Genomic DNA, 45,656 nt, shown 5'->3' on the forward strand with positions numbered 1-45,656 from the left:
CTCTCCGCCAAAAATGCCTGCTGTGACGCGGCTTCCCGGCCCTCCGGGGAGCCGCTTGATTTATGGAGTGCAACTCTATTGCAACCCTTTTGCAACCCTTTTGCAACCCTTCGAGTTGCGAAATTTAGTTCGGTGCTCGCTTCCGGAGAAGTTCGTCGAAGCGATCCGCGGCATCACGCTGAAGTCCGGGTAACACGTGGCTGTATGTGTCGAGGGTTATCTGCACCGTTGCATGTCCGAGACGTTCTGATACCACTTTTGGATTCACCCCTTGTTTCAGAAGCAAACTGGCATGGGTATGCCTGAGGTCGTGAAATCGGATCCTGGGCACGTCTACGCTCCGTAGGGCCCGATACCATGCAGTGTTTACGGTGTTTGGAGAAAGAGGCTCCCCAATTTCATTCGTGAAGACCCAATCACTGACCTTGTAGTCTGGTCCTAATAAGAGGCGGTCCTGAGCTTGTAGCGCACGTTGGGCGCCTAGGGCTTCTGTCGCCAGTGACGGTAGGGCGACGTATCGTCGGCTTCGATCTGTCTTTAATTCCTTGACCACAGGCTGCTTTTTCACGTAATCCAGGGTTCGCTGGATACTGATGTATCCACGTTCCATATCCACGTCCGTCCATTGAAGGCCTAGGATTTCCGTCTTGCGCATTCCCGTGGTGATGGCCAGTACGAACACAGCCCAACAACGCGGCTCCGTTGTACGCGTCTGCTCAATGAAATAGGCTGCCTGTTCCGCGGTCCAGACTGAAGCCTGGTATCGGTCGGCTCTGGGCGGTTCAACGGCATCAGCCACGTTACGTGAAACCAATCCCCACTTGACGGCTCGGTCCAGGGCCTCATGGATGATGCGATGTGCATGAAGGGTCGAACGGGCCGACAGTGCAGCTTCCCCTGAACGGAGATCCGTGTAGAATTTCTGAAGGTGCGATGGCGTCAGCTTTTGAAGGCCAATGTGGCCCAGTTTCGGGATGATATGATGGCAAACCAACCATTCGTATTTTCGGTATGTGTTGTACGCTACTTGTGGTCGCTTATCATCAAGCCAGCGTCTCAGGTATGTACCAACCGTTTCCTTCGGAGCGACCACATATCCACCACTTTCTATCTCTACAATTTTTGAGGCCATGGCCTTCTCCGCTTCACGTTTGGTCGCGTAGCCACTGAACCATTTGCGTATTCGCTTGCCATTCTCGTCCTTGCCAACATCCAGTACAAAGCACCACTTGGAACCGCGCTTTCTAAGGTGCCCTTTCATAATCTCTCCTCCCGCATGAATTAACCTAGCAGCGATAATGGGTTCACCTGCAAGACATCCGACATCATTGTCAAACACACTGCGGGGCCCAGGAAAATTAACGCTATGTTACGGATCATTGAGGTTTTCTGCATTCTCGCATGCTTTTCGCGCATGAACTGCAGTCTACGGCGTATTAACCATGGGGTTACATTGAAGTGTTCCGCGAGGTCGTTGGTGTCAGTTATACCTGCTGCCAGCGCCTTCTCGAATTCGCTGATGGGAACCAGGTAATCGCACGCCCATTGCAATGCCCTGCGTTCATCCTTGTTGAGGATGAGTTTGTGGGAATAGGAGGTGTATGGAACAAGTAGGGTTCCCTGCGGAACGGTGAAGTGGTGCCCCAGTTCCTCCGCGAGCACGGAGCGATACAGGGGCGATCCTTCCTTGAGTTGTCTGTCCAATACGATGTGAGGTTGCTGCTCCGACGGATCGAAAAAATAGAACCCATAAATGGTACGAGGGCACGGCGACAAGTCCTTGAACGACAGAAATATCTTCTCCTGCTCGACGATGTACATCAGCGAGTCCAATTACATCACCCTCACACCATTAGTCGTCGGCATCATTCCTTCGTTCCACTTTCTTTCTCCGGCGCCACCTCGAAAATCACTCGCTCAACGGGCCGAGTCGGGGTTCCTCTTCTGTAGTTGCTTCCTCTTAAATTCCTGGTAGTCTTGCAACACCTCGGTAATCACTCCGTGCAGGAACTTTGCCATTTCCGGGTCGTACTCACCATATTCACCTTCCAGGTGTGCTGCAAGACGTTCGACTCGGCTGTCGGTATCCAAATCTTGTTCTGTATTCCTTTTCATCATAGATACTTCCTCAACAATTGTGCAACTTTTTGTTTCTGAACGTACATGCTTCGGCGTAGGGTCATCCGTCAGGCCAAACAGGTAGTCGAGAGATGTATCCAACAGACGTGCCAGCGTAATCAACTTATCGGCACGTGGAATTTTCCCTCGCGACTCGTAACCCGCAACGGCATCTCTCGTGACCTGTAACTGCCGCGCCAGTTCCTCCTGAGTCCAGCCGTGCTGCTCACGGAGGCGTTTCAGGCGTTCTCCAAAAGGCATGTCTGTACCGTCCCCCCAAACTTCTTATGCACTTATTATACACATAATGTTTCTGAAAGAAACATGACAAAAAGTACACAATGGATATTGACCATGTACAATTGGAAACATACAATGATGGTGTTACTAAAAGTACATAAAAGGGGGGTGGTCATGATGCGGTCCGGTATTGGTGCCGAAATGCGCAAACGTCGGCGCGACATGGGGCTGTCGCAGCAGGAAATGGCCGACCTGGTGAAGATATCGCGCTCCTATTACACCAATATCGAGCTTGGCACGCGTCGGCCCGGAGTGGAGACTGCAAAGCGTATAGCGGGGGTGCTTGGATTCGACTGGACCCGCTTCTACGATGACGAAAAGGCACAGGTCAGCACTGCGTGATCAGTGTCCGCCCGTACACTTGCGATTCGGCGGCGTTGGGTCGTCGCTGCGACCAACCAAGTAGTCCAGCGATACGTCGAAAAAATCGGCGAGTTTGATGGCAGTGTCTAGAGTCGGTTTCTTATCGCCGGTCTCGTAAAAGGTGATGACCCTGGGTGTTACGCCAATGGCCGAAGCCACATCGTCACGTTTGAGGTTTCGAGACTTACGCAATGTTCGAAGGCGTTCTCCGAGCACAAAATTTTCTCCTCAGCCCTTGACAAGGTACCTGCAGTACCTTAGTATGAGGGTTGTAAGGTACCTATGGTACCTAGAAGCAAGGTGGTGGTGATGATGAGAACCAAGCTGAAACAAGCCCGCAAGGCGAATGGATGGACGCAGGCGGAAACCGCGAAGCGTCTCGGCATTACCGAACGAGCCTACCGGCACTTCGAAGCGGGGACCCGCAATCCCAGCTACGACACGTTGGTGAAGTTGGAACAGCTCTTCGGAATGCCACATTCGGAACTCCTTGTTCCTGATTGTACTACAGACACCGAAACGGCGTAAGTGTTCGCGGTACCTTGACAACTGAACCATTACGCAGTCCAAGGAGGTTGATAGCATGTCGGAGCAACTTCCTCCAATCCTTACCATAAGTGACGTGGCACGGTACCTGCGGATCGGCCGTACCAAGGCCTATGAGCTTGCCTACCGGCCGGATTTCCCGGTGATCCGCATTGGGCGTCTCGTCAGGGTACCTCGAGAGCGGTTTCTAGCGTGGTGCGATTCCCAGGGCTTGACCACGGAACCAGCCTACAATTCGGAAGTCTCACAAACAATCCCGGATTATGTGGCAAATCGCCGCCATTGAAAGGAGGTGATTGGGTGCGGCCGGAGGAGAAGCAGGCGATTCGGGAGCGCTACTACAACGCGACGTGCGGGTACCTGGAGTCGTCCATCATCGAATCCATGGATGACGTTCCACGTCTGCTCGCTGAAGTCGAATCTCTGGAGGAATTGGTGACGCGACAATCACAGGCCTTGCTGAACGCAGAACGCGAGATCGCGCGGTTGAAACGGGAACTGGCGGACGCGCGGAGTGTCCTTCACCAGTACGTGTACGACTTCAACATCTGCTGAAAGCGGGGTACGCACTGTGCCAAAACGCACATTCGTCGCAGAGGTCGGCGGCGTCGAGTTTACGCGCACCACTGTAAGAACCGACCGGCATTACACCCACGCAGTTATCGTCTGTTCGGAGGCCAGACCCGGGGTGTGGGGCTTCTGCGGAAGCGTGCAGTTGGCGCGAAAGCAACTCGCAGCGGCGCAGAAGGTGTGGTCGAAGGAAATCGCATCCGGGACGGCTCGGGCGTTCATCGTGCCAGTCTATGAGAGGAGGTAAACGGATGGACCTGGGCACGCTCCTGAGAATTTGCCGTCAGCGGAAGGGATTAAATCAGGCCCACGTAGCACGCATGTTGCACATCGACCGTACGGAGGTGTCCCGGATCGAACACAACCAGCGGCCCGTCACGATTCAGATGCTTCAGAAGTGGGCGGAGGTCACCGAGAGCGGCGACATCATCGGGTGGTATATCGCAGACATGCTCGGTGCGGATGCCCGACGTTGGGAGCGCGTGTTGCGGTATGAGGCAGTGGTGGAGCAGTTGAAGCAGACCCTTTACGCGTAAGGAGGGAGAAGATGCAGGTATCCATTAAAGAACGGTCCCGTGCCTTGGCTGATGGGGTTCTGCGTATGCAGGCGTTCGACGAGCAGTTTCGAGCTTTCCTGTCTTCCCTACAAAGGATGGCAGACAGGTGCCCACGCTCGACCTCTACGGATGGTGAATACGAGCTTGGATTTAAGGCAGGCATGGGGAACGGACTCCGCATGGTGATGGACGATCTGTTGATGTTCTATGGAGACTTCAAGCGCATCCAAGAAAAAATCTCGGACGCTGTCCGAAGCGAACCGAGATGTTAAGGATAGGGTCTTGCCCCCATCCTAACAGACGGATGGGGGCACACACAAGAGGCGTGTACATCGGTCGCATCGGGAGGTGAAGGAGGGAATGGACATCGTGAACACGACTTGCGGACGGTGCCACAGGCCACTGAGAAATCCGCGGTGGCGGGAAATCGGATACGGCAAGGTGTGCTACAGCAAGGTTCAGGCCGAATCGGCCCGCGGTAACGAGGACAGCAATCAGACCATCGGAGCGGTCCTTACCGGGTTGGTGAATGGCTACGTCGGGATGCGGACGAAACAAGGTCTCATCATCAACGAGGTCATCGGAGGCCGGCAAGTTCCGCTGAAACATCAGGTCCTGCACAGTCCAACCGGGATGGAGTGGGGCTATGGCGGTTCGGGTCCAGCGGACCTCGCATACAGCATCCTCTGCACGGTCACGGATCCGGAAACGGCCGAACGGTATCACAAGGAATTCAAGTGGGACTTCGTTGCGGGATTCGACCGAGACCGGTGGGAACTTGACCGGCACCAAGTAGAAAGCTGGTTGGCGGAAAGGCTGGCAGAGAGACTGGAATGAAAAGATGGCACGCTGCCACGTGCCACCTTCAATGGGGTCGCCAATGGATTGGCTCAATCAACTCAGTTCCATTCTAACGGCGGCCCCGAACGAACACAAGGGGGGCATAGAACCATGCCAAGCGACGCAGCGATTCGGGCGATGATCGACGACTACATCACCAGGGTACCCGAGCCGAATGTCGTCAGTAGCTGCAGCTATTGCGAGGGTGAGCTGTACGAGGGGCAGGAGGTCACGGTGTACGAAGACGAGGTCTTCTGCGATGAGGATTGTCTGGTGTCGTACCTGCGGCAACACTCCTACGTTTACAGCGCGGTCCTGGGGGTGGACTACTGATGGCGATTGCGAGAGCCGAGGCGAGCCTGCGCAGGGATCGGTATACATCTGCGCTGGTGCTAATCGATACTTCGCGGCTCTCCCGTGATGAGTGGCTTGCATGGAGGCGGTTGGGTATCGGCGGTTCGGATGCCGCAGCCGTGGCCGGGATCAGTCCGTGGAAATCGCCGACGAGCTTGTATCTCGAAAAACTCGGGGCTGCAGAGCCGGAGGAAGCTGGCGAGGCCGCCTATTGGGGAACGCTCCAGGAACCGCTTGTCGCCAAGGAGTTCAAGGAACGCACGGGATACCTGGTTCGCCGCAGGAACGCCATGCTCCGGCACCCAGAGCATGACTTCATGATTGCCGACATCGACCGCCTGGTGCACATTCCGGGGCGTGGTTGGGGTGTACTGGAGGTCAAATGCACAGGCGCGAGGCATTCCGGCGATTGGGAGGACGACAAAGTCCCAGACCATTACATGCTTCAACTTCAGCATTATCTCGCCGTGACTGGCCTGGAATTCGGCTTCTTCGCGGTCCTGATCGGTGGGCAGAAGTACCACCAGGTTGAGGTCGAACGCGACGACCAGCTCATCGACTACCTGGTGCAGATCGAGAAGGACTTCTGGCACTGCGTGGAGACACGGACACCGCCTGAGTTAGACGGCTCCATTTCGTCCGTGAACGTCCTGGACTACTTGTATCCACCGGAAAAGACGAACCCGGACGAGGTCCAGCTGCCAGAGGACATGGAGTTCTGGATTCAGCAGTACATCGAGGCCTGCGGGGATATCAAAGAGGCTGAGGAACGCAAGCAGCGAGCAGCGAACGAGCTGAAGGCCTATCTCGGAGACAGGGAAGTGGGTCGCCACGGTCTCCACAAGGTTTCCTGGAAAGCAGTTCGGACGGAACGGTTCGATACGAAGGCGTTCCAGGCTGCTCACCCGGAGCTGTTCAAGCAGTTCCTGAAGACCAGCGTGACTCGGCGGTTCACCATTTCGTGACGTGAGGGGGTATTCACGTGGCGAAAGCGAACACGGCGGCCGTACGAGACAAACTCGCGCAACGGGCGCAGAACCAGCAGCAAAACCCGGAGCAAAACGGAAACGGAGGCGCGACCAGTTTCAGCGCCGTCATCAAGCAGTACCTGCGGACCCCGGCCATCAAATCTCGGTTCGACGAGGTTCTGAAGAATCGGGCTCCGCAGTTCATGAGTAGCATCATCAACCTCTGTAACGCGGATCCGAACCTGCAGGCCTGCACGCCGATGTCGATCATCTCGGCGTGCATGGTGGCGGCAACGCTGAACCTGCCGGTTGACCGCAATCTCGGATACGCATGGATCGTGCCGTACCGGGACAACAAGTCCGGGCAAGTGGTGGCCACGTTTCAGTTGGGCTATCGCGGCTACATCCAATTGGCCCTTCGGAGCGGGCAGTACCGGCGCATCAACGCAGTGACCATTTACAAAGGCGAGCTGGTCTCCTGGAACCCGCTGACGGAGGAACTGGTATACGACCCGCGCCGCAAGGAATCGGACGAGGTCGAAGGCTACGCCGGGTACTTTGAACTGCTGAATGGCTTCACAAAGACGGTCTTCTGGACCAGGGACCAGATCGAAGCGCACCGCCAGCGGTTCTCAAAGACCAGCAAGATTTGGGACAGCGACTACGAGGCCATGGCCTTGAAGACAGTGATACGAAGCCTGCTCGGCCGGTGGGGCATCCTCTCCGTGGAAATGCAGGAGGCATACTCGCGGGACGTTGCTGCAGAAACGGGCGAGGGCGCGCCGCCGCAGAACGACATCATCGACGCGGAATTCGAAGTCAAGGATAGCGACTCCTCTGACGCTCTCCATGACAACGATTCCGGTCCAGATGATGGTGAACCGGCGAACGATTCCGAGTCCGAAGCTGGTGAAGGTACCTCGTTAGGACTGAACCTGGGGCCTGAAGAGGACCCGTTCGCGGATTGAATTGTACTGCTCGACTGATCTGCTCGACCGGAGGTGAACACCACGTGGCGTGGATCGAATCGCACAGCAGCCTTGGACACCATCCAAAGACAAAACGGTTAGCGCGCGCGTTGGGTGTGAACCTGCCCACCGCCGTGGGAATGCTCCATTTTCTGTGGTGGTGGGCGGTCGAGTACGCGAAAGATGGGGATTTGTCCGACTTTGATGCCGCGGAAATCGCCGAGGAATTGTACTGGGATGGCGATCCAGATGAACTCCTGAACGCGCTCATTTCCGCAGGCTTTCTGGACCGTACCGACGACGGATCACTCGTCATCCACGATTGGTACGACTACGCCGGGAAGCTCATCGAGGACATTGAAAAGAAGCGGCAGCAGAATGCGGAGCGTCAAAGAAGATTTCGCTCGAAACAACAGTCGACCAAACATAACGCTGACAGTAACGCATCACGTAATGACGATGTAACGCGTGACTCACGCGTTACTGTAACGCACCGTAACGCCCCTACCTTACCTAACCTAACCTTACCTAACCAAACCAGAGATAAAGACAACGACGACATACGTGGATCTGAAGAGTTACGTGATCAAGAGCGCGAGACGGAATCCAGCGCGGAAGGATCGTCGTCGTTGTCGTCGTCCAACATTTTGGCAAGAGTGGCAAAGGCCTACGAATCGGAGATTGGTGTGCTGTCGTCCATGGTCCAGGAGGAACTTTCAGCCATGGTCGATGAGTATCCCGCGGACTGGATTGAGGATGCCATCAGGCAAGCGGCTGTACAGAACGTGCGCAAGCTGTCGTATGTCCGCAGCATCCTGTCCAACTGGCAGACAGAGGGCAGAGGCGCATTGCCTCGCGGACAGCCGAGAGCGGCGCCGAGCACCCGCGTACGCGGGAGACCGGATCGCTCCAATGAGGTTCTGTACAGCTCGGAGGAATTGGGGTTTTAGGGGGTGATTCACCGTGGAACCGATTGGTTCCGTCCTGCAGCGGTACGCGGGTTTGTTCGAGATCCGCGAGTTGGGACAAGAGCTCTGCAATGGCTGTGGAGTGACGGTCAGGCTGGTGGAGGTCATCCCGAAAGGGTCGCTACCTGGCGGGCGGTTCAAGCTGGGGTGCCGGTGTGAGGAACTGAGGATCGTGCGGGAGATCATGGCCGAGAACAAGCGGCGCCACACGGAGCGGATCAGGGCGCTGTTCGACCGACTGAGCCTGATTTCACCGAGCCTCAAAAACGCACGGTTCGAGACGTTCAGGGTCGAGACAGACAGCCAACGTCAGGCCCTGGCGGCGGCGAAGGCCTACGTGGAACGGTTCGGAACCGGTCCAGCGGAGAACATGCTTTTCGTCGGGCCCTACGGGACGGGGAAGTCCCACCTGGCCGTCTCGGTGGTGCGGGCGTTGATAGACCGGGAGTACACCGGGATCTTCGCATCGGTGCCGGACCTCCTGACGAAAATCAAGGCCACGTATAACCGGCGGTCGGATGTTTCTGAGGACGACGTGCTGGAGGCCTTACGAACGGTCGATGTCCTAGTCCTGGACGACATCGGCGCCGAGTACAGCGGCAACGCGGATGAGTCCTGGGCCGAGTCCAAGATTTTCGAGGTCATGAACGCTCGACAGGGCATGGCGACCGTGTACACGACGAACCTGAACGGCGAGCAGCTGCAGGCGAAGATCGGGGCGCGCAATTTCAGCCGCATGTGTGAGGGGCTTGTGGTCGTGAAACTCAGTGGCCGGGACTACCGGCGCACGAAGATCAAGTTCTGAAGAGGGGGATCAGCATGAAAGCTGTGGGAGTGGTTCGCAGGATTGACGACCTGGGGCGGTTGGTGATCCCCAAGGAGGTTCGCCGGGCCCTGGGTTTCAACGAGGGCGACCCAATGGAAATCTTCGTGGATGGTGAGCGAGTGATCATCCGCCGTTATGAGCGTGGGTGCGTGTTCTGCGGTGAGGCGACGGACGACATGCAGACGCTGGCTGGGAAGCTGGTATGCGGGTCGTGCGTGAACGAACTGACCAAGGCAGGGGGGCAGAACTGATGCCGATCATCAAGGAGTCGCCGGTGCATGTGGTACAGGTGCGGGCCTTCTGCGAAGAGTGCGGCGGCGAACTCAAGTCCACGGGATTCGGCTGGCCCGACTTCCCGATGAAGTACGAGCACATCTGCGACGGTTGCGGCAACCGGTACATGCTTGAAATGGTCTACCCTGCGACGGAGTTTGGAACGGTTCACCGGCACGCCGGCGCTGGTCGGGCATGAAGCCTGTGTACCTGGGCGAGGTCTGGCCCGGGTGCAAGGCCTACCGGTTCGGGGAGTGCACGGTGCTGGTGGAGCGGCACCGGAAAATCGGGTGGCATATGTCCATCAGCCACCCGAACCGCTACCCGACATGGGACGAGATCCGGGACGCGCGGTACGAGCTGGTGCCGGACGATGTGACGATGGCGATGCTGCTCCCGCCGCGTCGGGAGTACGTGAATCTGCACCAGAACTGTTTCCACTTGCATGAAATCAAGGAGTGATCCCAATGAAAAACGCGCATGAGGGCAGGTATGACGTCTGGCTTCAAATCGACGGCGGGTGGAGGCCGGTTCGCTGGCTTACCAGGTCCCAGGCAGAGAGTTATGCGCTGGATGCCGAGGAAAAGGGGATCTCATTTCGGATCGTGCCGTCGCCGCGCACGACCATCGACGAACTGGTGGAGTGAGGTGCCGAGCGTGAGCAAGCCGAGCAAGAGCGAACAGGCACGCATCGACGCACTGCACAGAGAACTGCAGCGCAAGCGCGACACAGCGCACCGGCTGGGGATCGACCTCACTATCGCTGGCCGGTCCTACGACCCATACGTCGACACGCTGAGAGAGGTGCGGGATCACCTGGACGACGCAATTTTAAGGCTCGGGCGCATTGTGACGAAGGCAGACACGTGAAGGAGCGTGTTTGGTATGGACGCGCGAATAGAACGTCGGCTGCATTGGGTCCACAGGTTGGACGCCGCGGTCCCGTCCCGGTACTGCTGGGCGGGGCTGCGGGCCTGGGCCCTTAGAGAGACCGGGAAGAATGCCGCTAGGTGCGGGGATTACTGCTGGAACGAGTCTCGGATCGTCGGGGCGTGCTACTGCGGGAAGTTCATGGCCGGGCAGACGGTCGCGAAGATGGGGGCCGAAAGGGGAGTGTGAGGGGTGACTAGCGTACAGGCTGCCGCAATCATAGGCGAGGAGGCCATGCGCGCATTAGAGAGTGCAGGGTTTGAGGTGTTCCAGAGTCCTCCGCCCGGTTTCTATGTTGAGCCTCGCGTTTTCTGCTCGCGATGCAATCAAGTGGCCGATTACTGTCGCGTGTGCTGGAAGCCAATCTGTACATGGTGCAAGGGGCTTCCAAAACCGGGAAGTTCGGAGGATTGGGAAAGACTCCGCTGCGAGGAGTGTGCGCGACGGGAGGAGGATATGGATCATGGCCAGCACCGTTGACGATATCCGGGACGTGCGCCAACGAGCTGCCGCAATCCTGAGCGGCCACAAGCTTCGGCAGTTGGAGGAAGTGGGGCTGGCGGTGGTGGACAGGCGGCGGTTGGAGGCGTTGGAAAAAGTAGCGTCTCAAGCGTGGGAAGTCGTAATTGGCGCTGAAAAGCAGGTTGGATGTTCATATGCGGTGCATGGGGATGAGATCGACCATCTGCGACGACTGCTTGAAGGAGACGTTGGCGAAGTCGTCGCGGTGGACAAGCGGCGGCTGGAGGCGATGGAGCGGTGACGACCAAGGTGCGGATCGACGGCGTGACGATTGAGGCCACGGGTGAGTACGAGCATGAACTTATCGACCGGGTGCTGGACTTCCTGATCGCACGGCACTCTGGGTCTGTGGTCGTACCTCCAACCAAGGAAGAACTCGAGGCCGCGAGGGGGGACGCCCTGAAGGAGGCGGATTCCAAGGCTACGGCAGTGGAACCGCGGAACATCGATCAGATCCTCGAGGACTTCGCGCGAAGGCATTCGGAAGCGGACAGGACGGCAGAAAAGACCGTCGGCAGGCCTCGCCAGTACCCAAGGGTCGGCGTGGACGGCGCAATCGTGGAAGGACCGAAAAGCGGCGCAACCATCGCGGAGCGGTTGGAGGCCACATGGGCAGCGTTTTCCGGGCGAACGAATGAGATCGCTGATAAAGCTGCCGATGGCGAGTCGGTTCCAGAGTTCTGGCGCACCGGTATCAAAACGGACGAGTTCGGGCGCAAGAAGTACAAGACCTACTACCACTGCCCCGCATGCGGAGACCGGGGGCGCCACTACCTGTACGAGGGGACCGGGACGTGCAGGTGCCGCGCATGCGGTGCGGAGCTGAGTGTATCCCAAGCAGTCCCGGACGCTTACCTCGAGCGCGATCAGTACGGGAATTTCTTCGTGGCGAAGACGTTGGCTGAGCCGAAACAGGCGGAAAATGTCGAGGAAACCGTTGGAGTGTGAGGCATTGAAACGGCGCGCGGGCTCAATCCAACGAAGGCGGGAATGTATGAACATCGGTTAATTCATTGATTCGTTGGTTAGCGTCTCGGCGCGCCGACGGGGGTGATGATGGTGAAGGTGATGAAGCGGAATTCTGAACAGGCTTCCTTTTTGGACGACCTGTTCGAACCAAGCGACGAACCGGATCTCCCGAAGAGGCAACGGGCCGAACACAGGCGCGCCGAGAGGCCATCCGAGACGAGAAGTGGAATCTGCCGCAAGTGCGGGGCGGGCCGGTTCAGCCTCGCGATTGTGGCAGGCACGTGGTACCGCACCTGCGAGGCGTGCAGAGATAGAACGGTCATCTAGGGGGTATCGCCGTGAAGGACTATATGAACGCGCACGAACAGCAGTCGTACCTTATGGCCAGCGCGGCGGTCACCGCGGTGGGAACGGTCCTCGACCGTGTGTCAGGGCGCCTACAGAAGGAGGCGCTTGCGGACCTGAGGCGCGGCCGGGCCTTCATTGAGCGGGCGCTCCGAACCTGGATAAAGCCGGTCAATCAACGGACGCGCGAAATCCTGATGCGCAAGAGCGCCGGGGTCACCATCGGGGTCATCAATGACACGGCGATGCAGGCCACGCACAAGGAGTTCCTGCGGTACATGAAGCGGATCCGGGACGAGGTCTATCAGGAGGAAGGCAGGGACTACGTGTACGACCTGGCTGAGGTCGCCATGGCGGCCGCGTGCCCGGGGTGCAACGGGGCGCCGAAGGCCACGTGCCCTGTGTACGAGGCCCTGCACAACCTGTACATCGAACCGTGGGACGCGAACCATCCGCGGTGTGAATACGCCGGTTCTGGTGCTGTTTGAGCGCGCCGGAGGGATGAGAGTTGCAAATCGGCTATGCAAACAGGGGCGCGGCGCTGGAGCAGCTGATCTACGTAGCCAACGCTCAGTACCAGGCGAAGGGATTGGCGGTTATCCAAAAGGTGGCCACGCCCTGGAAAGTGGTGAGGCACGGGAGACAGATTATCAGCGCGTTTCCGGAACGAAAATCCACGGTGGACTTTGTCGGAGTTGCGGCCGGTCGACCGATTGCGTTTGACGCGAAATCCACCCGGACGGAGACACGGTTTCCGCTGGATAACATCGAGCAGCATCAGTTCGAGTTCCTACAGGCCTGGCACGACCAGGGCGGGATCGCTTTCATCCTCATCGAGTTCGCGACGCTGGATGAGTTCTACGTTCTGCCGTTCACTGACCTGAACGAATGGTGGGTGGCGATGTATCGCGGCGGGCGCAAGTCTGTGCCGTATGAGACCATTCGGCGACGGTGTCCACGCGTGACCGCTGGGCGTGGTGTGGTTCTGGATTACCTACAGGCGGTGGTCTGAATGGGCCGCCGAAAGAAGAAGATCGTTCGCTGGCATCTTCTCTGGCGCATGGAGGAGGGGCAGCGCGTATGGGTGTACGAGCCGCTGACTTTCTCAGACTTGAACAGCAGGTTGCGGGACGGATGGCATGTTATCGGGCTTGATCGGGACTAGGGAGGGGTGCGCATGACCAAGAAAGACTTGCGGAAGAAGGCGATTCGCGCGATTGAAGCGCACCTACGCTGTTACAAGTCCTATCTTGCGGGGATCCGCAACTTGCAAAAGCAGCTGGACTGGATCATGCCGTCGATGACGGCCAAGTACGATCTTGTCGGAGGCTCGCATGGTTCGTTCGTCATCACGTCGTCGACCGAGAAGTATGCGATTGACCGCATCGAATCCAAACGGGCCCTGGACCTGCACAAACAGATCGCGCAATACAAGCTCATCGTGGAATCCATTGACGAAGCACTGAAATGCCTGTCGGATGTGGAGCGTCAATTTGTGGAGTATCGGTACTTCCGCCAGTGGCCCATCCGGAAGACGGCCGAGGCGATGGGATACAGCGAGAAGAACGTGTTCGTGATACGGAATCAGGCCATGGACAAATTGCTTATCTGCTTGCGCAATATCGTGTGAACGTTGGGGGGATCACCGTGAATCTGTGGAAAGTGGTGGCGCTTGTCGTCGGTGCGGTGGTGGTGGTCGTCGGGATATTCCTTGGCTTCCGCCTGACCCTGCCCAAAATCGACGATGAGAAGGTCAAGAGCGTGCAGGCGGCCCTGGCGAGCACAAAGAATGCCGGGGAGATCATCGCGCACGTGCACGATGAGATGAATGGCATTGTGGGATGGAACGGCTATGAGGACTACAAGGACCCGGAGTCGAAAGAGTGGGCCACTTGGGAGCTGGACAACTACCCGCAGATAAAGTATGAGCTGAGAGAGGCACAGGATCTCCTGCAAAACGGCGGGAATGAAGCCAAGCTGGTGCTGAGAGACCTGGACAACGCCATCGCCTTGTTGGACGTGGCGAAGCAGAAGCATGAGGTGACCGCGCTATTGTACCTGCACCGGATCGTTTCGGATCTCGGACAGTTCGCCTACGGGCACTACACCGACCGGAACCCGTGGGGATACACGTACACGCTCGACGGGAAGTTCGTGCCCCAGGTAGTGGCATTCTTGAATCAAGAGCAGAAATAGAGTTTTTGGTGAGTTTTCTTGGAGTTTGGGAGCTGTCTAACGCGTTATGTTGGTATCGACGGTGAATATCCCCTATCCCGAGGACGTTCCAAGTGTGCATCGGTACGGAGCGTCCTGATTTATTTGTGCGGATACCAATGAAATCTCAGCGAAAGAACGACACGTGTTTTGCTTATAGCAGATGTCAGGAGGAAAAACCTTCTGGTCGTAGAATAACTACGCTGGAGGGTGATGAGAGTGGGCAAATTCAATGTATTTATTGATGGTACATGGCTGTTTAGAATTTGTAAGGCTACAGGGATCTTGGCTGCCAAGACTGAGAACCCTAATGAACATTTTCGCATCGACTTCGAAAAATTGACTAAGTTTATTGAAAGGCAGCTTGGGCAATTTTACGGGCGTCCATTTGAGCCTGCCGAACTAATGCTCTTCACATCAATCATAGATGTGTCTAAGGCTGATCCAAGTTGGGGAGATTTGACGAGGATTTCGAATGGCTCATATGCCCGAAGCCAGTTCGTGTACTCTGCGAGTCAAGCCGGTTACGATGTTAGTAATGTATTTTCGATACCATTAAAACAGTGGATGATTCGGGCCATTGAAAACGACACTTATGAAGAAAAGATGGTTGACACCACTCTGGTTGCTACATTGGTCGAGAGAACTATTAAGAACCCAAATTTCGTTCAGGTTATCATTGCCGGAGATTTGGACATCTTGCCTGGGATAAAAACTGTGATTCCCAATTATAGTGAGAATGTTGTGCTTGTTAGCAGCCATCCCGAGCAGTTTGACATAAACAATCAAACTTCTTCTTTTCACCTTCACAGTTTCGAGTTCAAATATGGGCCAATTTATCTCGAAAATTACCTAATTGACATCATGGTAGGCAACTATACATACAAGTGTCATCATTGCGGAAAAGTATTTGCAAGATGGAGAGAAATTCCGAGGCACCATAATCCGCTTTGTGGTAAATGCCTGACTGAGCGTAATGCAAGATCATCTTAATGCGTTTGACACTCATGCCCGCTTCGGCGGGTTTTTTATTTGTCGTCCACTGGGGTGATCCAATGAACATTCAGCGAGTTCCAGTCGGCCAAATCAATCCATCGCCATATAATCCCCGCATTGACCTTCATCCCGGAGACCCGGTATACGAGAAGCTTAGACGATCCATTGCGGAGTTCGGTTTGGTGGAACCGATCGTCTGGAACCAGCGAACCGGCAGAGTGGTCGGTGGTCACCAGCGTCTAAAGGTGCTCCAGGAGATGGGGATCACCGAGACCGAGGTTGTGGTGGTCGATCTGGACGACACCCGGGAGAAGGCGCTGAATATCGCGCTCAACAAAATCCAGGGCGAATGGGATATGCCCAAGCTGAAGGATCTCCTGGAGGAACTGGACACCGGGGAACTGGACATTGAAATCACGGGGTTCGACCTCGCCGAGGTTGAAGACTTGCTGACCAGGTTCACGGAGGACGACGAGGACGACGAACATTTCGACGTCGCAAAAGCCCTGCAGGAGATTGTCGATGCCCGCATTCAGCCGGGGGAAGTATGGCGGCTTGGTCAGCACCTGCTTATTTGCGGGGACAGCACGGACGACGAAGTCTGGCGGAGGCTGCTTGGGGACGTGAAGGTCGACCTCATTGTCACTTCTCCGCCGTACAACGTCGGGATCAACTACGCGACGTATAAAGACAGTAAGGCGCGGGACGAGTACCTGGATTTCATCCGCGAGGTGGGCACGAACATCCTCCTGCACCTGGCGCCGGGCCGGTTCGTGGCTTGGAACGTCGGTGTGTCTCCGGACTCATACCCGCACTATCACGTCGTCACGCTGGAACAATGCGGGCTCCAGTTCTACCGGCAGATCGTGTGGGAGAAGTCCGGGGTTCCGTATCCGATTTTCCAGACGACGAGGCGGACGAAGAAGGCGCGGCACTACAAGCCGAACTACAAGCACGAAGTCGTCTACGTGCTGCGCAAAGAGGACGCAGAGGACGTGCAGCTGCCGACTGTCCAGTGTCCTGTATGCGACGGCAGCGGCATGGTCGAGGGGATGGAACACCCTGTCACCCACGAAATGCTGGTCCTGATGACGTGGGGCGAACCGGAGAAAGGCGACAAGATACAGCCGCTAAAGAAGTACGCGAACGATGTATGGCACATCGTACAGTCGCAGGCCACGACCGATCTCCCGACGCTGGGCACCAAATCGTCCGGGCTGGAGAAGGGCGGCAAGAAGTCGCACATGGTCAAGGCGCACCCGGCAGCATTCCCGGTCGAGCTACCGAGGGCCGTGATGACGTTCCTGACCGCCGAGGGCGAAAGCGTGCTCGACCCGTTCTGCGGATCAGGTTCCACCATCATCGCCGCGGAGAAGATGGGCCGGGTGGCATACGGGATCGAGTTCGACCCGATTTACTGCGAACTGGCCATGCGCAGATGGGAAGAGTTCACCGGGCAGGAGGCCACCAAACTGGCGTAGTCGGAAAACAACCCCATGCAAGAAGGTGGTGAGATGGCAAAATGCGGAGCAAAGACCCGTAAAGGAACGCTGTGCAAAAACAACGCCATGGCGAACGGGCGGTGCCGGATGCACGGCGGGAAGTCGACCGGGCCGCCGCTCGGCAACAAAAACGCGGTCACCACTGGGGAGTACGAGACGATCTGGCTGGACACGCTCGACGACACCGAGCGCGTCCTTTTTCATGCGGTCAACACGGACGCCCTGGCGCAGCTGGACAACGAAATCCGGCTCACCGAGATCCGGGAGCGGCGCATGCTCCAACGAATCCAGCGGCTCCAACAGAGCAAGGAGATGGGCGTAGCGCAGCTGACGAAGTTCAAGAAAAATGGGCCGGACGGCGAGGAATCGTCCGAGGAATTCCTGATGCAGCCGGTCGTGGACACCATCCAACGGATCGAGGAAGCGCTGACCCGCGTCCAGGAGCGCAAGCTTAAGCTGATCGAACTGAAACACCGGATCCTCAGCGGTGGCCGCGACGACACCAACAGCCTGGGCGACCTGGTCAAGGCGATCCGGGAGAGTGCGCAGGCATGAGCTTCGCATGGGGCCGGTTCAGCAAGAAGCAGCTCGACTCCATCCGGAATTCCACGGCGCGCCTGAACATCTGGGAAGGCGCGGTGCGAAGCGGCAAAACCATCGCAAGCGTTGTGCGGTGGCTGGACTTTCTCGCCACGGGCCCGCCCGGCGACCTGCTCATGGCCGGGAAGACGGAGCGGACGCTGCGGCGAAACATCCTGAACCCGCTGGAGGAAATCCTGGGGCCGCGCCTTTTCCGGTACAACGCTGGCGAGGGCGAGGCCTTCATTTGCGGCCGGCGGGTGTACGTGGCCGGTGCCAACGATGAGCGGGCCGAGAACAAGATCCGAGGGATGACGCTGGCCGGGGCCTACGGCGACGAGGTCACGCTATGGCCCGAGAGCTTCTTCCGGATGCTCACGTCCCGCCTGTCGGTGCCGGGGGCCAAGTTCTTCGGGACCACAAACCCGGACAGCCCGTTCCACTGGCTCAAGACCGAGTACCTGGACCGCGAAGGCCTGGACCTGAAGGCCTGGCATTTCGTGCTTGAGGACAATCTGAACCTCGACCCGGAGTTCGTGGCCAACCTCAAGCGCGAGTACACAGGCCTCTGGTACAAGCGGTTCATCCTGGGCCTGTGGGTGCAGGCCGAGGGTGCCGTTTACGATATGTGGGACGAAGCGCGGCACGTGGTCCGCGAGATCCCGCACCCGCACGAGTGCGACCGGCTGATCGCCGGTGGAGACTACGGGACCGCGAACCCGACGACGCTGCAGCTCATCGGCCGGTACGAGCGGCGCTGGTACGTCCTGCGGGAGTATTACTTCCACAGCCGGGACGAGGGCCGACAGAAGACGGACGCGCAGTATGCCGACGACGTGGAGGCCTGGCTTGGCGACGTTCGGGACCGTGTGACCATCTACCTGGACCCGGCGGCCGCCTCGTTCATCCTGCAGCTGCGGCGGCGAGGCCTGCATGTCGTGGAGGCAGATAACTCGGTCCTGGAGGGCATTCAGCTCGTCTCTCGGCTGCTGGCCGAGGAAAACCTGCTGGTGCACGAATCCTGCACGCACCTGCGACGTGAGTTCGCGAGCTACGTGTGGGACCCGAAAGCACAGCAGCGAGGCGAGGACAAGCCGCTCAAGCGGAACGACCACGCGCTGGACTCGGTGCGATATGCCCTGTACACGCACCTGCAGAATCCGCCGCTGGATGACGACATCCGCGAGGCGCTGAAGGGGGTGAGATTCTATGCCTGAGGTGAGGACGAAAACCGTGCGACAGACCTGGTGGCGGCGCGCCCTGGGCGAGATCAACGCGCTCCGGCAGCAGATCTGGACCGTGTCGGATTACTACGTGCCGTACACGCTCGACAGCTCGCGAGTGGACTACCAGTTGGCGCGGGATCTGTACCGCAACACGAACGAGAAGTACAAGCTGGGCGCGGCGTTCGCCAAGCCAATCATCAACACCACGGCCGGGTTCATGGGCGTGCCGCACTTCTCGCACGACGATCCCGATGCGGACCAGGCGCTGGAGGAACACTTCACCCGCTGGCGAGGCAAGCTCCTGCGGGCCGTGCGCAACACCCTGCGGGACGGCGATGTGTTCGTGCAGCTGTCGCGGTATCCCGATAAGTTCAGCCAGCAGCCACGGTTCCAGCTGCAGCTGATCCCGCCTGAGTGGGTAGTGCCGGTCCTGGACCCGATAACCGGGGAGTGGGCCGAGGTCGTCATCCGGCACCCGGTAGTCATAAAAGACGAGAACGGCAGACCCGTGGAGCAGTATGTGGTCGAGGAAAAGTGGACGCCGGAGCAGCACATCATCACAGCCGACACCCGGGCCCCGGCCGACGTGAAGGCACAGGACAAAACGGAGAGCAACCCGTGGGGATTCATCCCTATCGTCCACTTCCGGAACGAGTCCGAGGAATACCAGCTGTACGGCGTCAGTGAGCTGGAGGCCGTCGAGCCGTTCATGAAGGCGTATCATGACGTGATGCTGTTCGCCGTGCAGGGGTCCAAGCTGTTCAGCCGTCCCAAGGTCAAGTTCAAGCTGAAGGACGTCCAGAAGTTCCTGGCGGACAACTTCTCGGCCGACGAGATCAACTCCAAGAAGCTGAATTTCGCCGGTAAAGAGATCTTTTTCATGCAGGAGGGCGACGACGCCGAGTTCATCACGGCCGACTCGGGACTGGCAGGGGTCACGACGCTGCTCAAATTCCTGTTTTTCTGTATCGTCGACGTCACCGAGACGCCGGAGTTCGCCTTCGGGACGGCGGTCCAGTCGTCCAAGGCCTCGGTGTCCGAGCAAATGGTCCCGCTCATGCGGAAAATCCACCGCAAGCGCGGGCAGTTCGAGGAACCGTTCGGCGAGCTGGGCTCGATGTTCCTGGCCATGTGGACCAAGGTCGAGAACCGGTCGCTCGACTCCCTGGACGTGCGAATGGAATGGGACGAGGTCAGCCCGCAGGACGACGCGGAGATCGCGCAGACCATCAACACGCTCATCAATGGCCTGTCCACCGGCGTGGAGGCGGGGCTTATCTCCATCGACGCGGCGGCCGAATTCCTGCGCGACTTCGTGCCGAAGATGCTGCCGTGGGTGGACCCGGAGGCCGACGAGGATGAGCGCCGCCGTGTCGAGCGCAGCTTCGCCCTTGTACAGCGTCTGAGAGACGGGACAGGTATAGATGTACCACCGAGCGATCAAAACGCGCCACAGGGGCAGCCAGGGGCAAATCCGGCGGGGTCTGATGGCGGTGTCGCCTGATGGGCAAGGTCCTGACGCCGGGCGAGTGGTACGACCTGCTCCCGCGCAAGGATTACGCCGACTACCTGATGGCCGCTCGGGATCGCCTCACTAAGCAGGAGGCGGCAACCACGCGGCAGGTGAAGGCGGTCTACACGCGGGTGGCCAAACGTCTGCGGGCCCAGATCCAGGACGTGACGCCGGGGACGCTGCGGGCCGGGCACATGACCGCGCTGGCCAAGAAGCTGGAGCTGGCGGCCGACGAGCTGAACAAGGGCATTCTGGACGCGGTGTATGCCGGGATCAGATTGGCGGTGAAGGAGGCCACGGACGGCGCGGAACAGGTCGCGCTGGACGTGACCAAAGACGTCTTTGATACCGCGGCGGTGCGCGCGATGTTCGCCGCCATCAACGAGCAGGCGGTGCTTGCCGTGCTGGCCCGCACCCGGCACGACGGCCTCAAGGTTTCCGACCGAATCTGGCGCACGTCGCAAAGTGCCAGGGCGGCCCTGACGAGGATCGTCGAGGACGCGGTCGCGCAGGGCATGAACAGCCGGGTTCTCGCCCGCTATGTCCAGCAGTACATGCAGCCAGGGGTGTGGACCTCGCTCAAAGACGAGACGCGGCAGCGCCTCGGTGTGCCACGCAACATCAGCATGGAGGCCATGCGCCTGGCGGTGACCGAGCTGCACCACGCCTTTCATGAAGGTGCGCTCCAATCCTACCGAGCGACACCGAGCTATGAAGGCGTATACTGGAGGTTAAGTAACTCGCATCCGAAGCCGGACATATGCGACACCTATGCCACGCACGGCGGGAACGGCTTCTGGAAAGAGGGCGACGAGCCGAGCAAGCCGCACCCGTGGTGCCGGTGCACGGTGGTGCCTCGCCTGGAGGACACGGACCAGTTCGTCCGGAGGCTCCGGCAGTGGGCCGACAATCCTCAGTCTCAACCAGACATCGAAGCGTGGTACAATGGCCTGCCGAGGCAGTTCCTGCGGCGGCCCGGGAGACTGGACAGGACCGTGCAGGTGTCCATTCCGGGTCTGTTGGAGCAGCAGCGCCCAAGCGTGCCGAAGTACGTGCAAGATGCACTGGACCGGATGGCACGCGGGACGAGTACACTGGCCGATGTGCTGGAGGTCGGACGCATTCTGCGGCAAGAGGTGGACCGGCGTATATCCGACATCAAAAGCCGCGTCGAGGCCATTTTGCAGCAGAAAAACAAGCTGGCGGCGGAGATCTACAAGGCGAACAGAAGGCGAGATCAGGAGGCCGTGCAGAAGCTCATGGCGGAGTTTGATCGCCTGTCGACGGAGTTCAAGGCCGAACTCGGTAAGCTGCAGAATGCCGCCGAGATCGTCCGCGATGTCCTGGACCCGGTGCGCCGGATGAACGATGACACTGAGATCGCCGTCCTGGTAGTTTCGGACGAGGAAGCCGTGCAACGGATCAAGGGGCAGCTTCGCTACCTGCCGAAAGATTGGGTCGATGCCTTCCGCGGCCGGCAGATCTTTGCGAAAATGAGCACAGAGAGATCGTACTACCAACGGGGTGGAATGGCAGAGACGATATCTCTGCGGTCTTCGGCTAGTCCGTCTGTGACGCTGCATGAGTTGACGCACCGTTGCGAGGCCTGGGTGCCGAAGCTGCTGCAAATGGAGCAGGCGTTCTACGAATACCGGACGGCGGGTGAACCTCTCAAGTGGCTCGGCCCAGGGTATGATCCGACCGAAGTGACGCGCTTCGACCGGTTCACGGAGCCGTACATGGGCAAGGATTACGGCGGCAGGGCGTATGAACTCATGAGCATGGGCTTGGAAATGGTGTTCTACGGATTGTACGAACCCGAGCGCGATCCCGAATATGTCGCCTGGGTGTTGGGGGTGCTGGCAACGGCATGAAGTTCACGGCACGATTCCGATGGAGATCTGCAAAAGAGGTCGCAGAGGTCACATGGGAGGATGGAAGGCTTTCCGGTGACCCTGTTTTGACGCGGCTCATCGAGTCGACGGCCAGGGGCCTGGAGGGCATGCCGATAGGCTTCCCGACAGGGGGACAGACGGTGACGGACCACCTGAGTGATCCGTTCTCGGCCCTGTACATCATGCGGTTCCGCCTGCCGGAGCCGATAGAATTCCTTGACGCGGGCGGCGAGGTGCCAACCCTGCCGCCCGTGCCGGATGGGGCGATACCATGATGCACGAACGATGGCCAAAAGGCATGACGCCGCCCACACCTGAGACACCCGAATCGGTCAGCCGTCCCGTGACGCTGGCCGATTTCAATTATGTCGGCGAAATCCAGCGCGCGATCACGTCCCTGCCGTTCGGCATTCGAGTGGTGGCCTGCCACGTCGAGGAACACGATGGTGAGCCGCCGCGTGTGAGCCTTGCGCTCGAGATCACCGAAAGGAGGGAGGCCAAATGAGCGGGCACATCAGCCGGTACAATCCGCAATCGCGCACCTTCGTCCGCCAGGGCCAGAGCGGACAGTGGCAGCCGAAGGTCCTGACGCAGCGGCCGGCAGAGCGAACCACGCTGAACGCGGTCTCGCCTGCGACAAACACCACAAAGTAGCGAGAAGCGCCGTAAACCCGGCGCTTTTCTAATGCCTGAAAGGAGGTGAGGGGATTGGCGTTTCGGATTGACAAGAACACGGTCAGCTCGAAGGCCTGGGGCGACGTGGACAAGACGGCGCTGCGCAACCGCCTGGTGCAAGGCCTCGAAAACAACGAGTCCGGCGTGCAGGCGGCCATCCGCGAGGTGTACGCGGTCATCAAGTCCAGCGACCTGACGGATACGCCCTCCGCGACCTGGTGGGGCCCGCACCATGAGGTCCAGGACGATGGCACCGTAGTGCTCAACCGGGAAGGCCTCGGGGCGGCCGCGGCGGCGCTGGCCGGTGCGCGTGCGAACCCGGACCTGACAGCCGAGCAGAAGCGCGAAGCCGCGCGGCACCTGATCAGGCACTACCGGGATCTCAACGAGACTCCGCCGGACAGCCTGCTGCAGCTGGCCGGACAGTCCGCAAGCGGTGAGATGGTGCGCCTCACGGCGGCCGTCTCCGGCGAGATGCGCGTCGAGGACGTCCCGGTCGCGCCGTGGGCCGATCTCGCCAAGATCAAGGCGGGCGACGACGATCCCATGGAGGTGGTCGTCGAGGTCCCGGCCGGGAAGTCGAAGCGCGGCTGGAACTACCGCCCGGAGGCCCTGCAGCGCATTGTCGGCGAGGTCATGTCCACTGGCCTGCCTGGGTTCCTCGGCCATCAAAAGGCAGAGGACGTCAGCACGCAGTTTCTCCCACCCGCCACGCACTGGGTCGGGGCCAAGTGGGAGAACGGCAAGGCGTATTTCCGCGGCGTCATCGACAAGGCTGCGGCCGACCTGAAGCGGTGGATCCGCGCCGGGGTCATCCGCCAGGTGTCCATCTTTGGGATGCCCAAGCTGTCCAGGTCGGCGACGGGCGAGATCGACGTGGTGGACTATCAACCGTTGTCCATCGACTGGACGCCGCTCAACCGGGCCGGGATGCCGACGTCGGTGGTGGCGGTCGGTGAGATGGACAGCACTCTCGGCGGTATAGAACCGCCCAATCACGGAGGTGGTCAAACGATGAACCTGCAGGAGCTTCTTGCCCAGCTGCGCCAGCAGCTGCAGGCGAAGAACACGACGATGGCCGCGATCTGCGGCGAGATGGGCTGGAACTTTCAGAACCTGGCCAAGGAGATCGGCGGCGAACAATACCGCGCGCTGGAGGCCAGGGCGAATGCGGTCGGTGAGATGGCCGAACTGTTTGGCATCGGCCGAGACGCGCAGCCGGAGGCGGTTGTATCCGCCGCAAAGGCAGCGCGCGAGGTACAGCTGCAGCAGGCCCGCCAGGCGCACGAACAGCTCATCGACAAGGTGGTCGGTGAGATGGTGGTCGCTGAGGCCGCCCGTCCGCTGGTCAAGCGCATGCTCCGGGTCGATGACAACGCCGACGAGGCGGCGATCCGCAAGGCCGTGGGCGAAATGCTGGAGCAGGAGGACGTCAAGACGGCGCTGTCCAGCCTGTTCAGCTCTGCGCCGGTTCGTGGCCGCCATGACAACCGCGCAAGCGGCAGCACGGATGGTCTCGCGGTTCAGCGCGTGTCCATCTAATCCACCACATTCTGGGAGGTGTTTTGAGTGGGGCGTTTTGTTGGTCATGGCAAGTCGGTGAAGGTGACGGCCTCTGCGGCTGTCAATCAGGGCGATTTCGTGCTGGCCGGTGGGTTCTTCGGCCTGGCCGTGAATAGCGCGGGCGCAGGTGAAGAAGTGGTGTTGAACATCGAGCAGGGCGAGTACGAGACCAGCCAGATCACGACGGCCGATGCGTTCAACGCGGGCGACCCGGTGTACTGGGACGACACGAACAAGAAGCTCACCACGGAGGCCGGGTCTGGCAACCGACTGGTGGGCCGCGTGACGGTCGCCAAGGACGCGAACAACGTCATCTGGTTCATGCTCGGGCCGCAGGTCTGAGTCAAAACGCCAACAATGGAGGTGTAAGGTGAATGCCGAAGGTCATTTCGCTTGAAACGCTGCGCGCACAGCGCCGCAAGGGGACGCATGAGCTGCGGATCCCGTATGTCTCGCCGACGGGCGAGATGAAGACGGTCCAGACCCGCATTGTCGAGGGCGAGATGGAGGTCTTTCAGCTGACCAAGCCCATCGGTGAGATGATCACCACCCCGGCGGGCCTTGACCAGCTGGTCCAGAAGACGGTCGTGGACCTGCAGCTGGGCCGTGAGCAGGTGCCGCTCTTGTATCAGCCGATCTACCGGCGGATCGCGGATTCCAACCTCACGGAGTTCGTGGACATTTCTCCGCTGGTCGGCGCTCGCGTTGTGTTCCTGCAGCACATGGAGCTGGAGGAAGTCAAGTTCGGGACCCGCGTGGTCGGCCCGAAGGACACGGTGCCCATCATCACGTATGCGGCCGGGTTCGAGTACACGGAGGACATCCAGGAGTGGGACAAGACCTGGCAGCTGGCCGAGCTGAACCGGGCCATGGGCGAGGCCTACAACGCCCTCTTGAACCACATCCACCTGTCGCCCATCATCACGTACAACTACCCGGCCAAGAACAAGACGGCCGCGTCGACGGAGGGCGCCACGTACCTGGAGAAGCTGCGCAACACGATCAAGCAGGGCCTGATCGACGCTTCTCAGGACAAGAACAAGGACACGCTCTCGCCGCGTCGTCCGACGATCCTGCTGGCGCACTCCAGCAACCAGTGGGACATCGAAGAAGCCCTGCAGCGGCAGCAGATCGGCGGGACCATCTACCCCGCGATCAGCCAGATCGACACGCTCATCTTCTACGATGGCTACAGCGTGACGGTCGGCGAGAAGACGTACACCTACCCGGGCGTCGATCCCGGCAAGGCGTACCTCATCGACCCGCAGAAGTACTTCGTCGAGCTGGTCAAGCATGACCTGCGGGTGGACGCCTCTGGTCCGGACCTGAGCCGCCTGGTGGTGAGCCAGATCGTCGGGCGAGCCCGCCGTGGCGTGTACACGGCGCCTGCGAACGCGGTGCAGGAGCTGACCCTGCCCTAATCGGGGGTGATGGCGCATGACGCCAACCGACGAGCTGCGCAATAAGCTGCGCCGGATGGTGGACGAGGTGATCCCGGCTGGCGGCTCGGACACCGACACCAGGTTCACCGACGCAGAGATCGACGAGCTGCTGACCGACGCCAGCACCATTGAGGACGCGGCAGCCGAGGGGTGGTTCCGCAAGGCGGCGCGGGCCATGAGCGAACGAGGGGGCCTCGAATCCAGCCAGGCTGGAGACGAGGCCCACAAGTTTGTCAGCCTGGAGGCCTACCGGGATCACTGCATGGCCATGTACCAGGCGTATAAGCAGCGGGTTCCGGGCCTCGGATCCCGCGTGTTTGAGTTCCAGCCGCCGGACGTGCTAGGGGGCTGCCAGAGTGGTTGACGTGGTGTCGACGCTGCGCGCCGCCCATGCGCAGCTCATCGCGCAGAACCCGGTCACGGTCACGGTGGTGCGCAGCGACAGGCAGGACGACGGCGCTGGCGGTTGGATCGAGCAGACGCGGTCATGGACGGTTGAGCTGCGCCTGGTGCCCGAGCACACCCAGCCTACGATCCAGACCAACGAGGCGGGCGTCATCGGCCTGACTGGGTGGTCCTTCTATGCGCCATGGGACGCGGACATCCAGGAGGACGACGAGTTTACGACCGACAGCGGCCGGAGATTCAACGTCATCCGCGTTGAGCCGCGCTCATTCAATGGGCTTGTCTACGCGGTCAACGGCTCGGCCCAAGAGGTGACGTGACATGCCTGGTCTTAACGTGGTGACGAAGAACCTGGACCGGTGGGTGGAGCGAAAGCGCGCCGCGTCCCTGGCCCTGGCCAAGTACTGGGCGATGCAGCTGGAGGGCGAGATGAAGCAGAACCGGCCATGGCAGGACCGCACCGGCAACGCCCGGGCAGGCCTCAAAGGAAGCGCCGAGCTGAACAACGAGGGGATCGCCATCCGGCTGGCCCACTCAGTGGACTACGGCGTGTTCCTGGAGCTGGCGCACGATGGCCGGTACGCAATCCTCAGGCCGACACGGAACGCCAGGGCGCAGGACGTTCGGAGGTCATTTCAGGAGCTGTGGAGGTGATGGTGCATGAGCCTACGGCGGGCGGTGATTCTCACGCTCAAACAGGTGCCGGGACTGGCGGCGGTCTACCAGGCGTACCTTGCGCCATCTAACGCGCCGAGGCCCTACGCCACGGTGAAGATTGTGCCAGGCGTAGGGAGCAGCCGAATCTGGTATGCGGGCACGCAGGAGATCGAGGTGCGGCTGTACGGCAATCAAACCTCGTTCCACGCCTTGGACACCCTCGAGCGCTCTGTCATCGCCGCCCTGCACGGCCGCACCATCACCGACACCATGGACAACCCGCCGACGAAGTACGAGACCGAATTGGTGCCTCAGGCGGGGATGGATTTCGTCGAACCCGAAAACGAACTCATAGGCCGTCTGGTGATCTTCCGGGCGGCCTCGCTTATTGAAAGGGGGACTGAGTGATGCCTGGGACTCAGGCCAAGACCGGCTACCTGAAGGGGTGCCGGGGGTTGGTGATCACACCGCTTAACCTGGATGGCTCGATGCCGACAAACCCGCAGCGGTATGGCATCAAGACGTCGCAAGAAGTCTCCGTGGACCTTGAGACAGTCGACGGTGACAACGGGGAGCTGCGTGGCGGGGACCGTGTCCTGGCTCGGTTCGAGGATACGGACACCGTCGTGGGGATGAACCTCCAATTCACCGACGCGCGGTTCGACGCGCAGGCCACCCAGATCATCGCGGGCGGAACGCTCATCTTCGACGAGTCGGACCCGACCAAGATCATCGGCTGGGTGGCACCGAAGGTTTCCGAGCAAGGGACCCGGACGCCGTTCGCGGCCGAAGTCTACGTCGCCAACTACAATTCCAGCGGCGGGGTCGACGGTTTCGTCTGCTTCAAGTTCCCGTACTGCATCGGGTACGTGCCGACCGCCGACTTCCAGGACGGCGACTGGGGCACGCCAGAGTTCGAGATGCGCGCGCGGGAGAATCCAGCGACGGGCGAGTCCTACATGAGCTGGCAGTTTGTCGACCAGCTGCCTGCCGAACTCCAGTGAGGGGGCTGACGCATGGCTGACAGGAAACCGATTAGCCTGGACGAGATCCGGCGGCGGGCCGAGGGAGAGGTCATTGACATCCCGGACTGGGACGGCAAGGGGACGATCCCGGTCCGGGTTAGGCGCATTGACATCACGCCCATCATCCTCAAGGCCGGGGTGCTTCCGAACAGCCTCAAAATCGCCGCGCAGGAGATCTTCGAGGGCAAAAAACCAGCGGCCAAACAGCCGGACGTCGAACTGGAGCTTGAAAAGCTCATGCCGACGCTCGATGCGATTGCAAAAGAGTGCCTGCTGGAGCCGAAGTACGAGGACATCCAGAACATTTATCCGCTGACGCTGAATCAGAAACTGGCGCTGCTGACCTACGTGACCGGGGAGGTCGAGCAGCTGCGCCCCTTTCGTGGAAAACAGTGACGCCATGATTGAACTTGTGGCGACGGCCAAGGCCTTCGGGCAGCGGCCGTCGTCCTTTTTTACCGGCCTGTCCGGCTACGCAGCCTACTGCCTCGACGTGGCGGCAGCTGTCTACGTGTCGTACCTGGAGCAGGGCAAGAAACCCAAGCGGGACATGATGGGATTCCTGCTGGGACTGGGAAGGCGGTGATGGTGCATGGCTGCTACTGACCTTGGAAGCATTTACGCGGAGATTCGGCTTCGGCTGGACAAATTGCAGGGCGACGTGGCGGCGGCCAAGGCGCAGCTGGGATCGGCGAAGGCCGCGCTCGAAAGCCTAGCCGACGAGTCGGCGCAGAAACTGACCAAGAGCATGTCGTCCGCCTCAGAGTCGATGAAGCGGGTCGGGGCCGCCGTCACCGCCGCAGGCACGGGGATCGTGCTGGGGCTCGGGCACGCTGTCAAGACCACCTCAGACTTTGAGGCCGAGATGAGCAAGGTGCAGGCGCTGTCCGGTGCCACGGGGAATGAGCTTGGCAAACTCCGGGACGCGGCCATCCAGCTTGGTGCGACGACGCCGAAGAGTGCGTCCGAAGCGGCGCAAGCCATGGAAATGCTCGCCGCGATGGGCTTCAAGGCCAATGAGATCATCGCGGCGATGCCTGGCGTACTCAGCGCGGCGGTGGCAAGCGGCGAGGACATGGCCCTGGTGGCCGACACGACGGCGGCAGCTCTCAACGCCTTCAACCTGAAGGCCTCCGAGGCCTCGCGGGTGGCTGACGTCCTGGCTCAGGCGGCGAACGATTCGGCTGCAGGCATCCTCGACATGCAGTACACGTTCAAGTACGCAGCGCCGGTGGCGCACCAGCTGGGGATATCCCTGGAGCAATTGGCTGCGGCCACAGAGATCATGGCGAACAACGGGATCCGCGGCGAGCAAGCCGGTACGACACTCCGGATGGCGCTCATCCGGCTCGCCAATCCGACCGACAAAGCCGCGGCGCTGCTCAAGGACCTGGGCGTGAGGGTCACCGACGCGCACGGACAAATGAGGCCGTTCAATGCCATCCTTGCCGACCTGACCAAAGGCCTCAGCGGCATGGGGGACGCGCAGAAGCAGGCTGCGCTGGCGACCATCTTCGGCACCGAAGCCGTATCCGGCATGCTGACCTTGGTGCAGGCGGGCCCGCAAAAGTTCGACGAGCTGACCAAGTCCCTGCAAAACTCCGCCGGCGCGTCCCAGAGGGCGTCCCAGGTCATGCAGAACAACCTGAACGGCGCGCTCGAACAGCTCGGCGGCGCGGTCGAGTCGGTGGAGATTGCGGTCGGGAGCCGGTTCACTCCGGCCTTGCAGACGGCCGCGACCGTGCTCGGCAACCTGGTGAGCGCGTTCACGTCGCTTCCCGGGCCGGTGCAAAGTTTCATCGCCTACGGAGCGGCCGCGGTGGCCGCTCTGCTGCTGTTGGTCGGGCCGACCATGTTGCTCATCGGGTTCTTACCGCAGATCGCAGCCGGGTTCGGCATGGTATCTGTCGCGGTCGCTGGTTTTCTTGGCGCCATCGGTCCCATCACGGGGATAGTGGCGGCCATAGTGGCAGCGATAGGTCTGTTGTACCTAGCCTGGCAGACCAATTTCGGCGGCATACGGGACATCACGCTGCAGCTGTGGAGCCAGATCCAGGCCACGTTCCAGCAGGCCTACGCCGCCATCGTCCCGGTTGTCACGAACCTGGTTAACTACATCGCGCAGCAGTGGGCCAGGATTCAGCCGGTGCTCCAGCCGGTCATGCAGTGGATCGAGACGATCTTCCACTACGTTTTCCAGTTCGCCGCCCAGACCGTGATGTTCTATCTCAACTCCATCGTCATGGTCATCCAGGGTGCTGTGAACGTGATCGCGGGGATCATCAAGTTCTTCGTGGCGCTGTTCACCGGCGACTGGAACGGCCTATGGGAGGCGGTCAAGCAGATCGCGTCCGGGGCGCTGACCCTACTGCACGGCCTGTTCAATTTGTGGTTCATTGGCAGGATCGCAGGGCTCATCGGGAGCTTCGCGGGCAAGGCGCTCGCCCTCATCGGCGACTTCGCCGCGCGCGGGGCAGCGGCGTTCGGGAACTTCGTGGCGGGCGTGTTCGCACGAATGGCGTCCTGGGCGTCCGGGCTTGTCGCCCGGGCTGGCAGCGGCATGAGCAGCTTCCTGAATGCCATTGTGAGCGGCGCCGGTCGGGTCCTGTCGTACCTCGGACAGTTCGTCAGCCAAATGGTTGGCGCCCTCGGAAGTCTTCCTGGCCGCATGCTGGAGATCGGGAGGAACATCGCTACGGGCATCTGGAACGGTATCTCCGCGATGGCTGGATGGCTGCGCAGCCGGATCATCAGCTGGGCGGCGTCAGTTCTGCCAGGTCCCATCGCCAAGCTGCTCGGTATCAGCTCGCCTTCGCGGCTCATGGCCGAATATGGCGGATACATCGCGGAAGGCCTCGCACAGGGCATGCTCAAGGCGAAGGACATGGTGGCGAGCGCGTCCCAGACCCTTGCGGGGTTGGCATCCATGGCCGCACCGGCTCCGGCGCTTGCCACCGCCGCCGGCGGGAGCATCGCGGCAGGTGCGGTCGCTGGCGGGCCGACCATCAATCAGAACGCGCCGCTCCTGTACATCGAAAACTTGACGGTGCGAAATGACCAGGACCTGCAAAACATCCAGAAGACCATGCGGCAGCTGTACGAGGAAAACGCCAAAGTGCAGCGGGCCATGGGGAAGGGGCGTTGACCATGATTGTGACCGGTCTGATGCCAAACCAGGCCCCAGGGTTCACCTTTGCCGGTCATCATTCGGGTGAGTACAACGTCTGGCTGGCGCGGTCGAACTTCCACCTCATGCCGCCGACGCGGGATCGGTTCGCCAGCTTGGTCGGGCGACCAGGCGATCTGGATCTCGGGTTCGACTACGATGCTAGGTCCATCAGCCTCGAGTGCGTCATCCATGCCGAATCCGAGCAGGAGCTGCGCCAACGCGCCCGCGAGGTGGCCAGCTGGCTCGACCCGCGCGCCGGGGCCCAGCAGCTGATCCTCGACAGTGAGCCGGACAAGTACTACATGGCGCGCTGCTCCGGGACATCCGAGGTCGAGATCGTAGCGCGACAGGGAAGGTTCACGGTGCCATTCCGGGCCTCGGATCCGTTCGCGTATGCGGTCCAGGCCAAGCAGATCGAGTGGGAGGCGCCATACGGCGGGCAAACATCCCTGCAAAACGATGGGACGGCCGACTGCCCGCTCGTCATCACGCTGGTCGCTCCGGCCTCGGCCTCCACGGCGTTCGAGGCCACAGGCCTGGGCGCGACCAACCTCGGAGCCGCTGGCGGCGCGCCGCAGACGGCCGGGGTCACCCTCACCATCGGCGGTATATCGGTCACGTACACCGGTACGATTGGCCCCGGCGACACCGTGATTATCGACACCGGAAACTTCACGGTCACGAAGAACGGAGCGAACGCCCTGCAGTACTGGCAGGGCGATTTCCCTGTTCTGAGGCCTGGAGCGAACATGGTGACCGAGACGGACACGGCCGGGGCCGGTGTGAGCGTGACATTCCAGTACAGGGAGAGGTGGTTGTGATGGCGGGCGGATTCACGACTCGACGCGATTCGAGTGCGAACAACGTGCCGGTAGTCGGCTACCAGGACTCGGCGGACGCGCAGGACATCATCCTGTGGGCCGCCGTGCAGGTGACGGAAACCGGCAACACGGACGCGCAGGGTAACTTCAGGGCGACCAACCTGCCCATCATCGACGCAAGCCATGACTGGGTTGTGGACGGCGGCGGCGTCCCGCGCCAGCGGCTCATTGACGGCAAAGACATCACCGCACAGGACAGCGGCGGAACAACGCTCTATCCCGGGACCGCCGATGGACGAACGGGAGTCATCCCGCTGTACACGGACAGCGGGCGCACCACATCGGCTGCGAATAAGCAGAACGTGCAGGTCACGTACTGGACCTTGCGGCCGGTCAACGTCGACGCACAGGGGCGGCTGGTGGTGAGCATGTCGGGCGCTCTGCCGGCCGGGACCAACCGGATCGGCGCCGTGGTGGCGCGCGGTGTGAACGCGGGCGGTGCGGAGATCCCGCTTCGCGTGGACGACAATGGGCAGCTGCTGATCGCCTTGTCTGACGTCATCGCCAACGCCAGGACCAGCAGCGGGACGGAGCGGCTCCGAATCCCGGACACCATCAAGTACAAGAAATGCACCTCGGCGGGCGACAACACGGTCTGGACGCCGGCCAGCGGGAAGAGCATCGTCCTGATGGGGATCTGGGCGCAGAGCAACATCCGGGGCACAAGCTGGACCTTGCCGGATACCGACATGGACATCAAGATGGGGTCCACGGTCATCGGGCATATGAAGCTCATGGGGATGCTGCACTTCTCCGACGATGGAACCACCAGCAAGATTGCGCAGTACGTTCATGCCGGGCAGTTCCAGATCGCGCAGATGGACTTCGGGCAGGGGGTCAAGTTCCCGCCGGACACGCCGCTCATCGTGTCGCCTGACAGTGCAGTGGTACAGGTGACGGCCTGGGGCCTGGAGGTGTGAGCCGTGCAGGACTATCCGAAGGTCTATGACCGCAGCGGCAAGCTGTTGGCGGTGCTCGACAAGGCCTTTTCCGTGCAGATTCAGGATCAGCTCATCACGGACACGAACGGGCAGGAAACGCTCACGTTCAGCCTGCCAGCCAACGATCCGAAGCTGGCGCTGTTCTCGAACGAGGACCATGTGCGGGTCGGCGGGAGCGAGTTCGTCATCCGCGTTATGGAGAGTGGCTGGGATTCCGGCCAGGGCATTCCCACGGTCGACGTCACCTGCGAGGCCGTCTGGTACGACCTCGCGGAGTACGATCCCATCACGCAGCTGTCGTACAAGGATGTGGGTCCTGCGTTGGTCATGCAGGCGATCCTGTCGGGCACGGACTGGTCGGTCGGCACGGTGGAGATCACGACTCCAGGCGACTTTTCCATTACCGAGTCCACGAACCGCCTGGCCGCAATCCGGCAGATCCCGGGCGTGTACGGAGGGGAGCTGAAGTTCGATAGCATCAGCCGGAAGGTCCACCTGCTGCGCCAGGTCGGGTCCGACACCGGCTTTTTGTTCGCCTATGGCAAGAACATGAAGTCGAACAAGCGCACCATCGACACGCGGAACCTGGTGACGCGCCTGTACGTCTACGGGGCCAATGGCCTGTCCATCGCACCGGTGAACAATGGATTGCCGTACATTGAGGACTACAGCTGGTACGACAGTACGGGTAAGCCGCGCCAGGTCAAGTCTGCGACGCTCAAGAACGAGGAAATTGCCAATCCGTCTTACCTGCTTCAGTGGGGGAGGCAGCAGCTGTCCGTGCTCTCAAAGCCGACGATCTCGTACACGGTGGCGGGCGTTCTAACGCCTGAGGATCCGGTGCCCGGGCTCGGCGACCTGGTGAACGTCTACGATCAGAACCTCGGCCTGAACTTAAAGGCCAGGGTTGCCAAACGCACCATCGACGTGCTCCAGCCGGAGAACACCACCCTGGAGCTGGAGACGGCACTGCCGACCCTGGCCGACCAGCTGTCGAACATCCAGGCCGGTGGAGGCGCCGTGGCAGATGTGACGGACGCGGTGAACCAGGCCATGCAGGACGTGGTCATGTTCAATAACCTGTTCAACTCCAGGGCCGATGATGGGCTTGCCTACTGGATCTCAAACGGGTGGGACGTGGACAACACCAAGGGAGTGTCGGGAACCTCGTCATTCCACGCTACGGGGTCGCCCAACGCCACAAAGACGCTGTCGCAGACCATCTATCCGGCGAGCCGTTCGGAGTACACGCTGTCGGCGCAGGTGGAGCTTGACAACGTCGTCAAGCTGGCCGGTGGCCAGGTGGGCTTCAACGTCACGATCAAGTACAAAGACGGCACGCGCGAGACGCAGTTTTTTGCTCTCGCATAGGGGCGATGGTCCATGCAGCTGTGGGCAAAGACGTTCCAGCCGCAAGGCGGGCAGGAGATCGAATCAATCACGATTGAGCTGGTGATCACCAACTGCACCGGTGATGTCTACGTGACCGACATTATGCTCCAGGGCGGCAGCGTGGCAACCACATGGGTTGGGCACCCGAGCGAGATAAGGTGGTCCTTCGACAATGTCTAACCCATTCTTGCGATACACGGCCAAAATCCAGGCGAAAAAGCCTGTGGAGTCCATCGAAGTCGAGTTCGTCATCGCCAACGCCACCGGAGACATCTGGGTCACGGACGTCATGCTGCAGGACGGTGGCCTCATCACGGGATGGGTCCCGAATACCGAGGAAATGCTGGTCCGGCCGCGGGATCAGAATGGGAACATCGTCCCGAAGAAGCACTACAACTGCGTGATCCGTGGCAGCACATACGTGGTGATCCCGAACACAGGCGGCATGACCATGACTTCGCCCGACAACAATTCGGTGACCATCCACCGGCCGCAGGAGCGCCCTGCGACCACCGGGCTTGACCTGACCAACACGGCCATCAACGAGCGGCGTAGTCACCTGACGATCTCGACTTACTCCGGGTCTCGGACGTGGTACTACGCGCAGTGGTCGGAGCCTGGGGACGTGGTGCAGGTGGATTCCGCAAGGCACCAGGTCACGTTCAACGGCGATCCCAAGAACGACGGGGCGGAGTGGAAAGGCGCATTCCTCACCTGTCCATACGGCGACGTGATCTACTCGGTGTCGCAAGATAACACCGTTGCGGGGCATTTCATCTTCGAGATCGAGGAATGGTGCGTTGCCTCGGGGGTGACATGGTGAGTACCGGAAAGTTCATGACGTGGATCGTCAACTATCTCGCTCGCTCCAACACGGAAATGAGTTCGATGGCCAAGAAGTTCTACCAGGTCGGGATCTTCGAGTTCTTTGTGAACACGGACGGGTCAATTAGAAACACCATGACCCAGGCGCAAATAGACAATGCCCTGGCGCATCCACAGGTAAAGTGGTTTCTTACCGTGCAGGCCTTGGGCGGCAATTTCAGCACCGGGGACCTGTCGGCAATCTGGACGAATGAGGGCGGCCTGCAGGACAGGGTGGTGAGCAACATCGCCGCGCTCCTGGACCAGTACCCTTGGGCCGCCGGGATCGACCTCGACTTCGAGCAAGGCGGGAGTTCCAAGTACACCGACCAGGCCGTGGCGTTCTTCCAGCGCGTGTACAACCTGTGCCACGCGCGAGGTAAGCTCCTGCACGTGGACCTTCCCGGCCTGACCGGGCCCGGGCAATCGCTCGGCGGTGAGTACTGGTGCGACTACGCGAAGCTGGCGCCTTACTTCGATTCGTGCGTCATCATGTCCTACGGCTACTCCTGGTCGGGGAGCGCGCCGGCGGCAATTACACCGAAGTCCTGGGGGAAGGCCGTGTACGACTTCGCGGTGACGTGCATCCCGCCCGAGAAGATATTCCTCGGTGTGGGCATGTACGGAATCCGGTGGCAAATTTTCGAGCCGGTCCCGGCTGGACAGTACCGGGGCCTGTCGATGTCGTACTACGGCATCCTGGCGTGGCTGCTCGGCGTGTTCACGCACGGGGGGAGCCAACCGCACATCCCATGGGCCGCGTTCTGGGACGATGACGAAAAGACGCCGTATGTGTTCCTGCACGTCTATGACTGGATGAGGATTGACGACATCGCCCGGGTGGATTCACCGGCCGTCACGTTCAACTATTTCGGGGACAACGTCCTCACCGCGTACAACAAGGTCCAGAAGGCGACGATCACTGGGCAGGTGGCCGCCATGTGGGCACCGTCTTCGACCAACGCGGACGAAAATGGCGCCATCGTGACAGGCACGTCGTACTTCGACGGGCATCAGTGCACATACGTCACGGCCCGGGAACCGCAGACCATCGTGACCACAGATCCGAATACGGGTAAGCCAACCACCATCCAGGAGGTCCCTGGAACCGCCACGTACAATTTCTCGGTTCCGACGTCGGGAACGTATCACATCGTCCTGGTGGTGAACTTCCCGTGGTGGTCGATGAATCGGGTCACCGTGTCCGTGGATGGCAGGACGTTCACGGCCAGTCAGCCCACACAATGGTATCCGCTGGCTAGGACTCCGCACTACTACGATGTCGGGACCATGTTTCTGGCAGCGGGGTCTCACACGCTCACCTTCGAGGGAGGTTCGTCGGCCTACGGCGCCGATCTGTATGGGTTCGTGGTCTGTCAGGACTTCTCGTTCGTGATGGACGGCGGAGAGGGTTGGTTTTACCTTCGGCCCCAGCGGATGAAAGACACGAACGGGAACATGGTCCTGCCGTCCATCGGGTATGTGGTAACGGCAGAGGTTCTCCGGCACCCTCCCGAGTACGCGACCGTGTGGGCCGACAACTGGGTCAGTTACACGCAAGGGGCGGGCGGGAGCCTCGATTCATGGTATAACCTGACCGGCTCCTGGACGGTGCAAGGCACATACCCGGAAGCCGGGACGCTCGTTGGCAGCGGGACGCTGCAGATTGGATATACCCAATTCACCGACCTGGCTGTGTGGGCGAACTTCTCATTCACCGGCAACGGCGAGGCCGGGATCATCATCGGGCCGTACCGGTGCGGGATCAGGGCCGATGGCACGGTGGTGTTCAACGGCCAGACGATGGGGAAGACGGATCCGAAGGTCAGCCACGAGCTGCGTGTCCGCTGTAGGCAAGGCACGTATGTGGTGTACGTGGACAAGCAAAAGATCGGAGATCCAGTCAGCGGCCTGCAGGGGTCCAACACCTTCGGTCTGTACGCGACGAACGCCACGATGTCCTGCACCCAGCTTACGGCAGGGGACGCCTACACGTACATGCCGCAGGAGTCGATCACCATTGTCACGCCTGCGGGATCGCAGCAGGTCGGGCGCATTCAGCGCAACTCGCAGGCCACGTGGATTCAGCCATGGGGCTACTTCCAGGTCCCGAACGGGGTCGAGGAATACGACACGCGGGTTGGCACGAACATCGACATCTCGTCGGACTACGATTACGTCAACTCCGCGGCGATCCCGGTATCCACGTCCAGCCCGATTGAAGTCCAGATCAAGCACACAGACGCTGGTGTATGGACGCGCCGGGTCTTTTTGTGCGACCAGGAGGGGGCGAGCATCGCATATTACGGGGATCTCAACGTGTTCTCGTACTGGTGGCAGGAGGCCACGCTCAACTACGGTCTGGCGGGCGTCGCTATGTGGCAGCTTGGTCTGGAGGACCCGCGCATCTTCGATCTCATCCCCGACCAATGGTAGGCGAACGAACCAACCAACGCTCGCACGAACGTTCGTTCGTAGAAGTAAAGGCGAGGGGGGCGCAGACTGTGGGTGACAACAGCAGGGAGTGGTACTCGAACAAGGACCTGTTCGAGTTTTTTAGTGCGCTCCAGCGCGAGTTCGACGGTCTCAAAGCCGAGATGCAGCAGACCAGGGAGATGATCCGCCGGTACAACGGGCTTCGTGAAGAGCTGGAGCAGGTGAAGGCGGACGTTCGGACCATGCAAGACGAGGCGCGCGGCCGCGCGACTGTTGGCCGCACCATCCGCGAATGGGGCGGCTGGACCGTCGCTGTACTGTCGCTTGTGGCCGCGTACCTGAAAATCTTCCAAGGAGGTTGATCCGCATGGTGGATCAGGTTGTGTCGGTGGTTGTCAATGCGCTCGTCGGTGTTCTGTCCCTCGCCCTGTCGGCCGGCGCGGTCTATGCTGTCCAGTGGCTGAAAAGCCACACCCAGGCGCAGACCCTGGCCAGGGTCGTGCAGGTAGGCAACCTCGTCGTGAACGCCGTCGAGCAGGCGGCTGCCGCCGGGATCCTCAAGATCCCCAAGAAGGAGGCGGCGGTGGCGTGGCTTCGCGCATGGCTGGACCACGAGGGAATCCATCTGACCGACGCGCAGATCGATGCCATCATCGAAGCGGCGGTCAAGACCCTGAAAGACGCCGGGGCGGAACTGAGCGGCAACAAGGCCGCGGACGATCCGCAGGCCAGGCTGGAGGCTGCCAAGAAACGGCTGGAAGACGCGCAGGCGAAGGCGAGTGCGGCACAAGCAGAGGTAGCCGCGGCGCAAGCCGCTCTGGAACAGACGCAAAGGGAGGCGGCCGCAGGTGGCACAGCTTAATCCTGACTGGGCGCGCGGCATTGACGTGAGCAATAACAACGGGGTCATCGACTGGACGAAGGTGGCGTCTTCGGGCGTCACCTTCGCCTTCATGAAGGCCACGGAGGGAGCGACCTGGCACGATCCGACCTTTACGTCCAACTACAAAGCGGCCAAGGCCGCAGGCCTCCTGGTCGGGGCGTACTGCTTCGCGCGATTCGGTTCCAGTTCACCGGAGGACGAGGCGGATGCCTTTGTGAAGGCGGTGGAGGCAGCTGGCGGATTCGATGTACTCCCGCCCGTCCTGGACCTCGAGGATGACGCCGGAATGGCGCCCGCCGAGCTTGCCGACTGTGCACTCCGATGGGCGAAACGGGTCGAGGAAAAGACGGGGCACAAGCCAGTCCTCTATATCTCGCCCGCCTTCGCGCGCGTACATCTGACGGGGGACGCCCTGGCGGACCTGCCGCTGTGGATCGCGCATTATGGCGTCGATTCCCCGCAAGTTCCGGCCCCCTGGCATGACTGGACGTTCTGGCAATACACTGACGGTGGGCAGGTTCCGGGCATTCCAGGTCGCGTAGACCTCGACGTGTTCAAGGGCACGGCGGCAGAGCTGCGCGGGGACAAAACGGCGCCCATTTCATCGCGCCCGGGTAGCGTTCAGCCGCCAAAGTTATCCCTGCACCGGACGCTGTATCCAGGAGCAAGCGGCCCGGACGTGCAGCTGTGTCAGCGCCTGCTGTACCGGGCAGGCTTCCACCCTGGCCAGATCGATGGTGCCTACGGCCCGGCCACTGTCGCGGCCGTGCGCGCGTTCCAAGTGTCGGCTCATATCGCGGTGGATGGTGTCTGCGGCCCGGATACCTGGTCGCACCTCGAGGCCTCGAAACAAGCAGACCGGCCGCTTACCGGCCGTGGAGACACGGGTCAGCAGGTGACAGACCTGCAGCACCTGCTCAATTTCCACGGGGCAAGCCCCGGCGCTGTCGATGGCGTGTTTGGCCAGCATACGGAGGACGCGGTGCGCAAGTTCCAGCGCGGGCGCGGCCTTGAGGTGGATGGGAAGGTGGGCCCGCAGACCTGGGGCGCACTTCTGCACGTTTGATGGTTCGTTCCTTCGTTGGTTCTGCCCTCACCCTTTGGGTGGGGGCTTGTTTTTTTCGTATCAACTGAAATGATTCGACCCCTTCGTGCGTCAAATCATGCAAAACGTGGCTGGAGGGGCGAGATGATCGATCAATGGTTTGACCTCTACGCCGACGACGTGTACTCGTTGATTGCGTATATGGTCAGGGACCCAGAACTGGCGAAAGACCTAACGCAGGAAACGTTCGTACACGCGATGATGGGGATTCACCGATTCAGGGCAGAGTCAAGCCCAAAGACCTGGCTGCTCACCATCGCTCGGAATGTCGCCATATCCCACCTTCGGAAAAAGCGTGTGGAGGTCGCAGCGGGCGACCTTGTGTTCGACCGGTTAGCGTCGACGATTGGATCTCCAGAGGTCACGGTTGAGCAATGGGACACACATGCCTTGTTGATCGACATCCTGTACAAGTTGAAGCCGAGATACCGGGACGTCATCATATGCAGGGAGATCATGGGGATGTCAAGCAAAGAGACCGCGCGGGTTCTCGGATGGAGTTCAAGCAAGGTGCGGGTCACGTTGCACCGGGCGCTGAAAGCTGCGAAACAGCAGCTGCTCGAAAGGGGATGGGGTCATGAGTTGGCGTGATACTGATGAGATTGCGGGTGAGTTCCGGTCTATGCCCAAGTTCAAACTGAGCGCCGAGGACAAGGCGAAAATGCTGATGGAGTTAAAAAGTCTAGAGGCGGCAGTCAAGGCACGCAGGCCCCGGCGTTGGCTGATGAGCGTCCTTGCTGCGGGATCGGCGGTTGTCGCCGCTGGTTCGTTGTTCTTTGCCCTTGAAATGAAAGGCACTCCGGGCAAGAATCAGCCCGCGACAACGACGAGCATCACAGCACAACCCAAGCATCTGGAGGCTGCCACGTCCAGGCTGCAGAAGGTAACGGACAGGTTCGGGCCAAAGGCCGAGCAGCTGCATGAATTGCTTACCCACACCGTCGGGGTCCTCGATGCCTGGGCATACGGATCAAGTGAAAGAATGGGAGAAGGAGACTACTCTTTTTTGCCACCATACAGCGAACCGCCGAAAACTCAGTCGACGCTCCCAATGTATTTACAAACCGATTATGCGAAATTTAAACAGCTGTTTGGGCCGGAGTTGGCCGAGATTCCAGCGAAGCCTATGCCTGGGTACTACGACAGGTTCTTCTATATAGATCCGAAAACCCATGTGGCAGAGTCTCGCGACGATTGGGCGATTCTTGATTCGATAAATCAGGCATACCAACAAGCGATCAACTATTATGCGAAGCAAGAGGGGGACCAGGAACGCGCACCTGGCAACAATACAGCGGCTGCGCAAGCCGCGAATACACTGAGGGAATGGAACGACTTGCTTTTTGGCGGACGGATTGAACTCTCAGATGTCCCGAAAGTGACCCATTAAGGAATACGCAACGCTCCGGTGAGGCCGGGGCGTTTTTTCATTGGAGTTTTTCGTAAGTTTCTTTGCAGTTTGCTCGACCATGAACGAGATATGTTAGAGCTGAAATCAACCAAGGAGGCGATAATCCGTGGCATTAGTCGGCTACATCTATCCAGGCGAAATGTTCCTGGAGTATGGCGGAGATGGAGTGACTGTGCTTCAATGGGATTGCAACATAACGGGCAGCCCGATTCCGGTATATAGCACCGGAAGCGAAGCCGGTAGTTCCCATATCAGCATTTATTTCTTTCATACCAGCTTCCCGACATTCGGGTATATACCGATGGACATCTTGGGCGTCCGTCACAATTATGATCCCGTATCCTTGCACCCTAATTACTGGGATAACATCTTGGGCTACACGAATTGTCCAGTGTTTGCGATCCGGCATAACACCACCATCTATGACACGCAAGGATATAAGAAGACCGACATCCCAGCTGGTTATCACGTAGCGCTGACGCCGGGAAATCAGATGAATGCAGGGCAACAGTCCTCACACTGGGGATGGATGTCCATAGACTTCTACAATATCGGGTCAGGCTGGCAGAGATTCGACGGGTTCATCGATGCCATGCCGAATACCTATGGCTTAGGCTCCAACGCCGTTCTGGATTACGGACTCAACTGAGCCGACCAACACGAGCCACCGTCCGAAACCGGGCGGTGGTTTTTTGGTATCGTCAATATTCCAGACTTCCGTCTTCGGCCCGCAAACGTGGGGGGCGCTCCTCCACGTTTGATGGTTCGTTCCTTGGTTGGTTAGTTCGTTACTGCCCTCACCCTCGCGGGTGGGGGCTCTGGAGTTTCTGTAGAGTTTTTTTGCACGTTGAGATTGTGTAATAGAGCCACAATGAGAGTGCAAATCAAAAAGAGGGGGTATCTTGATGTCAAGCACACTCATGCAGGGCCACTGGGACTATTCGAATAATCCGGTCGTTGGGTATGGCTACATTACTTCTGGGGGAGTCGTTCTCGCTGTACAACTGATGCTGTTCAGGACTTTCCTTCCCAACACTGGAACACTCATACGGGATGGATACTACGGACCAGCCACGGAAGCTGCGGTAAAATCATTTCAGCAAGCCGAGGGTATCACCGTGGACGGCGTTGTCGGCCCCCAAACCTGGTATCGGTTCTGGCAGAAACTAATCGTACAAAATGATTATGGCACCTACCGTCTTTGGGTATGGAAGTATAATCAAAATCAGGATCCATCCCTTGATTTGCACTTTATGGAACGGACAGCCGAAGGTGATTTCTGGTGTGTGGAATGCCAGTGTGTTTCAGGCCAGACGGGTGACGGATGGTCAGGTGGTAATTACGTCGTGATGGACAACACACACTATTCAGACCCATACGCGGGAAGCAAGAACTGCAGTGCTGCATTTTGAACTTGCCATCGCTAGAACAGGCCCGATCTAGCCGGGCCTGTTTCATGTCATGACGATTTGTCGGCAAGGATGGAATCTATCACATTCCATAAGGTAGACGCTGAACCCCTAACCTGATAGTACCGTTCCCCGTCTGTAAAACATGCGCGCGTGTCGTCGGATGTACTGAAGGTCGAAATGCCAACCTGCACGCCATTGTGCGTTACTGTCTTCATGTATCTTTCTTCCATGGGAATCGGCGGCCATTCGGAAGGTTTGGTTCCCCATTCAACGACAGCGAATGAATTGGTATGATTTGTGTAGTCTGTCGCGTCGATAAGTAGCAATGTCCCATGCAGATCGCCAACATGATACGTTACGGAGCATCCTTCAGGGATAGCGGGAAACCGCGCATGAAACGTCAGGTGTTTTGCCACGTCAGACGCGGACAAGTAGTATTCTGTCCACAAAGGGTCGTCCAGATTATCCTTGTCTGGCGCGTTGTGATTTGCGCTGACGTTCACAGCGGTTGGCTTCACAGATTCGTATGCGTTGGTGCCGATGGAGGCATGATTCTGCGCGGAACATCCAGCGAGAGCCAGGGCAGAAACGGCCATCAAACCCAGTAGACGCACTCTCATCAGATCACCTCGTGAACGAGTATTCCAGGACGTACAAACATTTGACGCCTGGAAATCACGGTATGTTACACACGTCGCTCACGGATGTCTTTGCTATTATTGTGCATATATTTCTGATCGGGGTGAAACCATGGCGGTTCGCAACCGGCTAAAGGAGCTGCGGCATGACAACCGCATGAACCAAACGGAGTTCGCGGAATTACTAGGGGTCAACCGACAGCTGTACAACCGGTGGGAACGCCAGGTCGCCCAGCCGAGCGTCGAGTGGGTTCTGCGGATTTCCGCCAAGCTCGGGGTGCCAATGGAACAAATCGTGTACCTGGACGACAGCGAGCCGAATTGACCGGCTCTTTTTGTTTGTCCAATGTGCATTATAGGCGTCTAATTCTGAATCTGAATCGGCAACTTTTGAAGCGAACCTGCATACATTACAACATCAAACGCAAAAGGGGGTGCCAGGCATGGACGCCACGCACAAGCCAACCGACGCGGCCGATCTTCCGTGTCAGCCGTCGACCATGGTGTGCCGGCTGGAGGGCCCGTACTCCTATGAGCGCGAGACGGAGCCGGAGATCGAGTACAAGCGGTACGTTGGCTTCCAGAACATCGACGAGTGGGTTGAGCATGCGCTGCAATTGGTGACGCCACAGACGCGAGTACGGATCACCATCGAGGTGATGGAGTGATGCACAGCAAGGAGACGGTATGGTACATCTGCGAGGAATACGTCAGGACCGGCCGCAGGTTTTATTGGAAGCGGGAACTGCTGACAAGTGACTCGTACCGGAACCTGGACAGCGTGTACTGGTCCGAGCGCAAGCCGATCACGGCCAGGACATTCCGCAAGGCCGAGCGTGAGGGGTACAAGTGCGACTACGTGAAGATTTACACACCGCCCGCACGGCTGTACATCTTCGAGGGGAGGGAACGCGATGGCGGGAGCGAAGACAGCGCTGGTGAAAGCACTGCACGAGGTGGCTGTAAAATTGTACGATTACTGCAGCATCGAGTGCGAAAAGCCCTGGGCATGCGACGAATGTCCAATCTTTAAGGCCAAGCGGACGCTGGAGCATGTCGAATGCGGGGTACACATTCCGGAGCTGCTGGCCACCCTGGAGCCGGATGAGATCGACGCCATCGAAAAACCCATCCGGCACTTCGTGGTCATCAAGGGTGGCCGCAGTTGAACCACGGATCGGGTCCGTGGTAAGATGTATATGCCAAATCGTTCATTCAGTGACTCATCGAGAACCCAGGGCCATTCGGGGGCTGCTGGGTTCTCGATTTTTGCTTCCGAGGCCCGGTCCAAGGGGGGAGCTTGATCGTTAGCTGGCAAGCGGAAATCGCAACCCAAATTGCAACCCAATTTGCTACCGTAATGCGCGGAATGACTAGCACTTGGTAGCACACCAAACCGGTAAAATGCAGGCCTGGTGCGGATTCAACGGGCTAGTCGATATCAGAGTGCATGGTGCGAACAACCTTTAGAGATCTTGAAAACCGCCGTGTCCGCAAGGGCACCGTGGGTTCGAATCCCACCCTCTCCGCCAAAGGAATCCAGTAACGGTGCGGATTTTCGGGCTTCCCGATGTCGGCGCCGTTTTTCGTTAGCGGACCGACTTCTAACATGTTTCTAACCTTCTATTCCAGAAGTCGTGCGCTCCACGATCTGGCTTGAATTCTGGACCACTATCATTAACGCGGACAATGAACATATCAATAGCAACATTCCACCAAGGCTGTAGCACACGCGAGGTCCAAAGAAATCTCCCAATAGCCCAATTCCACCATAGGTGACGGGAATCGATATATTGAAAAGCATGGAACTGAAGCTGCTAACCCGTCCGCGCAGGCTGGATGGAGTTAGCGCCTGAAACAGCGTCGCCATAGGTACGCTTGTGATCATGACGCCTACGCCGATGACGAAGTTTCCTATGTATGAAACCACGAGTTCATGCGAGAGCGAATCGGTCACAAGTCCAATCCCTTGAAGTGCCAAACCCACGACGAACCAGGTTTTTACTTGATTCACAGGTAAGGCTCCCGCAAGTATGCCGCCAATGAGCAGTCCCAAGCCTATGGCTGCGTCAAATATTCCTAATTCACTCGCATTGCCGTGCATCGCATCTTGAATGAGCATCGGAGGGAGGACGTTTGTTGGGCCCAACCCTATGTTGCTGATTGCTCCGATCGTAATTAGGGTCTGCTGAACAAACGGAAAGTCGTTTACTGGCCAGGATTTTGGGGCTCTGATCGCGAATTTATGTGCAAGGGTTTTTGTAGACAGGTCGCAAAATCCTTGCACATGGAGGACGGACCGGTGTTCCGCGCGAGGGAAAACCAACTTATTTTGCCAGGTGATTTCTTCCTTCCGTTCTGTGGGAAGTTGAATGAGGATAACCGCTGGGTCAAGCTTGCGCAGGTGATTCCGTG

Annotated in this window: 66 protein-coding genes and 1 tRNA gene (1 of these 67 running past the window's edge); 61 read left to right on the top strand and 6 right to left on the bottom strand. The window is 59.6% G+C overall.

Translation table 11 applies throughout. The annotated features are described in order from the left end of the window. Nucleotides 1-10, top strand: a tRNA-Ser gene (locus BM357_RS02095); it begins 80 nt to the left of the window's first position. A gap of 114 nt (nucleotides 11-124) precedes the next feature. On the opposite strand, the gene BM357_RS02100 is transcribed toward BM357_RS02095, so the two are convergent. The 3 genes from BM357_RS02100 to BM357_RS02110 all read right to left on the bottom strand — a co-directional run bounded on the left by BM357_RS02100 (nucleotide 125) and on the right by BM357_RS02110 (nucleotide 2,379). Continuing rightward, on the bottom strand, nucleotides 125-1,261 hold the full coding sequence (locus BM357_RS02100) for a site-specific integrase (RefSeq protein WP_074949048.1): 1,137 nt from the start codon (nucleotides 1,259-1,261) through the stop codon (nucleotides 125-127). A 20-nt stretch (nucleotides 1,262-1,281) separates the two neighbouring features. Further along, nucleotides 1,282-1,833 (bottom strand): ImmA/IrrE family metallo-endopeptidase, encoded by a 552-nt coding sequence (locus tag BM357_RS02105; RefSeq protein ID WP_074949050.1) that lies wholly within the window; start codon nucleotides 1,831-1,833, stop codon nucleotides 1,282-1,284. An 84-nt stretch (nucleotides 1,834-1,917) separates the two neighbouring features. Then, the gene (locus tag BM357_RS02110; protein WP_074949051.1) at nucleotides 1,918-2,379 is read right to left on the bottom strand and encodes a helix-turn-helix domain-containing protein; all 462 of its coding nucleotides are present in this window, start codon (nucleotides 2,377-2,379) and stop codon (nucleotides 1,918-1,920) included. Between the two features lie 153 nt (nucleotides 2,380-2,532). Here BM357_RS02110 and BM357_RS02115 point away from each other — a divergent pair, with 153 nt between their 5' ends. Next, a complete protein-coding gene (locus tag BM357_RS02115) occupies nucleotides 2,533-2,760 on the top strand; it encodes a helix-turn-helix transcriptional regulator (protein ID WP_245783798.1) in 228 nt (75 codons plus the stop codon). Here BM357_RS02115 and BM357_RS02120 read toward each other — a convergent pair whose 3' ends face one another. Further along, a complete protein-coding gene (locus tag BM357_RS02120; protein ID WP_074949053.1) occupies nucleotides 2,761-2,997 on the bottom strand; it encodes a helix-turn-helix domain-containing protein in 237 nt (78 codons plus the stop codon). It lies immediately after the preceding gene. A gap of 96 nt (nucleotides 2,998-3,093) precedes the next feature. Here BM357_RS02120 and BM357_RS02125 point away from each other — a divergent pair, with 96 nt between their 5' ends. The 56 genes from BM357_RS02125 (at nucleotide 3,094) to BM357_RS02395 (ending at nucleotide 42,603) form a co-directional block, all read left to right on the top strand. Then, entirely contained in the window at nucleotides 3,094-3,309 is a 216-nt protein-coding gene (locus BM357_RS02125; RefSeq protein ID WP_074949297.1) for a helix-turn-helix transcriptional regulator, read from the top strand. A 55-nt stretch (nucleotides 3,310-3,364) separates the two neighbouring features. Beyond that, on the top strand, nucleotides 3,365-3,613 hold the full coding sequence (locus BM357_RS02130; protein WP_074949055.1) for a helix-turn-helix transcriptional regulator: 249 nt from the start codon (nucleotides 3,365-3,367) through the stop codon (nucleotides 3,611-3,613). 14 nt (nucleotides 3,614-3,627) lie between these two features. After that, nucleotides 3,628-3,882, top strand: a complete 255-nt coding sequence (locus BM357_RS02135) for a hypothetical protein (protein WP_074949057.1) — start codon at nucleotides 3,628-3,630, stop codon at nucleotides 3,880-3,882. 16 nt (nucleotides 3,883-3,898) lie between these two features. Next, a complete protein-coding gene (locus BM357_RS19160; RefSeq protein WP_139234513.1) occupies nucleotides 3,899-4,144 on the top strand; it encodes a hypothetical protein in 246 nt (81 codons plus the stop codon). Nucleotides 4,145-4,148: 4 nt separating this feature from the next. Further along, nucleotides 4,149-4,433, top strand: coding sequence for a helix-turn-helix domain-containing protein (locus BM357_RS02140; RefSeq protein WP_175511408.1), 285 nt, complete (start codon nucleotides 4,149-4,151; stop codon nucleotides 4,431-4,433). Between the two features lie 11 nt (nucleotides 4,434-4,444). Beyond that, on the top strand, nucleotides 4,445-4,726 hold the full coding sequence (locus BM357_RS02145; RefSeq protein WP_074949060.1) for a hypothetical protein: 282 nt from the start codon (nucleotides 4,445-4,447) through the stop codon (nucleotides 4,724-4,726). Between the two features lie 97 nt (nucleotides 4,727-4,823). Then, a complete protein-coding gene (locus BM357_RS02150) occupies nucleotides 4,824-5,291 on the top strand; it encodes a DUF6166 domain-containing protein (RefSeq protein WP_139234514.1) in 468 nt (155 codons plus the stop codon). Between the two features lie 114 nt (nucleotides 5,292-5,405). Then, complete coding sequence (locus BM357_RS02155) at nucleotides 5,406-5,627, top strand: hypothetical protein (RefSeq protein WP_074949064.1); 222 nt, start codon at nucleotides 5,406-5,408, stop codon at nucleotides 5,625-5,627. After that, nucleotides 5,627-6,613 carry a YqaJ viral recombinase family nuclease gene (locus BM357_RS02160; RefSeq protein WP_074949066.1) on the top strand — a complete coding sequence of 329 codons (987 nt, stop codon included), beginning with the start codon at nucleotides 5,627-5,629 and terminating at the stop codon, nucleotides 6,611-6,613. The genes BM357_RS02155 and BM357_RS02160 overlap by 1 nt, the downstream gene beginning before the upstream one ends. A 17-nt stretch (nucleotides 6,614-6,630) precedes the next feature. Further along, on the top strand, nucleotides 6,631-7,584 hold the full coding sequence (locus BM357_RS02165) for a recombinase RecT (RefSeq protein WP_074949069.1): 954 nt from the start codon (nucleotides 6,631-6,633) through the stop codon (nucleotides 7,582-7,584). 44 nt (nucleotides 7,585-7,628) lie between these two features. Further along, nucleotides 7,629-8,534, top strand: coding sequence for a DnaD domain-containing protein (locus tag BM357_RS02170; RefSeq protein WP_074949071.1), 906 nt, complete (start codon nucleotides 7,629-7,631; stop codon nucleotides 8,532-8,534). Between the two features lie 13 nt (nucleotides 8,535-8,547). After that, a complete protein-coding gene (locus BM357_RS02175; RefSeq protein WP_083430083.1) occupies nucleotides 8,548-9,357 on the top strand; it encodes an ATP-binding protein in 810 nt (269 codons plus the stop codon). Nucleotides 9,358-9,371: 14 nt separating this feature from the next. Continuing rightward, on the top strand, nucleotides 9,372-9,629 hold the full coding sequence (locus BM357_RS02180; protein ID WP_074949073.1) for an AbrB/MazE/SpoVT family DNA-binding domain-containing protein: 258 nt from the start codon (nucleotides 9,372-9,374) through the stop codon (nucleotides 9,627-9,629). Beyond that, a complete protein-coding gene (locus BM357_RS02185; RefSeq protein ID WP_074949075.1) occupies nucleotides 9,629-9,850 on the top strand; it encodes a hypothetical protein in 222 nt (73 codons plus the stop codon). The genes BM357_RS02180 and BM357_RS02185 overlap by 1 nt, the downstream gene beginning before the upstream one ends. Beyond that, nucleotides 9,847-10,113 carry a DUF7694 domain-containing protein gene (locus tag BM357_RS02190; protein WP_139234515.1) on the top strand — a complete coding sequence of 89 codons (267 nt, stop codon included), beginning with the start codon at nucleotides 9,847-9,849 and terminating at the stop codon, nucleotides 10,111-10,113. The genes BM357_RS02185 and BM357_RS02190 overlap by 4 nt, the downstream gene beginning before the upstream one ends. Before the next feature lie 5 nt (nucleotides 10,114-10,118). Further along, nucleotides 10,119-10,298 carry a hypothetical protein gene (locus BM357_RS02195; RefSeq protein ID WP_074949079.1) on the top strand — a complete coding sequence of 60 codons (180 nt, stop codon included), beginning with the start codon at nucleotides 10,119-10,121 and terminating at the stop codon, nucleotides 10,296-10,298. Nucleotides 10,299-10,308: 10 nt separating this feature from the next. Then, nucleotides 10,309-10,521 carry a hypothetical protein gene (locus BM357_RS02200; RefSeq protein WP_139234516.1) on the top strand — a complete coding sequence of 71 codons (213 nt, stop codon included), beginning with the start codon at nucleotides 10,309-10,311 and terminating at the stop codon, nucleotides 10,519-10,521. 523 nt (nucleotides 10,522-11,044) lie between these two features. Continuing rightward, complete coding sequence (locus BM357_RS02210; protein ID WP_074949084.1) at nucleotides 11,045-11,344, top strand: hypothetical protein; 300 nt, start codon at nucleotides 11,045-11,047, stop codon at nucleotides 11,342-11,344. Beyond that, a complete protein-coding gene (locus BM357_RS02215) occupies nucleotides 11,341-12,051 on the top strand; it encodes a hypothetical protein (protein WP_074949086.1) in 711 nt (236 codons plus the stop codon). The genes BM357_RS02210 and BM357_RS02215 overlap by 4 nt, the downstream gene beginning before the upstream one ends. 359 nt (nucleotides 12,052-12,410) lie before the next feature. Further along, the gene (locus tag BM357_RS02225) at nucleotides 12,411-12,905 is read left to right on the top strand and encodes a DUF5651 domain-containing protein (protein WP_074949090.1); all 495 of its coding nucleotides are present in this window, start codon (nucleotides 12,411-12,413) and stop codon (nucleotides 12,903-12,905) included. Nucleotides 12,906-12,925: 20 nt separating this feature from the next. After that, nucleotides 12,926-13,429 carry a Holliday junction resolvase RecU gene (locus BM357_RS02230; RefSeq protein WP_074949092.1) on the top strand — a complete coding sequence of 168 codons (504 nt, stop codon included), beginning with the start codon at nucleotides 12,926-12,928 and terminating at the stop codon, nucleotides 13,427-13,429. Nucleotides 13,430-13,594: 165 nt separating this feature from the next. Beyond that, nucleotides 13,595-14,047, top strand: a complete 453-nt coding sequence (locus BM357_RS02235) for a sigma factor-like helix-turn-helix DNA-binding protein (RefSeq protein WP_074949094.1) — start codon at nucleotides 13,595-13,597, stop codon at nucleotides 14,045-14,047. A gap of 17 nt (nucleotides 14,048-14,064) precedes the next feature. Then, nucleotides 14,065-14,613 carry a hypothetical protein gene (locus BM357_RS02240; RefSeq protein ID WP_074949095.1) on the top strand — a complete coding sequence of 183 codons (549 nt, stop codon included), beginning with the start codon at nucleotides 14,065-14,067 and terminating at the stop codon, nucleotides 14,611-14,613. Between the two features lie 237 nt (nucleotides 14,614-14,850). Next, nucleotides 14,851-15,624 (top strand): FmdB family zinc ribbon protein, encoded by a 774-nt coding sequence (locus BM357_RS19165; protein WP_139234517.1) that lies wholly within the window; start codon nucleotides 14,851-14,853, stop codon nucleotides 15,622-15,624. A 62-nt stretch (nucleotides 15,625-15,686) separates the two neighbouring features. Then, nucleotides 15,687-17,108, top strand: a complete 1,422-nt coding sequence (locus tag BM357_RS02245; protein ID WP_074949097.1) for a site-specific DNA-methyltransferase — start codon at nucleotides 15,687-15,689, stop codon at nucleotides 17,106-17,108. A 33-nt stretch (nucleotides 17,109-17,141) separates the two neighbouring features. Next, nucleotides 17,142-17,684 (top strand): HGGxSTG domain-containing protein, encoded by a 543-nt coding sequence (locus tag BM357_RS02250; RefSeq protein ID WP_074949099.1) that lies wholly within the window; start codon nucleotides 17,142-17,144, stop codon nucleotides 17,682-17,684. After that, the gene (locus BM357_RS02255; protein WP_074949101.1) at nucleotides 17,681-18,925 is read left to right on the top strand and encodes a PBSX family phage terminase large subunit; all 1,245 of its coding nucleotides are present in this window, start codon (nucleotides 17,681-17,683) and stop codon (nucleotides 18,923-18,925) included. The genes BM357_RS02250 and BM357_RS02255 overlap by 4 nt, the downstream gene beginning before the upstream one ends. Next, nucleotides 18,918-20,438, top strand: coding sequence for a phage portal protein (locus BM357_RS02260; protein ID WP_074949103.1), 1,521 nt, complete (start codon nucleotides 18,918-18,920; stop codon nucleotides 20,436-20,438). The genes BM357_RS02255 and BM357_RS02260 overlap by 8 nt, the downstream gene beginning before the upstream one ends. After that, nucleotides 20,438-22,321 carry a hypothetical protein gene (locus BM357_RS02265; RefSeq protein WP_074949105.1) on the top strand — a complete coding sequence of 628 codons (1,884 nt, stop codon included), beginning with the start codon at nucleotides 20,438-20,440 and terminating at the stop codon, nucleotides 22,319-22,321. Before BM357_RS02260 ends, BM357_RS02265 begins: the two co-directional genes overlap by 1 nt. A gap of 161 nt (nucleotides 22,322-22,482) precedes the next feature. Beyond that, a complete protein-coding gene (locus BM357_RS20430; RefSeq protein ID WP_281245548.1) occupies nucleotides 22,483-22,617 on the top strand; it encodes a hypothetical protein in 135 nt (44 codons plus the stop codon). Next, a complete protein-coding gene (locus tag BM357_RS02275; protein ID WP_074949110.1) occupies nucleotides 22,614-22,847 on the top strand; it encodes a hypothetical protein in 234 nt (77 codons plus the stop codon). The genes BM357_RS20430 and BM357_RS02275 overlap by 4 nt, the downstream gene beginning before the upstream one ends. Beyond that, nucleotides 22,844-22,996, top strand: coding sequence for a hypothetical protein (locus BM357_RS19650; RefSeq protein WP_175511409.1), 153 nt, complete (start codon nucleotides 22,844-22,846; stop codon nucleotides 22,994-22,996). Before BM357_RS02275 ends, BM357_RS19650 begins: the two co-directional genes overlap by 4 nt. A 54-nt stretch (nucleotides 22,997-23,050) precedes the next feature. Further along, nucleotides 23,051-24,559, top strand: coding sequence for a hypothetical protein (locus BM357_RS02280; RefSeq protein ID WP_074949112.1), 1,509 nt, complete (start codon nucleotides 23,051-23,053; stop codon nucleotides 24,557-24,559). Between the two features lie 27 nt (nucleotides 24,560-24,586). Further along, nucleotides 24,587-24,922, top strand: coding sequence for a DUF2190 family protein (locus BM357_RS02285; protein WP_074949114.1), 336 nt, complete (start codon nucleotides 24,587-24,589; stop codon nucleotides 24,920-24,922). 32 nt (nucleotides 24,923-24,954) lie between these two features. Continuing rightward, nucleotides 24,955-26,001, top strand: a complete 1,047-nt coding sequence (locus BM357_RS02290; RefSeq protein WP_074949116.1) for a phage major capsid protein — start codon at nucleotides 24,955-24,957, stop codon at nucleotides 25,999-26,001. Between the two features lie 16 nt (nucleotides 26,002-26,017). Beyond that, nucleotides 26,018-26,386 (top strand): hypothetical protein, encoded by a 369-nt coding sequence (locus BM357_RS02295; RefSeq protein ID WP_074949118.1) that lies wholly within the window; start codon nucleotides 26,018-26,020, stop codon nucleotides 26,384-26,386. After that, nucleotides 26,379-26,747 carry a hypothetical protein gene (locus BM357_RS02300; protein ID WP_074949120.1) on the top strand — a complete coding sequence of 123 codons (369 nt, stop codon included), beginning with the start codon at nucleotides 26,379-26,381 and terminating at the stop codon, nucleotides 26,745-26,747. The genes BM357_RS02295 and BM357_RS02300 overlap by 8 nt, the downstream gene beginning before the upstream one ends. Nucleotide 26,748: 1 nt before the next feature. After that, a complete protein-coding gene (locus BM357_RS02305) occupies nucleotides 26,749-27,081 on the top strand; it encodes a hypothetical protein (protein WP_074949121.1) in 333 nt (110 codons plus the stop codon). Nucleotides 27,082-27,087: 6 nt separating this feature from the next. Beyond that, nucleotides 27,088-27,492, top strand: a complete 405-nt coding sequence (locus tag BM357_RS02310) for a hypothetical protein (RefSeq protein ID WP_074949123.1) — start codon at nucleotides 27,088-27,090, stop codon at nucleotides 27,490-27,492. Continuing rightward, nucleotides 27,492-28,088 (top strand): hypothetical protein, encoded by a 597-nt coding sequence (locus BM357_RS02315; protein ID WP_074949125.1) that lies wholly within the window; start codon nucleotides 27,492-27,494, stop codon nucleotides 28,086-28,088. The genes BM357_RS02310 and BM357_RS02315 overlap by 1 nt, the downstream gene beginning before the upstream one ends. 12 nt (nucleotides 28,089-28,100) lie before the next feature. Further along, a complete protein-coding gene (locus BM357_RS02320; RefSeq protein ID WP_074949127.1) occupies nucleotides 28,101-28,505 on the top strand; it encodes a hypothetical protein in 405 nt (134 codons plus the stop codon). A 4-nt stretch (nucleotides 28,506-28,509) separates the two neighbouring features. Beyond that, nucleotides 28,510-28,695, top strand: coding sequence for a hypothetical protein (locus BM357_RS02325; RefSeq protein WP_139234518.1), 186 nt, complete (start codon nucleotides 28,510-28,512; stop codon nucleotides 28,693-28,695). Nucleotides 28,696-28,701: 6 nt separating this feature from the next. After that, entirely contained in the window at nucleotides 28,702-31,254 is a 2,553-nt protein-coding gene (locus tag BM357_RS02330) for a phage tail tape measure protein (RefSeq protein ID WP_074949131.1), read from the top strand. 2 nt (nucleotides 31,255-31,256) lie between these two features. Then, nucleotides 31,257-32,099 (top strand): distal tail protein Dit, encoded by an 843-nt coding sequence (locus BM357_RS02335; protein WP_074949133.1) that lies wholly within the window; start codon nucleotides 31,257-31,259, stop codon nucleotides 32,097-32,099. Then, nucleotides 32,099-33,079, top strand: a complete 981-nt coding sequence (locus tag BM357_RS02340; RefSeq protein WP_074949301.1) for a hypothetical protein — start codon at nucleotides 32,099-32,101, stop codon at nucleotides 33,077-33,079. The genes BM357_RS02335 and BM357_RS02340 overlap by 1 nt, the downstream gene beginning before the upstream one ends. A 3-nt stretch (nucleotides 33,080-33,082) precedes the next feature. Continuing rightward, entirely contained in the window at nucleotides 33,083-34,471 is a 1,389-nt protein-coding gene (locus tag BM357_RS02345; protein WP_074949135.1) for a phage tail protein, read from the top strand. A gap of 12 nt (nucleotides 34,472-34,483) precedes the next feature. Beyond that, entirely contained in the window at nucleotides 34,484-34,672 is a 189-nt protein-coding gene (locus tag BM357_RS02350; RefSeq protein ID WP_074949137.1) for a hypothetical protein, read from the top strand. Next, on the top strand, nucleotides 34,665-35,315 hold the full coding sequence (locus tag BM357_RS02355) for a hypothetical protein (protein ID WP_074949139.1): 651 nt from the start codon (nucleotides 34,665-34,667) through the stop codon (nucleotides 35,313-35,315). The genes BM357_RS02350 and BM357_RS02355 overlap by 8 nt, the downstream gene beginning before the upstream one ends. Beyond that, nucleotides 35,312-37,792, top strand: coding sequence for a glycosyl hydrolase family 18 protein (locus BM357_RS02360; RefSeq protein WP_175511411.1), 2,481 nt, complete (start codon nucleotides 35,312-35,314; stop codon nucleotides 37,790-37,792). Before BM357_RS02355 ends, BM357_RS02360 begins: the two co-directional genes overlap by 4 nt. 68 nt (nucleotides 37,793-37,860) lie before the next feature. After that, on the top strand, nucleotides 37,861-38,154 hold the full coding sequence (locus tag BM357_RS02365; RefSeq protein WP_139234519.1) for a hypothetical protein: 294 nt from the start codon (nucleotides 37,861-37,863) through the stop codon (nucleotides 38,152-38,154). A gap of 5 nt (nucleotides 38,155-38,159) precedes the next feature. After that, the gene (locus tag BM357_RS02370) at nucleotides 38,160-38,654 is read left to right on the top strand and encodes a phage holin (RefSeq protein ID WP_074949143.1); all 495 of its coding nucleotides are present in this window, start codon (nucleotides 38,160-38,162) and stop codon (nucleotides 38,652-38,654) included. Further along, nucleotides 38,641-39,741, top strand: coding sequence for a GH25 family lysozyme (locus tag BM357_RS02375; protein WP_074949145.1), 1,101 nt, complete (start codon nucleotides 38,641-38,643; stop codon nucleotides 39,739-39,741). The genes BM357_RS02370 and BM357_RS02375 overlap by 14 nt, the downstream gene beginning before the upstream one ends. Before the next feature lie 123 nt (nucleotides 39,742-39,864). Next, nucleotides 39,865-40,371 (top strand): RNA polymerase sigma factor, encoded by a 507-nt coding sequence (locus tag BM357_RS02380; RefSeq protein WP_074949147.1) that lies wholly within the window; start codon nucleotides 39,865-39,867, stop codon nucleotides 40,369-40,371. Further along, on the top strand, nucleotides 40,358-41,170 hold the full coding sequence (locus BM357_RS02385; RefSeq protein ID WP_074949149.1) for a hypothetical protein: 813 nt from the start codon (nucleotides 40,358-40,360) through the stop codon (nucleotides 41,168-41,170). The genes BM357_RS02380 and BM357_RS02385 overlap by 14 nt, the downstream gene beginning before the upstream one ends. A gap of 127 nt (nucleotides 41,171-41,297) precedes the next feature. Beyond that, on the top strand, nucleotides 41,298-41,840 hold the full coding sequence (locus BM357_RS02390; protein WP_074949151.1) for a hypothetical protein: 543 nt from the start codon (nucleotides 41,298-41,300) through the stop codon (nucleotides 41,838-41,840). Nucleotides 41,841-42,096: 256 nt separating this feature from the next. Next, nucleotides 42,097-42,603, top strand: a complete 507-nt coding sequence (locus BM357_RS02395; RefSeq protein ID WP_074949153.1) for a peptidoglycan-binding domain-containing protein — start codon at nucleotides 42,097-42,099, stop codon at nucleotides 42,601-42,603. A gap of 47 nt (nucleotides 42,604-42,650) precedes the next feature. On the opposite strand, the gene BM357_RS19170 is transcribed toward BM357_RS02395, so the two are convergent. Continuing rightward, the gene (locus BM357_RS19170) at nucleotides 42,651-43,223 is read right to left on the bottom strand and encodes a hypothetical protein (RefSeq protein ID WP_139234520.1); all 573 of its coding nucleotides are present in this window, start codon (nucleotides 43,221-43,223) and stop codon (nucleotides 42,651-42,653) included. A gap of 130 nt (nucleotides 43,224-43,353) precedes the next feature. On the opposite strand from BM357_RS19170, the gene BM357_RS02400 reads away from it, so the two are divergent. The 3 genes from BM357_RS02400 (at nucleotide 43,354) to BM357_RS19655 (ending at nucleotide 44,410) form a co-directional block, all read left to right on the top strand. Next, nucleotides 43,354-43,566 carry a helix-turn-helix transcriptional regulator gene (locus tag BM357_RS02400; protein WP_074949155.1) on the top strand — a complete coding sequence of 71 codons (213 nt, stop codon included), beginning with the start codon at nucleotides 43,354-43,356 and terminating at the stop codon, nucleotides 43,564-43,566. A 118-nt stretch (nucleotides 43,567-43,684) separates the two neighbouring features. Beyond that, a complete protein-coding gene (locus tag BM357_RS02405) occupies nucleotides 43,685-43,909 on the top strand; it encodes a hypothetical protein (protein WP_074949157.1) in 225 nt (74 codons plus the stop codon). Nucleotides 43,910-44,155: 246 nt separating this feature from the next. Beyond that, nucleotides 44,156-44,410 carry a hypothetical protein gene (locus tag BM357_RS19655; protein ID WP_074949159.1) on the top strand — a complete coding sequence of 85 codons (255 nt, stop codon included), beginning with the start codon at nucleotides 44,156-44,158 and terminating at the stop codon, nucleotides 44,408-44,410. A gap of 446 nt (nucleotides 44,411-44,856) precedes the next feature. Here the strand turns inward: BM357_RS19655 and BM357_RS19660 are convergent, their stop codons facing one another. Next, nucleotides 44,857-45,363: an MFS transporter gene (locus BM357_RS19660; protein ID WP_175511412.1), complete on the bottom strand. Its 507-nt coding sequence runs from the start codon at nucleotides 45,361-45,363 to the stop codon at nucleotides 44,857-44,859. Nucleotides 45,364-45,656 lie beyond the last annotated feature (293 nt).

Source organism: Paenalicyclobacillus macrosporangiidus (genome assembly GCF_900116805.1).
GTDB classification, from domain to species: domain Bacteria; phylum Bacillota; class Bacilli; order Alicyclobacillales; family Alicyclobacillaceae; genus Alicyclobacillus_H; species Alicyclobacillus_H macrosporangiidus.

What these genes read in the sequence shown, in the direction of transcription:
- BM357_RS02380 (WP_074949147.1), top strand. Translation starts at nt 39,865, where the DNA reads ATGATCGATCAATGGTTTGACCTCTACGCCGACGACGTGTACTCGTTG.
- BM357_RS02310 (WP_074949123.1), top strand. Translation starts at nt 27,088, where the DNA reads ATGAGCCTACGGCGGGCGGTGATTCTCACGCTCAAACAGGTGCCGGGA.
- BM357_RS02100 (WP_074949048.1), bottom strand. Translation starts at nt 1,261, where the DNA reads ATGAAAGGGCACCTTAGAAAGCGCGGTTCCAAGTGGTGCTTTGTACTG.
- BM357_RS19170 (WP_139234520.1), bottom strand. Translation starts at nt 43,223, where the DNA reads ATGAGAGTGCGTCTACTGGGTTTGATGGCCGTTTCTGCCCTGGCTCTC.
- BM357_RS02160 (WP_074949066.1), top strand. Translation starts at nt 5,627, where the DNA reads ATGGCGATTGCGAGAGCCGAGGCGAGCCTGCGCAGGGATCGGTATACA.
- BM357_RS02295 (WP_074949118.1), top strand. Translation starts at nt 26,018, where the DNA reads ATGACGCCAACCGACGAGCTGCGCAATAAGCTGCGCCGGATGGTGGAC.
- BM357_RS02260 (WP_074949103.1), top strand. Translation starts at nt 18,918, where the DNA reads ATGCCTGAGGTGAGGACGAAAACCGTGCGACAGACCTGGTGGCGGCGC.
- BM357_RS02140 (WP_175511408.1), top strand. Translation starts at nt 4,149, where the DNA reads ATGGACCTGGGCACGCTCCTGAGAATTTGCCGTCAGCGGAAGGGATTA.
- BM357_RS02350 (WP_074949137.1), top strand. Translation starts at nt 34,484, where the DNA reads ATGCAGCTGTGGGCAAAGACGTTCCAGCCGCAAGGCGGGCAGGAGATC.
- BM357_RS02320 (WP_074949127.1), top strand. Translation starts at nt 28,101, where the DNA reads ATGGCTGACAGGAAACCGATTAGCCTGGACGAGATCCGGCGGCGGGCC.
- BM357_RS02340 (WP_074949301.1), top strand. Translation starts at nt 32,099, where the DNA reads ATGGCGGGCGGATTCACGACTCGACGCGATTCGAGTGCGAACAACGTG.
- BM357_RS02180 (WP_074949073.1), top strand. Translation starts at nt 9,372, where the DNA reads ATGAAAGCTGTGGGAGTGGTTCGCAGGATTGACGACCTGGGGCGGTTG.
- BM357_RS02190 (WP_139234515.1), top strand. Translation starts at nt 9,847, where the DNA reads ATGAAGCCTGTGTACCTGGGCGAGGTCTGGCCCGGGTGCAAGGCCTAC.
- BM357_RS02325 (WP_139234518.1), top strand. Translation starts at nt 28,510, where the DNA reads ATGATTGAACTTGTGGCGACGGCCAAGGCCTTCGGGCAGCGGCCGTCG.
- BM357_RS02110 (WP_074949051.1), bottom strand. Translation starts at nt 2,379, where the DNA reads ATGCCTTTTGGAGAACGCCTGAAACGCCTCCGTGAGCAGCACGGCTGG.
- BM357_RS19660 (WP_175511412.1), bottom strand. Translation starts at nt 45,363, where the DNA reads ATGCTCATTCAAGATGCGATGCACGGCAATGCGAGTGAATTAGGAATA.
- BM357_RS02195 (WP_074949079.1), top strand. Translation starts at nt 10,119, where the DNA reads ATGAAAAACGCGCATGAGGGCAGGTATGACGTCTGGCTTCAAATCGAC.
- BM357_RS02370 (WP_074949143.1), top strand. Translation starts at nt 38,160, where the DNA reads ATGGTGGATCAGGTTGTGTCGGTGGTTGTCAATGCGCTCGTCGGTGTT.
- BM357_RS02155 (WP_074949064.1), top strand. Translation starts at nt 5,406, where the DNA reads ATGCCAAGCGACGCAGCGATTCGGGCGATGATCGACGACTACATCACC.
- BM357_RS02315 (WP_074949125.1), top strand. Translation starts at nt 27,492, where the DNA reads ATGCCTGGGACTCAGGCCAAGACCGGCTACCTGAAGGGGTGCCGGGGG.
- BM357_RS19655 (WP_074949159.1), top strand. Translation starts at nt 44,156, where the DNA reads ATGGCGGGAGCGAAGACAGCGCTGGTGAAAGCACTGCACGAGGTGGCT.
- BM357_RS02335 (WP_074949133.1), top strand. Translation starts at nt 31,257, where the DNA reads ATGATTGTGACCGGTCTGATGCCAAACCAGGCCCCAGGGTTCACCTTT.
- BM357_RS02290 (WP_074949116.1), top strand. Translation starts at nt 24,955, where the DNA reads ATGCCGAAGGTCATTTCGCTTGAAACGCTGCGCGCACAGCGCCGCAAG.
- BM357_RS02235 (WP_074949094.1), top strand. Translation starts at nt 13,595, where the DNA reads ATGACCAAGAAAGACTTGCGGAAGAAGGCGATTCGCGCGATTGAAGCG.
- BM357_RS02395 (WP_074949153.1), top strand. Translation starts at nt 42,097, where the DNA reads ATGTCAAGCACACTCATGCAGGGCCACTGGGACTATTCGAATAATCCG.
- BM357_RS02330 (WP_074949131.1), top strand. Translation starts at nt 28,702, where the DNA reads ATGGCTGCTACTGACCTTGGAAGCATTTACGCGGAGATTCGGCTTCGG.
- BM357_RS02210 (WP_074949084.1), top strand. Translation starts at nt 11,045, where the DNA reads ATGGCCAGCACCGTTGACGATATCCGGGACGTGCGCCAACGAGCTGCC.
- BM357_RS02255 (WP_074949101.1), top strand. Translation starts at nt 17,681, where the DNA reads ATGAGCTTCGCATGGGGCCGGTTCAGCAAGAAGCAGCTCGACTCCATC.
- BM357_RS02145 (WP_074949060.1), top strand. Translation starts at nt 4,445, where the DNA reads ATGCAGGTATCCATTAAAGAACGGTCCCGTGCCTTGGCTGATGGGGTT.
- BM357_RS02305 (WP_074949121.1), top strand. Translation starts at nt 26,749, where the DNA reads ATGCCTGGTCTTAACGTGGTGACGAAGAACCTGGACCGGTGGGTGGAG.
- BM357_RS02355 (WP_074949139.1), top strand. Translation starts at nt 34,665, where the DNA reads ATGTCTAACCCATTCTTGCGATACACGGCCAAAATCCAGGCGAAAAAG.
- BM357_RS02405 (WP_074949157.1), top strand. Translation starts at nt 43,685, where the DNA reads ATGGACGCCACGCACAAGCCAACCGACGCGGCCGATCTTCCGTGTCAG.
- BM357_RS02385 (WP_074949149.1), top strand. Translation starts at nt 40,358, where the DNA reads ATGAGTTGGCGTGATACTGATGAGATTGCGGGTGAGTTCCGGTCTATG.
- BM357_RS02130 (WP_074949055.1), top strand. Translation starts at nt 3,365, where the DNA reads ATGTCGGAGCAACTTCCTCCAATCCTTACCATAAGTGACGTGGCACGG.
- BM357_RS19650 (WP_175511409.1), top strand. Translation starts at nt 22,844, where the DNA reads ATGAGCGGGCACATCAGCCGGTACAATCCGCAATCGCGCACCTTCGTC.
- BM357_RS02250 (WP_074949099.1), top strand. Translation starts at nt 17,142, where the DNA reads ATGGCAAAATGCGGAGCAAAGACCCGTAAAGGAACGCTGTGCAAAAAC.
- BM357_RS02400 (WP_074949155.1), top strand. Translation starts at nt 43,354, where the DNA reads ATGGCGGTTCGCAACCGGCTAAAGGAGCTGCGGCATGACAACCGCATG.
- BM357_RS02275 (WP_074949110.1), top strand. Translation starts at nt 22,614, where the DNA reads ATGATGCACGAACGATGGCCAAAAGGCATGACGCCGCCCACACCTGAG.
- BM357_RS02125 (WP_074949297.1), top strand. Translation starts at nt 3,094, where the DNA reads ATGAGAACCAAGCTGAAACAAGCCCGCAAGGCGAATGGATGGACGCAG.
- BM357_RS02115 (WP_245783798.1), top strand. Translation starts at nt 2,533, where the DNA reads ATGATGCGGTCCGGTATTGGTGCCGAAATGCGCAAACGTCGGCGCGAC.
- BM357_RS02245 (WP_074949097.1), top strand. Translation starts at nt 15,687, where the DNA reads ATGAACATTCAGCGAGTTCCAGTCGGCCAAATCAATCCATCGCCATAT.
- BM357_RS02185 (WP_074949075.1), top strand. Translation starts at nt 9,629, where the DNA reads ATGCCGATCATCAAGGAGTCGCCGGTGCATGTGGTACAGGTGCGGGCC.
- BM357_RS02265 (WP_074949105.1), top strand. Translation starts at nt 20,438, where the DNA reads ATGGGCAAGGTCCTGACGCCGGGCGAGTGGTACGACCTGCTCCCGCGC.